A 57,671-nucleotide genomic window follows, 5' to 3' on the forward strand; every position below is an offset into this window, starting at 1 on the left:
TGGTCGTTGCCCGGAGTTGAAATGAAACCTTAGTGAGAGCGGGAAGCTCCGAGGAATCGAGGAGATCACCCGTCCGAACTTAGGTTTTATGAAAACGCAGGGAAAGGATCAAAAGCAGCCTTGAATTTTCTGTTTCGTCTTTGCTTCAAGGCAAAGATGAAAGCCGCCGGCAGGCAGAAAGTTACAGTTCTTCTCTTGCTTCTATAAAATTTTTATTCCACCGGATTTTACGGGTGATCCCAAGTTGAGCAGCCTTTTAAACTTTCCCAATTTTTCAGGACGATTTATCTGCTTTTTATCGTCTAGTATAGAAATAATGATAAAATAATCGAATAAAACCGACAAAATGTAAGCCATCTCCGGTGATAACCGGAAAATAGTAAGTGGTAATGCGCTGATTGTAAGTGATAAGACGTTAAATGTGGGTGATAAGCACCTGGAAACAGGTGATAAGCATCAAAAACCGGGTGATAACACCCGTATTGGTGGAGATAAGAGCTTTTCGTGCGGTGATAGAGGGCAATATACCGGTGATAAGTGTAATTTGATTGGTGATAATCGCTAAATACACGGGAAGCAAGTGAAAATGCTTTTGCGTAATTGTTTTTTATTAAAAAACATATTGCAATGATAATAGATAAAAACTATATTTATTGATCTCAAAAATACCGTACATACGGTCATTTGTGTGAACACAGAATATAATAGTAACCAGAGAACTAACTTTAATAAACATATGAAAGCAGCTACCATAAATAAGGAGAATTCTACAAAGGAGAGGAACGAAAACACGAAGCTTTTTGAAGTAGCGTGGGAAGTTTGTAACCAGGTTGGGGGAATTTACACGGTAATTCGCTCAAAAGTACCATCGGTTATTAAAGAGTGGGGGAACGAGAATTATTTTCTTATCGGGCCTTATTTTGCCGACCAGGCAGCAGCTCATTTCGATCCGGCAACGGATTTCTCCACACCCATTGGTAAAGCTGTTCTGGAAATGCAGTCGCGCGGCTTTGAAGTGTATTACGGCCAGTGGATTGTTTCCGGCCGCCCGAACGTGATTCTTTTTAATCCTTATTCGATCTACGACAAATTGGGCGAAATAAAATATTTCCTCCTTAAAGATTACAATATTGCCATTCCCGATGGCGATGAGTTGCTCGACAAGGTTGCCGCCTTTGGATTCCAGGTGAAAGAGTTTTTCCATTATTTGTGCGGAAGCGATTTCTGTAACGAAACTATTATTGCACACTTTCATGAGTGGATGGCCGGTTTGCCAATACCCGGAATACGAAAATCGAACCTGAATATAAAAACGGTATTTACCACCCATGCCACATTGCTGGGGCGTTACCTGGCCATGAATGATCAGGAATTTTACAGCCATTTGCCCTTTTACAATTGGGAAGAAGAAGCCAATAAATTTAATGTGGCACCTATTGCAAATATCGAGCGGGCATCGGCACACGGAGCACACGTTTTTACCACGGTAAGTGAAGTTACAGCGCGTGAGTGTACGCATTTATTAGGTCGAACTCCTGATATGATTCTGCCAAATGGCCTGAACATAGAACGTTTTGAGGCAACGCACGAAGTGCAAAACCAGCACGTTCAGGTGAAGAAAAAAATCCATGAGTTTGTAATGGGGCACTTTTTCCAGAGTTATTCGTTTGATCTGGATAAAACCCTTTATTTCTTTACATCGGGGCGCTACGAGTACCAAAACAAGGGTTACGATTTAACGCTTGAGGCACTGGCCCGTTTAAACTGGAAAATGCAGCAAGCCGGAACGGATATGACTGTTGTTTCCTTCTTTATCACAAAACGCCCGTTCTATTCATTTAACCCTGAGGTGTTGCAATCGAAGGCGCAAATCGAAGATGTTGGCCGTGTGGTTGAGGAAATTCAACACCAGGTGGGCGATCGTTTATACAAAGAAATTACAACAATAACAGGTAATTATCAGTTTCCGGATTTAGGTGCTTTGGTTGACGATTACCTGCGCTTGAAATTGCGACGCAACGTACAAAGTTGGAAAACACAGAACTTACCCAAAGTAGTTACGCACCAGTTGGTTGACGATGCAAAAGATGAAATTTTGAATTTCCTGCGTACCTCGAACCTGGTGAACAACCGCCATGATAAGGTGAAAATCGTATATCACCCTGATTTTATAGCCACAACGAACCCGCTTTTTAAAATGGATTACACCCAGTTTGTTCGCGGATGTCACCTCGGTATTTTCCCAAGTATGTACGAACCGTGGGGTTATACGCCATTGGAATGTTTGGCCAGTGGATTGCCATCGATAACCAGTAATCTGGCCGGATTTGGCGACTATGTGGTAAACAACATTGAAGACCACGATAACAAGGGAATGTTTATTATTGATCGGACTGACGGCAATTTTAACCGGGCAGCCGAAGAGTTGGCAAACATGTTGTTCGAGTTTGTGAACTTATCGCGCCGCGACCGGATTGCGTTGCGTTATCGTTGCGAGGAAGCGGCTATGCATTTCGACTGGTCGAACCTGGGTAAATATTATGATGAAGCTTATAAACTGGTTTCTGAGCGTTAAAGATTAATTCATTTGAATAGTATGAAATCCTCTCCAATTGGAGTTTTTGATTCCGGGTATGGCGGGTTAACCGTTTTGAAAGAATTGATTAAGTCGATGCCCGGATACGACTTCCTGTACCTTGGCGACAACGCCCGCACACCTTACGGAACACGATCGTTTGATGTGGTTTACGATTACACGCTGCAGGCGGTAAAATATTTGTTTGCACAAGGATGTCCGCTGGTAATAATTGCCTGTAATACCGCTTCGGCAAAGGCGTTACGAAACATACAAATGCTGGATTTGCCGCACATGGCTCCCGATAACCGGGTGTTGGGTGTAATTCGGCCAAGTGTTGAAAAAGTGGCGGAAATTACGCAGAACGGGCATATTGGCGTTTTGGGAACCGTTGGTACAGTAGCCTCGGAATCGTACCCTATAGAACTGGAAAAGTGGTCGGGAGGACATGTAAAGTCAACCGTACAGGAAGCCTGCCCCATGTGGGTGCCTTTGGTGGAGAATAATGAAATGGATAATCCGGGAGCCGATTATTTCGTGAAGAAAAATATCGACTCCGTATTTCAGAAAGATAATACGCTGGATACGCTGATCCTGGGTTGTACGCACTATCCCTTGTTGATTGATATGATTAAAAAGTATGTGCCTGAAAATGTAAATATTTTAACCCAGGGAGCCATTGTTGCCGAAAAACTTGTTGATTATTTGCAGCGCCATCCTGAAATGGAACAACGATTAAGCAAAGGAGGAAGTTTGGAGTATCAAACTACCGAATCGGCGGCCACTTTCGAAAGCAAAGCGGCTTTATTTATGGGAAGCGAGGTGAACGCAAAAACGGTTCACCTCTGATGCTTGTTTCCTAATTTTGTAATTCAGCAACATACGATTTTACAAAGTTCTCCATTTCAGCAAACTGTGCCTCCATGCTTTGCAGTAACTTGTATTGGGCGCGAGCGCGAACCAGGTTATGGTCGGGCGATTTGGTTTTGTAATAATTATCACCGTCAATATAATCCATCAAAAATCGCAGTACCTGCTCGTAAGTAATGTAGCGCGCCGAAAATGCCAGGTATTCAATTTCTTTCGGGCTTAAAAATGAAACGGTTTCTTCCAAATATCCTTTGGCAAAGGCTTTAAAAATGGCCATGTCCATCGAAACATTGTCGAGGTTCTCGTCGTCTTCCAAACCGGTGTTGGTGTAAAAACGCATGGCATCGCCAAAATCGTTTAAAACGGTGCTGCTTAGTACGGTGTCTAAATCGATCACACAAAGCACTTCGCCCTTTTTATCGAATAGGATGTTGTTTATTTTGGTGTCGTTATGGCTAATGCGCGTTGGGATTTCGCCGTTTTCCACCAGTTCCCAAAATGCCAGCATTTCTGCTTTCCGGCTTTCAATCCACGAAATTTCTTCGCTTACTTCAGCTTTTCTGCCAACCGGATCGTTTGACAGTACTTCGTCCCACTGTTTAAAGCGGTAACGGATGTCGTGAAACCCCGGAAGTATATTAACCAGCGGCTCTTTTAAATCGGCCACCAGCGATTGGAATTTCCCAATTCCTTTTCCTCCTGCATACGCCAGTTCCGGCGTTTCGGCGGCTTCGTAAGCAATAGTATCCTCAATAAAAAGGCAAACAGCCCAGTATTCCTCTTCGTTATCCAGGAAATACAGTTTTTCATCCTTTGTCGGAATAATGGTCATTGCCTCGCGCAAGGGATCGCCGCCGACATTAGCAACTTTCTCTTTAATGTGGGTGCAAACTTTTTGAATATTCTCCATCATCGCGGGGATGGGAGAGAAGATGTTTTTGTTTTTGCGTTGCAGAATGTATTTTGGTCCGTTGTTTTGTGTTGTAATTATAAAGGTGTCGTTTATAAAACCTTCTCCCAGCGGTTTTACGTTTTCAATTTCAGCTTCGAGCTGAAAGTTTTGTGCAATGTTTTTTAAATCCGTCATATTTGAATTTGTTATGATATGAAAGAAGTCGGGAAGTTCCAACTCCCGACTTCTTTCTTAATGTATAATGTAGATCGATTACCAGAGTTTCTCCGGGTACACGCCTTCTTTAATTAAGGCTTTAATTTTATTCACTACAATTGGTTTGTCTTCCTGGTAAGTTACGCCAAACCATGGCGAGTTGGCTTCCAGTACTTTTACTTCCACCTCGTTGTCTTCAATCATTTCGAAAACTACCGAAGGAATGTACATCTCCGATTTTGGTTTGTCGATTTCAGTTTCGAGGAACTGTACAAATTTGGTTTCCAGTGTTTTGAAAACCGAGGGATGAAAACCCCAGAAATTCATCGATACCCTCTCGTTGCCTGTTAAAGGCGTTTCCGTTCCATTGTCCGCAATAGCAACGGCAGCATTTTCTTTTTTGAAGATGTTGTGGGTTTCAACAATCTTTACCAGGTTGTCGTTTTCATTTACGGTACACATACCCCGCGAAACCGATCCGTGTTCCGACAGCGTGTTTTTAAGCTGGTAACCAATCATCGAAAACGTTTGTTCCTGCACCGTGTTGTTCAGGAAGTCGGCCATAATCTGGTAAGCTCCATCTCCGTAAAAGTCGTCGGCGTTGATGGCGCAGAAAGGCTCGTTAATTACATTTTTGGCAACCAAAATTGCATGTGCTGTTCCCCATGGTTTTTCACGTCCCTCGGGCAATGTAAATCCTTCTGGCAGGTTATCCAACTCCTGATAAACGTATTCCACATCAATTTTGCCGCTTAATTTGGCTTCAAACTTTTCTTTAAACGCATCGGCAAAACTTTCGCGAATAACAAAAACTACTTTGCCAAAACCGGCACGAATAGCATCGAAAATGGTGTAGTCGATAATTGCTTCTCCGTTGGGGCCAACAGGTTCAACTTGTTTAAGGCCTCCAAAACGACTTCCCATTCCGGCAGCCAGTATGAGTAAGGTTGGTTTCATTCTTTTATTTTTATTTATTATTACTTCGGAGCCCGGACTCAAACTTCCGTCTCCCGACTTCCTTCTTTACTTATACCAGCTAGAATACATGTGGTAGGCATTGGCAATTCGCTCCACCTCGCCATGTAAAAGTTCAGCGCTGATATCCTTAACTTTTTTGGCCGGAATACCAGCGTAAACACTGCCCGATTCAACACGCGTATTTTTGGTAACAACCGAACCGGCAGCAATAATCGAATTGCTTTCTATAATTGCATTGTCGAGTATAACTGCGTTCATTCCAATCATTACATTGTCTTTGACCGTGCAACCATGAACGATGGCACCGTGCGCAATGGTTACGTTATTGCCTATATTGGTTGGGCTTTTTTGGTAGGTAGCGTGTATGGTCGCATTGTCCTGCACATTGGTGTTGTTACCTATTTTTATGTAGTGTACATCGCCACGAATTACCGCGTTGTACCAAATACTACAATTGTCACCTAGCTCAACGTCTCCGATTAGAGTTGCGGTTTCAGCCAGGAAGCAGTCTTTGCCTACTTTAGGAGACTTGTCTTTAAGTTCTTTTATAATAGCCATTATCTGAATTGGTTTTAAATTGATTACAAAAATAAGAAAACCAAAAAACTATCACAGATGTCATCGAAATCTTGTTAAATAATGGTTACATTTGTTTTAAGATTCTTCGATCGACCTTGATGAAAACCGGTTCTGAAATTATGATTTAGTAGTTTTGGAGTCGTTTTTTTTATGAATTATACAGACTTAGGAGAAAATAACTAGAATTTGAAATTTGGGGTTGAGAAATAATCAACCGTTTTTTTTTTTCGAAATTGAAATCAAATATTTTTAGAGATGAAACGAGCGGTTATAATTTTTCGCGCAAGAATGAGAGATTTAAAGCGAGTTACATCGAATACCGCTAATAGCTATAAATTTTAATGAGATGAAAGAAACTAAAGTTATCGAACTGGAAGAAGTTGCCATTAGGTTTTCCGGCGATTCCGGCGATGGAATGCAGCTTACCGGAACCTTGTTTTCCGACACTACGGCAATTCTTGGAAATGATATTTCTACCTTTCCGGATTATCCCTCCGAAATTCGTGCCCCACAGGGAACAGTTGGGGGTGTATCGGGTTTTCAGGTACAATTTGGAAAAAAACAAGTAAATACCCCGGGAGATAATGCCAATGTATTGGTAGCCATGAACCCGGCAGCCATTAAGGCAAATGCACGCTTTTTAGAACCCGGCGGTACTATTATATACGATTCTGATTCGTTTACCGAAAAGAACCTGAAGAAAGCGAACTTTGAAACCGACGATCCTTTTACGGAATGCAACCTCCAGGATTTCTTTAAAATCGCGGTGCCAATTTCAAGTCTTACACAAGAAGGACTGAAGGATTTTGGTTTGGATAATAAAAGTGTGCTGCGTAGTAAAAATATGTTTGCTTTGGGTTTGGTATGCTGGATGTTTAACCGCCCGCTGGAGTACGTTGAGGAATTTGTAAAAAATAAATTCAGGAAAAAACCGGTTGTGGTTGATTCGAACATAAAAGTGTTGCACGATGGTTATAACTATGGGCTAAACATGCAGCACATGACTCCGACTTATCTGGTAAATCCGGCCGAAATTGAAAATGGTACTTACCGAAATGTAAATGGTAACCATGCTACGGCATGGGGACTTTTAGCAGCGGCCGAAAAGTCGGGGCTGGAATTGTTTTTGGGATCGTACCCCATTACGCCGGCAACCGATATTTTAACCGCATTATCGCAACGAAAAGACCTTGGTGTAAAAACATTCCAGGCCGAAGATGAAATAGCAGGTATCTGCTCAGCTATCGGAGCTTCGTTTGCCGGCGACCTTGCCGTAACAACCACCTCAGGCCCTGGATTGGCATTAAAAGGAGAGGCGATTGGTTTGGCTGTTATGGCCGAATTGCCACTGGTTATTGTAAACGTTCAGCGTGGTGGCCCGTCAACCGGATTGCCAACAAAAACCGAGCAGTCGGATTTAATGCAGGCACTTTACGGACGTAACGGTGAAAGCCCGGTGGTGGTATTGGCAGCCAGCACACCTTCCGATTGTTTTCATTATGCTTATATGGCAGCAAAAATTGCGCTGGAAAGAATGGTGCCGGTTATTTTGCTTACTGATGGTTTCTTAGGAAACGGTAGCGAGCCCTGGAAAATTCCTTCAATGGCCGATATGCCAGCCATTACTCCACGAGTTGCTAAAGACAGTAACGAATTTCAGGCTTATAAACGCGATGCCGCAACTTTGGCACGCGAGTGGGCCATTCCGGGAATGGCAGGTTTTGAGCACCGCATTGGTGGATTGGAAAAGAATATTACAGGTACGGTAAGTCACGATCCGGAAAACCACCAGGTAAACAGCGAAATAAGGGAAGAAAAAGTACAGCGTGTTGCTGACATGATTCCTGAACTTGAAATTTGTGGCGACGAAGAAGGAGGAGATGTTCTTGTGGTAAGCTGGGGAGGTACTTTCGGCCACACTGCAAGCACTGTTCGCGAAATGCGTATGGCGGGTAAAAGTGTTAGTTTGGCTCATTTTAACTACATTAAGCCACTTCCAAAAAATACAAAAGAGGTATTCAGCAAATTCAAAAAGATTATTGTTTGCGAGCTGAATCTGGGACAGTTCGTGGCCTATTTGCGTAATGAGTTGCCTGAGTTTAACTATTACCAGGCCAATAAAGTTAAAGGTCTGCCATTTACCGTTAGCGAATTAAAAGAAAGTATTACCAAACTTTTGGAGGACTAAGCAATGACTGATGTAAAATATACAATCAAAGATTTTAAAAGCGAGAACGAAGTACGCTGGTGTGCAGGCTGTGGCGACTTTGCTATTATTAATGCCGTACAACGCACCATGGCCGGAATGGGCATTCCGAAGGAGAAATTTGCCGTAATTTCGGGTATTGGTTGTTCGTCGCGTTTTCCTTACTACATGAATACTTTTGGTTTTCACACCATTCACGGTAGGGCAACTGCCGTTGCATCGGGAGTGAAAGCTGCGAACCCTGAACTGAGTGTTTGGGTAATGACCGGCGACGGTGACTCGATGGCTATTGGCGGTAACCACTTTATTCATCTGATCAGACGCAATATTGATTTAAATGTGGTGCTGTTCAATAACCGTATTTATGGTTTGACCAAAGGGCAGTACTCGCCAACCTCCGACCGTGGTTTTGTAAGTAAAACATCGCCATTTGGTACTGTTGAAGATCCATTCATCCCCGGACAACTGGTGATTGGAGCACGGGGTTCATTCTATGCCCGTTCAATCGACGGAAATCTGAAACTGAGTCAGTCGATTTTCGAAAAAGCAGCTGAGCACAAAGGAACATCTGTGGTTGAGGTGCTTCAAAACTGTGTGATTTTTAACAACGGTATTCATAATGAGATTACCGATCCTAATCACCGTGCCGACCGACAATTGATTCTGGAACATGGAAAACCAATGCTTTTTGGAGCTGAAAACGAAAAGGGTTTGGTATTCGAGAATGGTAAACTTAAAGTGGTTAAGATTGGTGAAAACGGAGTGACCCAGGATGACATCCTCGTTCACGATGCAATGGAAGTTGATCCAATGCTGCATTTGGCACTAATCAATATGGCTTTGCCCGATTTTCCGGTTGCATTTGGTGTAATTCGTGCCGTACCTGCTCCTGTTTACGATGTGGAAATGGAAGCACAGATTAAAGAAGTACAGCAAACGCGTAAAGTGACTTGTGTTGATGAGTTATTAAACTCGGGAAATACCTGGGAAGTAACCGGAAATCCGAACGGATCAGGTAAAAAATGTATTTGATAGTTAAACCAAAATAATGAAAGGCTCTGCAATTTTGCAGGGCTTTTTTTGTTTTCTAAAATCTGACGCAAGGGATTCTGTATTAATAATTTTATTTATTTTGTGGAGCCTAACTAACTAATTTTATAAATGTTCGACATTCAAACTAAGGTACAACTTAAGAAAGGAAATCCCTCCGTATTTAAAGATGTATTCCAAATTCTTTACCCGCGTTTAAAAGGATATTGCAAACTATTTGTTGCTGACGATAACAAAGTTGAAGACCTCATACAGGAAACCTTTATTACGTTTTGGGAAAAACGTCATTCGATAAAAACTGACCGTTCAATAGAAAGTTACCTTTTTGTCATTCTGCGCAACAACTGCCTGAATTTTTTACGCAATGAAAAGCTGGAAAAAACCACTTCTTCAGTTGATATTGAAGAAGTGAGCGAACTGCAGTATTTATATCAAATCGACTTTTTGGGCAAAGAAGAAAAAAGCCTGGAGGAGCAACTTGTCGAGTCGTTTCAGGTTGCGGTGGATGAGCTGCCCGATAAAATGAAACAGGTGTTTAAGCTCTGTAAAATTGAAGGACGAAAGCAAAAAGAGGTAGCCGAGGAAATGGGAATCAGCATAAAAATGGTGGAAAAGCATATTGCTAAAGCCAAAGAACAAATCCGGAAAAAATTGATTGACCAATACCCGACACTTATTATTCTAGTAACAATGCTGCTCGAAAAATAGTAGTTTGGCTATTTGCAGTTCGTTGAAAATCAACAGTTCAGTTGATAGGCAAAATCGTTTAAAACAAATTTATTAAAAAAACAGGTAGGGTTTTTTCACTTTATGTGTACTCCTGTCAGATTACAACATGAAAGAGATAATAGAGAAATATTTTGAAGGAAGAGCATCGGCAGGCGAGCAGGTGCAATTGTTGAAGTGGATTCGAAAAAAAGAAAATCGCATAGTTTTTAATAGTTCTAAGTTAGATTGGAATAAAAGCCAGCAAAATAAACCGCTTCCTGAAGGAAGTGAGCAAAGCTGGATGAATATTCAAGATCAGATGTTACAAAAAAGTTTCAAAAGATGGCAGTATTCAGATAAGGTGAACCTGATGGTTCGGATTGCCGCCATCTTCTTTTTTGTGCTGAGTTTGGGGGGAGGAGCTTACATGCTCTCATCAACTAAACAAAACGACATTTGGTACTCCGAAATTGAAGCAGAAAACGGGCAGATTTCAAAAGTGAAACTGCCCGATGGTTCGATGGTTTGGTTAAACTCCGGATCGAAAATTAGCTACAATAACCTGTTTGCAGCGAATAACCGCGACGTAAAACTGGAAGGAGAAGCCTATTTTGAAGTGCAGAAAAACGAAGATCTGTCGTTTGTGGTAAACAGCGGCGAAATTCAGGTTAAAGTACATGGAACAAAATTTAATGTGGAGGCTTATCCCGGATCGGAGAATATCGACGTGGTTTTGGAATCGGGAAAAGTGCAGCTTTTAAGCGCAGAAGTGGCTTCGTTCCAGTATTTTCTAAGCCCCGGAGAAAGGGCATCGTTTGTAAAATCAAACAATCAACTAAAGATTAGCGAGGTAAATACAATGAAATTCACCTCGTGGAAAGACGGCATTCTGAATATTTACAATCAGCCACTTGTTGAGGTGGTAAAACGCCTGGAGAAAAGATACAATCAGGAGTTTGAGTACGCCAACGAGTTGAAGGATTTTCCTTTCACATTCACCATTAAAAACGAGCCGCTCGACGAGATTATCGAGATTATGGAAAAGATAGCACCAATTAAAACTAAACAAGAAAAAAATGTAATTGTATTTGAACTAGACGACGAAAAAGTAAGAGAATTGTCGAGATAAAAAAAACCGAAAGTGCGGCAACACTTCCGGTCCTTATTTACCATCGGCAAACGGTAAATTAAGTTATAATTTAAATCAATGTAAAACTATGAAAAAAATCCTAATCCAGGGAAGAGGTATGCCTTCCTTTTGGAGTAAAAGCTTAAAGCTTATGAAACTAACAATTCTATTTTTCATGATTGGCTTAATGCACGTAAGTGCGAGTGTTTACAGCCAATCGACAAAACTTACGCTTGAGATGCGTAACAAAAAAGTAGTGGACGTTCTTGATGAGATTGAAAATCAGTCGGAGTTTCGTTTCGCTTACAGTCCCGAACTGATCGATATCAATCGAAAAATATCGGTAAACCTTAATGAGAAAGACATCGAAGAAAGCTTGAATGTGTTGTTCAAAGGTACATCTGTATCGTATGTAGTTCGCGACAGGCACATCATGCTGTATCCTGGAGAAATGAACGGAGAAAATCCAGCTTCAGCTGTACAGCAAAACTCAGTTTCAGGTAAAGTAACCGACCAAAATGGTATGCCATTACCCGGAGCAACAGTTTTTATTAAAGGAACAACGCGTGGAACAGTTACGAACCCTGATGGTGAGTTCTTATTAAACGATGTAAAACCTGAGAGCACTATTGTTTTTTCTTTCGTAGGTATGCTTTCGCAGGAAATCATTGTGGGAACACAAACACACATTAATGTGGAATTAGCAGCTGATGCAATAGGTATTGAGGAAGTGGTAGCAGTTGGTTATGGTTCATTACAGAAAAAAGAACTTACCAGTGCTGTAACCAGTGTTTCAAGCAAAGACTTGTTACAAGGTGCTTTTAACAGCCCTGTTCAAATGCTTGATGGAAAAGTCGCTGGTGTTTCTATCTCGAATGTGGCAGCGGCCGATCCAAACCGTGGTACTGATATTCAGGTGCGTGGTGCTTCTTCTATCGATGCCGGTAACGGCCCGCTTATAATTATTGATGGTATGCCTGGAGGTGACCTGAGAAATATTGCACAGCAAGACATCGAGTCGATGACTGTACTTAAAGATGGTGCGGCTGCTGCAATTTATGGTTCGCGTGCAGCAAACGGTGTAATCCTTGTTAAAACAAAACAAGGTAAATCTGGTGATGTCATTGTTACTTATGATAGTTACATTGATCATGATGTAGTTGCTAAAAAACCAGATATTTTATCTCCTGAAGAATTCTTGTCGCATGAAATAGATGTTGATCGTGGTGCACGTACCGATTGGTATGATCAACTGATTAATAAAGACAATTTTGGTCAGAATCATTTTATTTCGGCTGCAGGTGGTACTGATAACACCATTTTCCGTGTTTCGGTTAACTACCGCGACAAGTCTGCTATCGATATTGCATCACAACGAAAAGAAACAGGTATACGTGCCAGTTTCAAACAAATTGCGTTGGACGGCTTTCTTGAATTATCAGGAAATCTTTCATACAAAGATGCTGATGAAGATTATACCAACTATGGTGTATTCCAGCAAGCGGTTAAATTGAACCCAACCATTCCGGTTTACGATGAGAATGAACCTGGCGGGTATTATAGAATGTATGGTTACGCTACCTACAACCCTGTTCAAGACCTGAAAGAACGTATAAACAGAGCTGATCAGGAGTATTCGATTATCGACATGAACGTGAAGCTTAACCTGTTGCCTAATTTAACGACCGAGTTGAAACTGGCCCGCCAGAAACACGATAAACTAGGGCAGGAATATTACTATTCAACATCAAAAGAGTCGGTTGACAACAACCGCACAGGACGTGCTCGTCAGAGCAACGAAAAGTGGGAAGACAATACTTTGGAGTGGATTGCAAACTATTACACTACCATCGACAAGCACAACATTAAATTGATGGGTGGATATTCGTACCAGGAATTCAATAATACAGGATTCTGGGCAGAAAACATGGATTTCCCATCGGATGCTTTTTTATACAACAACCTTGATGCAGGTCAATGGAATCTGGAAGAAGGTCGTCTAGGTATGGACTCATGGAAATCAAGAGAAAAAACAATTGCTTTCTTTGGCCGTGCCAACTATAATTTCGACGATGTACTATTGTTCATGGGATCGTTGCGTTACGAAGGAAACACTAAGTTTGGTGCCCAGAATAAATGGGGTATGTTCCCATCCGCATCTGCAGCTTGGCGTTTATCCAAAATGTCGTGGTTAGAAGACGCCAACTTTGTTGATGACTTGAAAGTACGTTTATCTTACGGTGAAACAGGTCGTTCAGGATTTGGTCGCTATTCTTCGTTAGCTCGTTACCAAGGGTTTGGAAGATGGCAAAACGATGAGGGGGAGTGGATTCAGGTGTATGGCCCTGCCAATAACCCTAACCCAGACTTAAGATGGGAAAAACAATTGTCGTATAACCTTGGTGTTGACTTTACTTTGTTCGACAATACACTGTCGGGAAGTTTGGATGCCTTTATTCGTAAGGGTAAAGACGTTATTTCAAACTACGATGCACCGTTACCTCCGTTCCTTCACGACCAGATCTTTACCAATGTTGCTTCTACCAGCTCAAAAGGTGTTGAAGCGGTAGTAACCTGGAACGCGGTTGATAAAGCGGATTTCACTTATAGAACAAACGTTACGGCCTCTTATATCCGTTCGCAGCTTGATAAGTTCTCTAACGGTACATTTAATAAAGGGTATATGGATCGTTATCACCTGCCTTCTCCAGGTAACCCGGGTCCTGCGCAACGTCTTGAGGATGACACTGAAATTGGTAGTTTCTATGGCTATAAATATGCAGGTGTTAACGAAGAAGGCAAAATTATGATCTGGAGAGACGGAAAAGTTGGAACAGAGAAAGTAATTGCTTCTTCTGAAGGTAAAGAAACCGATAAAACATACATCGGACATGGTGCTCCTCGTTTACAGTTGGGTTGGAGTAACTCGTTTACTTACAAGAATTTTGACATGATGCTTCATTTTACCGGTCGTTTTGATTATCAAATCCTGAATACTTATCAAATGTATTATGGTTTGGTAGCAGAGCCTGGAGTAAACCTCTTGAAAGATGCTTATGGTCGAAATGCTGAAATTACATCAGGTAAGGTAGTTTGTGACTATTTCCTTGAAAATGGAGATTACCTGAAACTGGACAACCTCACTATCGGTTGGTCGCCTAAAGTTTTCAGCAAATACATCCGCAACTTAAGGGTGTACGGAACTGTGAAAAATGTATTCACACTCACCGGATTCTCAGGGCTTGATCCAACATCAGTGGCTAGTTCTGGATTGGAGCCGGGTATTCTTAGTCTGGACGTATATCCTGTAACAAGAAATTATACAATTGGTGTTCAGGTATCGTTTTAATTCATAAGCTTTTATAAAAAGAAAAAACTATGAAAATGAAAAAAATAATATACTTGCTGTTGGTCTTAATTCTGGCAGCTCCTTCATGCACAAATTTGGATGAGGAAGTTTTTGACACCTTAACGACTGATATTTACTATCAGGATAAGAATTCGATAATTGCTGCACTGGTGCGCCCATATGAACATGGTCACTGGTGTGGATGGGACGGCGACCGTTGGTTGTTACAAGAGTTGACTGCAGATAACTTTGCCTGGCCTCAAAAAGGAAAGCATGGTTACGACGGTGGTCAGTGGGTGCGTTTGCATGGCCACGAATGGACCGATAATGAAGGTGTAGTTTATGGTGCCTGGGTTGGCCCTTACCAGGGAATTGCGCAGTGTAACCAGTTTATTGCTGATTTCACAGCGCTTGATTATCCTTCGTTTGGTTTAACTGAAGCCGACAAAGCACAACATATTAGTGAATTGCGTACACTTCGTGCATGGTTCTATCTTTTCCTGATCGATTTTTTTAGGGAAATTCCGATTGTTACAAACGTAAACGATGTGGTTGGTCAGTCATCAGTTGAAGAAGTTTTCTCTTTTATTGAAACTGAACTAAAAGAAGCATTGCCTGGATTGCCTAAAAACGGCCGTGCCGGACGTTGGGATCAAGGTGGTGCAGCAGCTTTGCTGGTACGTTTGTATTTGAATGCTGAGGCGTGGACCGGTGTTGCGAAATACACTGAATGTGCTCAATATGCACAGGCTGTAATTGATGGACAGTATGGTGAGTATTCACTCGATCCTGCCTATAACGGACCATTCCGCTCGGGAGTTAACGGCTATCGTTCTCCTGAAAACATCCTGGAATTTCCGCATGCTAAAAATATTTACGAATTTGGCTGGATGTACAATGCTATGATGCACTATCAGCAACGTTATTCGTTGGATAACGACTGGGGGGGATGGAACGGTATCGTTTTATCTCCATCGCGAGATTTAGAAGGTGATATTTATCCATACAAACTTGGTAAACCTTACGAAAAATTTGTTGATGGTGACCTGAGAAAACAACCTTTCGAAGTAACGGATAATGACGGAAGCAGCAAAGGATTTTTCCTGATTGGACAACAATATGAATTCGATTACGAAAAAGGATACGGTTTCGATAGTACTAAAATGATTTTAGGAACTGAAGAGTACACCGGTTTACCATTGTCATATGTTGATCAGTGTGGACGTTTTTCCGAAAAACCTGACGGTCGCTGGGACGAAGGTTCACACGTAACTACTGGTGAAGAAAACACAGGGGTACGTTTCTTAAAATTCCCATGGTTGCCGCTTACAAAAAATTTATTCCAAACGAACTCTGCAACTGAAATTCGTTTGGCTGAAATGTATTATGCATTGGCTGAATGTAAATTCCGTAATAACGACAAAGCAGCGGCTGCTGAATTATTGGATGAAGTACGTGAACGTAACTTTCCTGCCGATATGTGGGCAGAACAAAGTTATGCTGCAAATCTTGATAAATTAACAGAAGATGAATTTGTTGATGATCTTGGTCGTGAGTTCTTAGGCGAACGTCACCGCAGAACAGATCTTGTTCGCTGGGAGCGTTACGGACAAGAATGGTGGGATAAACCAACTGATTCATCAGATAAAACAGTTTTCCCAATTCCAACAAGAGCATTGAATGCCAATCCTCTGTTGGTACCAAACCAGGGAAATTCCCAAACCAACTAATACCTAATACCACAAGGGAGTCGGCACTAAACCAACCGGCTCCCTGTTTTTTCTGAATTTATTTTTTCAAAAACAAGGATAGGTTAATGGGCTCTGCAATTGCGCAGGGCCTTTTTTTTATCATTTTTGCGACTTTAATAATTTCGTATCTTGCCACGATTAAAAAATATATTCACTACTCTGAAAATAAATTATCCTATGAATCAACTCAACCATCTTTTAAATTTTATGCTGCTTGGTTTGCTGGTTTTAGGCCAGTCGTGCTCTACCGAACCTGCCCGTGAAAAAGCGACTTCTACACATGTGTTGTGGTACGATAAACCGGCATCCTACTTTGAGGAAAGCCTGGTGCTCGGAAACGGCAAAATGGGAGCTTCTGTTTTTGGTGGTGTGGAATCGGATAAAATTTACCTGAACGATATTACGCTTTGGTCGGGCGAGCCGGTTGATCCATACATGAATCCGGAGGCCTACAAATATGTGCCCCAAATACGTGAGGCACTGGCCAACGAGGATTATGAACTGGCAGATAAATTAAATCACCATCTGATGGGGAGCTATTCTCAATCGTATGCGCCGCTGGGTACTTTGTTTTTGGATTTTCAGCACAACGGAAATGCGGAGAATTACTACAGAGAGCTGGATATCGACAAGGCGGTTTCAAGCACATCGTACCAGGTAGATGGTGTAACTTATAAACGCGAATATTTTATTTCGTATCCCGATCAGGTTATGGTGGTGAAACTAAGTGCTGATAAAAAAGATGCGCTGAGCTTTGCCGTAAAGTTCGACAGCAAGTTGCGTTTCAGTACATCAGCCGGCGAAGATATATTGAAGGTGGAAGGATATGCGCCGTATCAGGCGTTGCCAAATTACCACAGCGGTGATGAAGAACCGGTTAAATTTGATGAAAACCGTGGCACACACTTTTCATCCTACATAAAAGTGCAGAATGATGGTGGTAACTCCGTATATACCGATAGCGTATTAACGGTTTCAGGGGCAAGCGAAGCGGTACTTTACGTTTCGATAGCCACCAGTTTTAATGGCTTCGATAAAGACCCCTCAAAAGAAGGGGTGGATAATAAAGCTATTGCACAGAAACAGTTAAATGATGCGAATAAAAAGGGAGCTGAAAAAATAGAAGAAGCGCATATCGCCGATTACAGCGCCTTAATGAACCGCGTTCAGCTCGATTTGGGCGAAACCACAGCACCGGAATTACCGACTGACGAACGATTGAAAAGATATTTTAGTGGAGCCGAAGATAAAAACCTGGAAGTGCTGTATTTCCAGTATGGACGCTATTTGCTGATTGCCAGCTCGCGAACCGAGGGCGTGCCGGCCAATCTGCAGGGCCTTTGGAATCCGCATCTGCAGCCGCCCTGGAGCAGTAACTACACCATGAATATTAACGTGGAAGAAAATTACTGGATGGCCGAAACGGGTAACCTGAGTGAAATGCACCGTCCGTTATTGACGTTTATTGGCAACGTGGCACAGACGGGTGCCGTAACAGCAAAAACATTTTATGGTGTTGATAAGGGCTGGGCATCTGCTCATAATTCGGATATCTGGGCCATGAGCAATCCTGTAGGTGGTTTTGGCGAGGGCGATCCGGTGTGGGCATGCTGGAATATGAGCGGCCCGTGGCTGTCGACCCATTTGTGGGAACACTACCAGTTTACACAGGATGTCGATTTCCTGAAAAACGAAGGTTATCCACTTATGAAAGGTGCAGCTGAATTCTGTTTAAACTGGATGGTTGAAGATAAAAATGGCCATCTGATCACTTCGCCGTCAACTTCGCCCGAGAATGTTTATATCACCGATAAAGGTTACCGCGGGGCTACACTTTATGGTGGAACAGCCGATCTTGCAATGATTCGTGAATGTTTTTTACAGACTATTCAAGCGACCAAAGTTCTGGATGTGGACGCAGATTTCAGAAAAGAGTTAGAAGAGGCTCTGACAAAAATGTATCCTTACCAGATAGGGAAAAAGGGCAACCTGCAGGAGTGGTATTACGATTGGGAAGATGCCGAACCCAAACACCGTCACCAGTCGCATTTGTTTGGTTTGCACCCGGGCGGACACATTACTCCTGATCAAACGCCTGAGCTGGCAGAAGCCTGCAAAACAACGCTCGAAATTAAAGGCGACGAAACAACGGGCTGGTCGAAAGGCTGGCGCATAAACCTGTGGGCACGTTTACTGGATGGTAACCGTGCGTATAAAATGTACCGTGAATTACTGAGTTATGTCGATCCGTCGGGTACCGAAACACAATACAGCCAGGGTGGGGGAACTTACCCGAATTTGTTCGATGCACATCCGCCATTTCAGATTGATGGCAACTTTGGAGGTTCTGCCGGCGTTATCGAAATGTTGATGCAATCGCACCAAAACCGTATCGATTTATTGCCTGCTTTACCCGATGCGTGGCCTGCAGGTTCGGTTAGCGGAATTTGTGCGCGTGGCGACTACGAAATAGCAATGGATTGGAGCGAAGGAAAATTGAACAGCGTTACTGTTCTTGCAAAAGCCGGAGGAAGCACCAAACTGGTTTATCGGGGAGAAGAAAAAGAAATTGAGCTGGCAAAAGGGGAATCGCTTACGATTGAATGGTAATTTGTTGAGGAATAAGGATTGAAGATGCGTTTAATACTGTTTAAAAACCGTCGATTAAATAAGGGAGAGCATGCTTTAAATGTTGGAAGATACAAGGAGGCAATAAAACTTGGCCAGGCATTGGTAAATTCACGAAATAAGGAGAGTGCTTTCCGGGCGAACCGGCTGTGTGGTTTAGCACTTTACAAGCGTAAAAAATACGACGACAGTCTGCAGTATCTCAAAAAAGCGTGCGGCATTGGAAACTTTCGGCACGACTGGTACAGCCTGGCAATGGCTTTGGTATTTGCCGGAAAACCGGAGCAGGCAGAAGAAGCCTTTAAAAACATTTACCGTACCAATGTGCAGCCCGGCTATTTGTATGCAGTGCCTGTTCCCGGGCTGCTTTATCAATACATGAAGGCTTTAAAGCAAAAGCAGTTTATTGATGCTGCCAAAGTTCGCGCCAACGAATTAAAGCAAATGTTTGTTGGCGTTGGGCCGGATACCACCAAACAAGTGCAACGCGGATTACCCAATTTCAATACTTTCCTGACCGAAGTTGAACCTTTGTTTGAACCGGAACGGTTTGTGGTATGGAAAAGTGATTTTCGGATGTAGTAACAGGTATTCTGCAACTTTTTCTGAGATTAAGATCTGAACGATTGGGGTATGCTGTCGAGGTGTCCCGAAATCTCGAAATCGGAGAGCGTTCCTGTCAGGCAGGCCGGAATGATAATGTTTTTTGATATTACATGCGAGAGTTTACATGATAATTGTCGGGGATTTATGGCTTTTGTCCGAAAAATATTTAAAAATAGATATTTCAGTTTTAAATTTAGCTATTAATTTGATAATTAGTATTTTAATGCAAGTAAAGCACCTTGTTTTATTGGTTTCTTTTTAAATTTGATAGAATCAATTTCGATTTTTAAAAAAAAACTAATTGAATATCCGTTCTATGTCATAATTAATATTTAGCACGTCATGCTGAACTTGTTTCAGCATCTTTCGCCACTAATAATCAGCTATTTGCAAAAAAGACCCTGAAATAAGTCCAGGGTGACGGTCTGGTTGTGACTAATTACGGACATTCAATAAAAACTAAATCAAAACTTTACAAAATCTTAGCATTATTATGAAAAGTCTAACTCTTTTAGCTGTGATTTTCATTGCGTTTGCTCTTGTATCCTGCACTGAAAATGATCCAAATCCTGTGTTGACAATTGAAGGTGGCCAGATACAGGGTGTTGAAACCGAAGTAGAAGGAATTGTTGCATACAAAGGTGTTCCTTTTGCAGCTCCGCCAGTTGGAGAATTACGTTGGAGAGAACCACAACCAGTCGTTCCGTGGGAAGGTGTAAAAATTGCTGATACATACGGTGACGCTGCATCACAAACTACCTGGGACCCGGAAAGTTTTTACGGACGTGAATGGCAAGCCAGTGGTACAGCGCCGTTTACAGAAGATTGTCTTTACCTGAATATTTGGACTCCTGCAGCAGGTCAGGTTGATGAAAATTACCTGTTGCCATGTGGATACATGGTGGCGGTTATCGCGAAGGTTTTGCTTATGAACCAGAAATGGATGGCGGCATCGACTATGCCTCACGAGGTGTTATTCTGGTTCAGGTAACTTATCGTCTTGGTGTATTGGGATTCTTTTCTCACCCATTATTATCAGAAGAAAGTCCAAACGGTGTTTCAGGAAATTATGGTGTAATGGACCAGGCTGCAGCATTAAAATGGATTCATGATAATATTGATCAGTTTGGTGGCGATCCTGATAATATTATGATTTTTGGTCAGAGTGCCGGAGGTGGAAGTGTTCAAACTTTGCTTGCTTCACCAAAATCGAGAGATTATGTTGCTAAGGCAATTAGTATGAGTGCCGGTGGATTAGGTGCTGGAAGAAGACCTTCTATGCCTTTTGATACCGTTCAGAATAACAACAAAAAGATGATGGATTATTTTGATATCACCACACTTGACGAAATGCGTTCTCTTTCATTTGACTCGTTGACAACGCTAATCAACAAATATGGTGCAGAAACTGGTAAACGTGTATTTTTTAGCCCGGTTGTCGAAGACTATTTCTTAACTGGAACATTTTCAGAAATGGCTCAGGCCAATGAAATTCCCGATATTCCTTATATGTTTGGTTTTACTGCAAACGACATGAACGATATGACTAAACCTGTGGCAGATTTTTGTTTATTGCGTGAAGAACAAAGTGATAAACCAGCTTATGCATATCTTTTCTCACGTCAGCTTCCCGGAGACGACAGTGGAGCTTTCCACTCATCTGATTTGTGGTATGTGTTCCATTCGTTTGAACACAGTTGGAGACCATTTACTGATGGCGATGAAGCATTAAGTTTGCACATGGTGGATTGTTGGACAAACTTTGCGAAATACGGTGATCCTAATGGTAAAGATGGTGGCGAGTGGACTCCATATACAAAAGCGACACCTGAATTTATGGTTTTTGACGCCGACCAAACTGATGATATCAGTGGAATGACTGATAGCCCTAAATTTTTAGGTGGCGGTTTCCCAAGATAGTTAGAAGTTGAATTCTATATAAATGAAAGGCTCGGAATTAAATTTCCGGGCTTTTTTACTGAAATAAAAGTTCACGCAGAGATCACAAAGTTTTCGCAAAGCACGCAAAACAGATTCTGCATTTTTGCGAACTTTGCGCTTCTTCTTTTCTTTGCGTGAAACAATGTTGATATCCTTTCATTTCGTAAAAAAATAAGGATAAAATACGGTTTTAGTTTTAGCCATTTGGGTTGATTATAGGATTGGTTCTAATCCTTTCAACCGGCAACACCGGCATGTCGTTCATATCCTGAAGGGCATTTATCAAGCCAATTTTTTGGTACTTGTGCAGGTCGTTAACGGTAATGCGGCAAACTGAAATTTTGTTTTCGGCGAGCAATCGGGCACGTTGTGTTCCGGGGAGCAGGGGAGTGTCGGGTGTCCACCATTTTTCGCCATCGAAAAATATCGGGTTGGCAGTAAAGCTGTCGGTAATACAAGAGTTTTGTACAATAAGGATATCGTCGCAATTGCCGCGCTGGTCGAATAAATGTTGCAGCTGTTTGCGGTTGGTGTATTTGCTACTGTATTCAATGCTGTTGTCTTCAACTAAACGGATGCTGTTGATGGAAAGATATTGGTGTGGCAGGAATTCGATCTTTTCAATATGCTCGGCATAAACCACTCGACAGCGGAATAGTCCATTTTTGCAGCTTTCCGGTATTTCGATATGATCTTTGAGTTTTAGCTTTGGTGCATCGGGAAAGTATTTCATCCGCGTCACATCAAACCGTGCCTGATGATATTCCAGGTTATAAAGTTTCCCGTTTTTACATTTTATGGTTTCCAGTAATTGCATATTTTAAAAGCTATTAGCCACGAGCTGCGAGTTGCAAGCTACAGGTAATAGGCTTGTTGGCAAAATCGCAGTATTCAACCCAACAATTTATCAGTTTTTCAATTTAACAATTTCCGCATTAAAGCATTCGCAACTCAATCCCTCAATCCCTCAATCCTTCAGTCCCTTTTTTGAAGCGCTAACCACAAAGTTTCACAAAGGATGCACAGAGTTTCACAAAGTAGATCAACGATTAAAGCATTAAAGCATTTCCGCATTAAAGCATTCGCAGCTCAGTCCTTCAGTCCTCAATCCTTCAGTCCTTTTTTTGAAACGCTAACCACAAAGTTTCACAAAGGATGCCCAAAGTACCACAAAGGTGATCAACTATTAAAGCATTAAAGCATTTCCGCATTAAATCATTCACAACTCAATCCTTCAGTCCCTCAATCCTTCAGTCCTTTTTTTGAAGCGCTAACCACAAAGTTTCACAAAGGATGCACAGAGTTTCACAAAGTAGATCAACGATTAAAGCATTAAAGCATTAAAGCATTTCCGCATTAAAGCATTCTTCCATCAATCTCCATCAATCTGCATCAATCTCTTTTCAATCTCCATCAATCCTTCCTAAAAACCGGAATATAAACTTTCTTCAACAGCTCTTCATATTCACTTTCGGCGTTGCTTAAAAAAGTTACACCTCCGCCGCTTTTGTATATCAGTTGTTCATCTTTTGTTTCCATGTAGCGGATCAGCACACAGCTGTCAAGGTTGAGCCCATCGAAATAGCCAAAAATACCGGTGTAAAAACCGCGATCGTAGTTTTCGGCCGCTCTTATAATCTCCACGGTTTTCTTTTTTGGTGCGCCGCAAATCGATCCGGCCGGCAACATTTTAAAAATGATATCGCCAATCTGTTCCGTATAGTTTTCGGGCAGGTCGCCGCTTATTTTCGAACTTACCTGCCACAAATCGCGCTGGTTGGTTTTTAATCGTTCCAGGTAACGAAATTTTTCTACTGTTACATTTTCGGCCACCAAACTCAGATCGTTTCGTATCAGGTCAACAATGGTATTGTGCTCGGCCAGCTCTTTCGAGTCGTTCAAAATTCGCTCTTTGGCATTCGGCAAACTGGCGTCCATTGTCCCTTTCATGGGGAACGACGAAATTTTCCCGGCATCGATCTGCACAAATATCTCGGGCGAAAAACACACAAACTCATCCCTGAGCAGCACCTTATAACGCGCCTCGCTGAGGTGAAAAATCTCCTCCGGCGACAGATTGGTTTTAACCGTTGTGGGCTGCGTGTAATTCAGCAAATACGTATCGCCGTTGTGAATGTGATGCTGAACAAGATCATATCCCTTTTTATATTGGCGGAAGGAAACCGGCTTCGTTTCCCATTCTATTTCTTTTTCTTCGCTTACCGGCCGGGCAAAATTCGATTGCTTATTGGCCTGCCACCATATTTTGTCTGTTTCGTCGGGTCTGAATAGTTTTGCTGTTGTGGTCTCAAAGTCAATCACAAAAACAAAAGGCTCGTTTCTTCGGCCCCGTTCGTTCATTGCTGCTATAGTTTGCTTTCTCTTCATCTCGCATGCAAAAGTATTAAGCTGTGCTCAATATTAAAATAATTTAACCGGAACTCGCAATTTAATAGTACTGAACTCTGCTGTATTTTTGAAGAATCCACCGGTTTCTACAGAAAACGATGGGATTTGTTCGATGAACAAGAAACATGCGTTTCAGACAACGCGCGAGGTAGTTTAACGGACTCTGCAGATGAGCGCTGATTTACTGTCACCCGTTGTGTGAACGTTTTTCTGCGAAAACCTGCATGAACCCTTAGTAGGGGAAGGGTATTAAAAAAGCCACTCCTCATAAAAAGAGAAGTGGCTTTGAAATATTTTGTTCTGGATACTGGATACTTGATACTGGATTCTCAGTACTCAATACTATCTATGATCCAAAGTCGTCGAACAGTACGTTTTCGTCCGGAACGCCTAAATCGTAAAGCATTTTCTGAACCGCATCGTTCATCATTGGTGGTCCACACATGTAGAAATCGATTTCTTCCGGTTCTTCATGCTGGCTCAGGTAGTTATCGTGAATTACCTGGTGAACGAACCCTGTTTTGTATTCAATTCCAAGTTTATCGGCTTCAGGATCTTCACGGTCGAGCGCCAAATGGAATTCGAAATTCGGGAAGTTCTTCTCGATATCTCTAAACTGATCGTAGTAGAAAACTTCTTTCCACGAACGTGCTCCGTACCAGAAAGTAACTTTCTTTTTCGATTCTTTGATGGTATGGAACAAGTGGAATAAGTGCGAGCGCATTGGCGCCATACCTGCACCACCACCTACGAACATCATTTCGCTGTCGTTGTCTTTCAGGAAGAATTCTCCGTAAGGACCCGATACGGTTACTTTATCGCCCGGTTTCAGGTTAAAGATGTAGGATGAACAGATACCCGGATTAACTTTCTTAAATCCGTTGTTTGCACGGTCCCAAGGTGGAGTTGCAATGCGAATGTTCAACATTACAATGTTACCTTCGGCAGGGTGGTTTGCCATAGAATATGCACGGAATGTAGGCTCCGGGTTTTTCATAACCAGGTCGAACATGCCGAATTTTTCCCACTCTTCGCGGTATTCTTCTTCAATGTCCATGTCCTTAAAGTCTACGTCGATTTTAGGTACATCGATCTGAATATATCCACCCGATTTGAAATCAAGCGTTTCGCCTTCAGGTAGTTTAACCACAAATTCTTTGATGAAAGTAGCCACGTTGTGGTTTGAAACCACTTCGCATTCCCACTTTTTAACACCAAGTACTTCTTGTGGAATTTTAATTTGCATGTCTTCTTTTACTTTTACCTGACAAGCCAAACGCCAGTTGTCGTTTTGCTCTTTACGGGTAAAGTAACCAGTTTCGGTAGGCAGAATTGAGCCGCCACCTTCTACAACCTGGCAACGACACATTGCACAAGTTCCACCACCACCACATGCCGATGGAAGAAGAATTTTATTGTTACCGAGAGTCGATAACAGGGTATTTCCCGGTTCAGTTTCAATTTCCAGATCGCCTTCGTTAATGCTAACCTTTACAGTTCCTGATGGCGTAAGTTTCTTTTTGGCGAACAAAAGTAAGGCCACCAACAGAATAATTACACTCAGGAAGAAAACAACACTGGTAATAATTACAGTTGATTGTGCTGACAATAATATCATCTTGCTAATTGTTTTTTAATTCTACAATTTAATTCCGCCGAATCCCATAAATGCCAATCCCATTAAACCGGTTACAATAAATGTAATTCCAAGTCCACGAAGCGGGCCAGGTATTTGTGAGTATTCGATCTTTTCCCTGATGGCCGCAATACCTACAATTGCCAGCAACCAGCCAACGCCCGAACCAATACCGTAAACGGTAGCTTCGCCCACGTTAACAAAAGCTTTTTGCTGCAGGAATAACGATCCTCCAAGAATAGCACAGTTTACTGCAATAAGCGGAAGGAAAATACCCAGCTGGTTGTACAGCACCGGTGCAAATTTCTCCACAATCATTTCCACCAACTGAACCATTGATGCAATTATGGCAATAAACATGATAAAGCGTAGGAAGCTTAGGTCAACATTGGCAAAGCTTTCGCCTAACCAAACCAAAGCACCTTCATTTAATACAAATTTCTCTAACAGGTAGTTAACCGGTACCGTAATTCCTAACACAAAAACTACAGCAATTCCCAAACCGGTTGCAGTACTTACTTTTTTCGAAACAGCCAAATACGAGCACATTCCGAAGAAGTACGCAAATACCATGTTTTCAATAAAAATTGACTTAACAAATATATTAATCAGATTTTCCATTTGAATTTTGTTTTTGCGTTACAATTAATCTTCAATTAGTTTACGGTTACGGCTACGCTGAACCCAGATAATTACACCAACCACAATAAGTGCCATTGGCGAAAGTACCATCAGTCCGTTGTTTTCGTAAAAACCACCGTTCGCAATGTACCAGCTGTCGGGGATTATTTTATAACCCAGTAAAGAGCCAGATCCCAGCAATTCGCGGAAGAAACCAACTACGATAAGAATAAAACCGTATCCGGCTGCGTTTCCAATTCCATCGAGGAACGATTGCCATGGGCGGTTACCCAACGCAAAAGCTTCCAAACGACCCATGATAATACAGTTGGTAATAATTAATCCAACAAACACCGAAAGCTGCTTGCTTACATCGTACACGTAAGCACGAAGTACCTGGTCTACCAAAATTACCAGTGCGGCAATAACTACCAGCTGAACAATAATTCGGATTCGGTTAGGAATTGTATTTCGTAACAATGAAATAATCACGTTTGCAAATGCCAAAACAGCCATAACTGAAATTGTCATTACAATTGACGGTTTCAATTGTGCAGTAACAGCCAGCGCTGAGCAAATACCCAAAACCTGCACGGTAATCGGGTTACTGTCGTTTATCGGATCCGACAGTAATTTTAAATTTTTCTTTGAAAATAATGGTTCGCTCATCTCTCTTAATTTTTATTCTTGTTTAAGAATGCTTCATATCCTGTAAAGTCGTCTTTCAACATGGCTTCCAGACCTTTACTTGTAATTGTACCACCTGAGATTCCGTCAACCTTATGCTCTTCAGGAGCAACCTGACCGGTTTTTGCAACCAGAATAGAAACCAATTCTCCTGAATTATCAAAGATCTCTTTTCCTTTAAATTGCTCTTCAAAACCAGTGGTCGAAATTTCAGCACCCAGTCCCGGAGTTTCACCTTCGTGGTCGAAATTCGCTCCGAAAATGGTATTCATATCGTCGCTAACCGAAACATATCCCCAGATAGGTCCCCAAAGACCGGCTCCGTAAACAGGAAGTACATATTTTCTTCCTTCTTCGGTGTCGCAAACAAATACAGGAAGTACCATTTCGTCGAAACTCTTGGCACGTTCTTTTTTCAGGTCGGTAGTGAAAGCGTTACCGTCAACTTTTTCACCTTTTGTATTAACAAGGTACTCGTCAACAATTTTTTCAGCGTAAATAGCTTCTGCTGTCTCTGCAGTACTTTCAATATTTACCGATGCCAGGATATTTTGTTTTTTCTCTATCTCCACGTTCTTTTTCTGCGCTGGCTTTAATGCCATTGAAACCGAAGCAAGAACGGCAGCCACAATAATTACCATAATGGCTGCATATAAAAATGTGTAAGTATTACTATTTCTGTCCATCTTTTCTTCGTTTTAATTATGCAGAAACTTTAGCTCGTTTTACTCTTCTCTTCACATGACCGGCTACAACGTAGTGGTCGATAAGCGGAGCAAATGTGTTCATCAGCAGAATGGCCAACATCATACCTTCAGGGAAGGCCGGGTTGATCACACGGAAAATGATGGCCAGAATACCGATCAGGAATCCGTAGATCCACTTTCCTTTTTCGGTTTGTGCTGCCGAAACCGGGTCGGTTGCCATAAAAATTGCACCAAACATAAAACCACCTAAAATTAAGTGATGCCAGAAAGGCATTGAAAAGTAAGTAGCAACTTCAGGCGATAAACCTGCACTGCCCGAAAATGCGTTAAGGATAAGTCCCATTACTGCACCACCGGCAATGGTTGAAACCATAATTTTCCAGCTTCCGATTCCGGTAATGATCAACAATACAGCTCCGATAAGAATGGCCAGTGTCGATGTTTCACCAATCGATCCGGGGATAAAACCAAAGAATGCATCGGCTACACTGTAATTTAAGTGTCCTGCTGCTGCATCGGCCATTGGAGTTGCTCCTGAAAAACCGTCAACTACTTTATCGGTGTCTTTTAATGCAATCCAAACCGAGTCGCCCGACATTTGTGCCGGATAAGCGAAGAAAAGGAAAGCACGTGCTACCAGCGCCGGGTTCCAGATGTTCATTCCGGTTCCACCAAATACCTCTTTACCCAGAATTACGGCAAAAGCTGTTGCAACAGCAATCATCCAAAGCGGAGTATTTACAGGCATAATAAGTGGAATAAGCATACCCGATACCAGAAATCCTTCCTGAATTTCGTGACCGCGCAGTTGAGCGAAAACGAATTCAATTCCTAAACCTACTGCATACGATACAATTACAATTGGAAGTACTTTAATTAAACCAAACAGGAAGATGTCGAAAAATCCTGTTGAGGCCAATTCGCCAATGGCTTTAAAGTGCTGCACTCCTACGTTGTACATTCCGAACAACAAAGCCGGAACCACCGATAAAACAACAATCGACATGGTACGTTTCAAATCGATGTAATCGTGAATGTGCGTACCCGTTTTCGACGTGGTTTTTGGCGTGTATAAAAATGTAAAGAATCCGTCGTGTACCGAATTGAGCCAGTGGTATTTGGCTCCCTTCTGAACCAGCGGTTCTGTCCTTTCAAAAAAGTTTTTTATAAATTTCATCTCTTAAAAGACTAATTAGTTACTTGTAATGATTAACCAAGCTCTTTGATCATGGTATTAATTCCTTCGCGCAAAATTTTCTGAACCTCGATTTTTGAAGTACAGGCGTATTCACACAAGGCGAAGTCTTCTTCTATTACTTCATAAATACCAAAGTTTTCCATTTTGTCAAGATCATTCACCAGGATTGCCTTTAACAGGTAAACCGGAAGAATATCCATAGGAACCAGTTTTTCGTATTGGTTCGACAAAACAAAAGCGCGTTCGCCACCATGTATGTTGGCATTCATTGTGTACTCTTTTTTCGGGAACAATTTTCCGAAATAGGCTTTGGTTGCACTGAATTTGTTAAAACCAGGATCGGCCCAGCCTAAAAATTCGTACTCATCGCCTTCAGGAATAACACTGATGTGCGAATCGTAAAAACCAACATAGCTTTTTTCAGATACTTTGGTTCCGGTAAGTACGTTACCGCTGATAATACGCTGGTTGTAATCGGCTTCTACCAATTTACCGCCAACTATTGTAGCAACAGGTGCACCCAAAGTAGTTTGGTAATATTTAGGTGTTTTAACCTCTGATCCGGTTAAAGCAACAGCTTTTGTAAAATCAACTTTTCCGGTTTCGAACAGGCGACCAATAAACAATACATCCTGAACGTTAATGGTCCAAACCACTTCTCCCTTGTTAATCGGAGATGTATTGGCGATTTGAATACCAACGTTACCTGCAGGGTGAGGACCCTCGAACGTATTAACCACAACATTTTTTAGCGAAGTAAAAGCCGAATCCTTTGAAACTCCAAGGTTTACTTTTCCTTCGGTAAGTTGAGCCAATGCGTTAACACCGGTTTGGAATGTATCCATTTGGCCATCGATAACAAAATTGTAATCGGGTGCCAATGGAGCCGTGTCGAATGTTGAAATGTAAATGGCTTTTGGTTTCTCCTCCGGATTGGCGATAATACCATACGGACGTTTTTTGATAAACGGCCATAAACCACTTTTCAAAATTTGTTCCTTCACCTCTTCCGCCGATAAGGTTGATGGATCAGCTTTTTTAAATTCGGCTGAACCAATTTTCTCGTCGGTTGCAATAACTACTTCCAAAATTTTACGACGTTCACCACGGTTAATCGATACTACTTTTCCTCCAAGGGGAGCAGTAAATAAGATTTCGGGATGATATTTGTCGTAGAACAAAGCGTCGCCGGCTTTAACCTCAGCGTCAACTTTTACACTAAGTTTTGGAGTAAGTCCCGGAAAATCGGTGGGTTTCAGAGCTACTGTTGCCGGAACCGGCAATTTGTCAAGTGCCTTTTCTGCACTTCCTTTTAGCTTTATATTAAGCCCTTTCCTTAACTTAATTACTTCTGACATATTGAATTAAGAATGTATTATTTTTAAGTGGGCAAAAGTATTAATTTTATTGGCTTTTCGCAATGCTTTATAGCAAAAGTTCAACGGTTTCAAATATGAAGATATGTGTATATCGGAATAGTATTCGTAAGTGTCAGTAGTTGAATGAAATAAGAAATTAATTCCGTCGTTATTTATCTTCAGATTAAATTAACATTTTGTTATCTATTTTAACGATTTAACTATAAAAAGGCGACACATTTCTGCGAAATTTGTGTTTTCGGTTTTGATATGAGATACGAATTGCAGATTTTTACGTTTTAACAAGGCATGCACTATTTTTTGCGATACAGTTAGTAAGCATTTTAGCTGTTTTTTAGAAAAGAATAATTGCGAAAAAAGTAAGGGCAGAACAATACCAACAATAACAAAGCAAAACAAATGAAAACTGTTTTTTTGACCACTATATTATTCCTGATTTTAAGTTTGGGGGCCATAGGGCAGGAGGAGAATTTTTACTACGAAAATGCCATTAACCGCGAGAATATAAAAACGGTGCAGGCCTATAGGAGTGGTTTCGAGCTCTCGAACCCGGTAATGGGACTGAACGAAAACATTACATTGGTTTTTAAATTCGATGACCTTTCGGAAGGGGTAAAAGATTATTACTACACCGTGGTGCATTGCGATGCCGACTGGAACGAGAGTTTTATTTCGCAGGACGAATACATCGATGGTTTTATCGAAAATCCTGTTGATGATTATGCTTTGTCGTTTAACACCACTTTTAGCTATGTAAATTACCGTATTGAATTGCCCAATGATCAGATGCGCTTTAAACTTTCGGGAAATTATGTTTTGGTGGTTTATGAAGATCAGGATAAGGAAAAGGTGGTTTTAACGAAACGTTTTTATATCTACGAAAATGCTGTACGTATTGAAGGAACGGTGCGGCGCGCCACCGCCGATGCTTTTGAAGGCAGCAACCACGAGGTTGATTTTAAAATACACCATCCCAATTTGTCTATCTTAAATCCGCGAGAAGAAGTGAAGGTGGTAATTATGCAGAATAACCGTTGGGATAATGCCATTCGAAATTTGAAGCCACTGTATATCCGGGAAGGGATTTTGGATTACGATTATAACCGCGAAAATGTATTTCCGGCAGGAAACGAGTTTCGGTATTTCGACAATCGAACCAACCGGATGAATGGCGAAAATGTGATTGCCACCGATTTTCACCGGCCTTATTTTCATAAAACAGTTAAAATTGATGAAGTGCGTGCCAATAAACCGTTTTTCTCGTACGAAGAAATGAACGGGATGTACGTGGTGGAAAGCCAGGACCAGGAGGTGCGCGATTATGATACCGAGTGCGATTATACCTTTGTGCATTTTACATTGCCACTGGAAGCGCCGTTACTTGGTGGATCGGTGAATGTATTTGGAGCGCTAAGCAACTGGAATGCCAACAAAAGCAATGAAATGACCTATAATTTCGAGCGCGGAGAATATGAATTGACTTTGTTGTTAAAGCAGGGCTATTATAATTATATCTACGTTTATGTGCCGCAGGGAGCAAAAGTAGCCGACCACACCAATATTGAAGGAAGCTTTTGGGAAACCAGTAATGATTATCAGATTCTGGTGTATTACCGTGATTTAGCCGGCCGTTATGACAGGTTGGTCGGATACCGTCAATTAAATTCCGTTATAAACAGGTACTAAGTGGTTGATATTGTTTCTGGTTTCTGTTGTTTGAAATAGTTTGAAATGTTTGACAACCAATTGAAAACTGCAACCGAAAACTGTCAACTGCGTCTGAAAACTCTTAACTGGAACTGCCAACTGACATTAGCTTACGATTTTCATGTAACCTCGTCCGTCGCTAAAAGGTAGCATAAACCAGAAATTACTTCCTTTATCCACTTTCGATTCAAATTCCAATTCCCCGCCCAAAAGCGTAACGTAATGCTGGGCAATTGGCAATCCAATTCCGGAACCTGAAGTCGTTTGGTTTATTTTATTCTGCACGCGGTAAAAACGACTGAAGATGTGTTCGTAATCTTCCTCAGGAATACCAATTCCAGTGTCGGCAACATAAAACTTCACAAAGTCGTTGCGTACCATCTCAAAGCCGAAAGTAACTTGTCCGCTTAAGGTGTATTTTACAGCGTTGTCAACCAAAATTGTCATCGCCTCTTTCAGTAACTGCGGATCGGTAGAAAAGCCAAATTCAGGAGTGGCAACATCGGTTTTTAAGCTAATGCGAATATCCTTGCTATCCGGAAGTTCGGCAAAATAGGCATTGTAAATTTCGCGAAGCAGCGGATTTATTTTGCTGAAAGTGGCATGAACCGGAATATTCTCGGTTTCAATTTTTGCCAGATGCACCGTGTTGTCGATCATATTTAATAATTGCTGACCGTTTTGTGTGATGGCTTCGGTGAGTTCCAGTCGTTCCAATCCATCGAGCGAATCATCGGCCAGCATGCGCGTAAAGTTGGAGATAATGTTCATTGGTGTGCGAATCTCATGCGACAGGTTAGCGAGGAACGCCGATTTTAACCGATCGGATTCTTCTGCTTTTACGAGTGCTTTTTCCAGACCGAATTCTGCAGTTTTACGTTTGGTAATATCGCGCGCCACCGAAATTACTGCATTGGCATTGAGTTTGGCCAGGCGCATTTCGAACATAAATGTTCCGTTGGGAGTATTTAACGAGTATTCAATACTTTCAATCGTGTCGTTTTTAATACAATGCTGAATACATGAGTAGATCTTGTGTGCCAATTTATCCGGAAATCCGGCATTAAAAATAGAGCTGCCAATAATATTCGAGTCCTCAATTTTAAACAGGTTGCCTTCTTTTATTACAAAGTCCTCGTAAATACCATCCTTATCAATAACAAAGAAAATATCAGGAATCGCCTCAAGTAGTACTTTGTAGCGCCGTTTGCTGGCTTCCAAATCTGCAAGCTGCTTTTTGGTTTTTGTAATGTCTTCAAAAACCAGGTAGTAGGAGTTGTAGGATGGATTTAGCACATGAATTTTAAACCATTTATCGAGGGTGTCGGCATAAAACTCAGTCACACTCTTTTTATTGAAAAGAACGGTTTTGTTTACATCAAAGCGGCCTTTAAAAATAAGGTCGAATACGTATTCGGCTTCCTGTTCCTGCACTTCGTACAAATTGCGTTTAAAAGCCGCTTCAAAGGCATTGTTTATTTTTTCCACCACCAGGTTGGTGATATTTCCGTCTTCGTCGCGTAAGGCGCGTAGTCGCGAAATCAGAAACGAAGTGTTTTGTAAAACACGGTGAATTGCTTCGTTTTTCGAGTTGATTTCCTCGGTCAGAACTTCAATGTTTGTAATCAGTTTTTTACGGAGATAAAAGGTTGCCAGAAAAAAGGCTGTGAATATTAAAACAGGGTTGCTGGCAAAAGGATCGAAATAAGTAAATGCATCGCTTAAATGTCCGGCTTTCAGCAGGTGAAAACAAATTAGCGCCAGCGACACAAAAAAGTAAATGATCACCCGAGTTTCCATCAACGAGAAATAGTACAGAAAAACCAGCCCGGCCATTAGCCACCACACCGAAAGATGTACTGTTTCAATTAGCGGTGCATGTTGTGTTAAGTCCGAGATGTAAAAGGCGTAAATAAAAACGGGTAACGAAAAAATAACATTGGTGGCGCAATTCTTTTTTGCATTAAAAGTGCAAACTATGCCTAAAATTGAAACCGAAAGAAGAAGAAGATAGCTCACCAGATCGCTTTTAGGCGCCGCAAGAATTAGCTCGCGTATCGATAAAAATAACGACAGAACTCCCGCAACTTCCCAAAATAACAGAAGCTGAAAAAGCTGCCTTTTTTCATGATCAGTTTTAGCAGCCCAGAATCTTTCTGCTAATATTTTATATATCCTTTTTAACAATAATGTAAAAATATTAAAAAACAGGTACGTCTCGGCAAATCAAACGATTTTTCGGGGAAAAATTGTCAAAATGGGAAACTGAAAACCTGATTTTTATTTTGTTTTTAAGGGTTTTTGTTCTAAATGTTTGGCTATAAGACGGTTGATTTAAACTCTGTTTTTCGATTATGATTTTTGTTATGCTTTGTGAGAATGCGATTTTTTAGATTTGCATAAACAGACCAGAAGAATTACAAACGATAAATATTAAAGAATTATGCCAAAAGGAATTTACAACGTTCCGGTTGCTAAAAACGAACCGGTTTTAAGTTATGCTCCGGGATCTCCGGAAAGAGCAGAGCTGCAGGCTAAATTGCAGGAATTACGCTCGGAAGAACTCGACCAGCCAATGATTATTGGAGGAAAAGAAGTTTATACCGACAGAAAAGTCCGGATGTTTCCACCTCACGAAATTGCGCATACTTTAGGCTATTATAATCAGGGCGATGCCAGCCACGTTGAAATGGCAATTGATGCGGCTTTGGAAGCCAGAACAGAGTGGGCAAACCTGTCGTGGCAACACCGTGCGTCAATTTTCCTGAAAGCAGCTGATCTTTTGGCAGGACCATATCGTGCAAAAATCAATGCTGCATCGATGCTGGGACAATCAAAAAATGCTTTCCAGGCCGAAATTGATGCGGCTTGTGAGTTCGCCGACTTTTTACGTTTCGGCGTTCAGGTAATGACTGAGATTTATAAAATTCAGCCCGAGTCGGCAAAAGGTATCTGGAACTACAACGAATACCGTCCGTTGGAAGGTTTTGTTTTCGCACTTACTCCGTTCAACTTTACATCAATTGCCGGAAACCTTCCTGCAGCACCTGCCATGATGGGTAACGTTGCCGTTTGGAAACCATCGAAAACTGCTGTTTATTCAGCTGGTGTAATTATGGAAATCTTTAAAGAAGCCGGTTTACCTGATGGTGTTATCAACCTGGTTTATGCATCGGGTCCTGTTGCTGCCGATACTGTGCTTACTCATCCTGAGTTTGCCGGAATTCACTTTACCGGTTCAACAGCTGTATTCCAAAGCATTTGGAAAACCATTGGCGAGAACATTTACAAATACAAATCATACCCACGTATCGTTGGCGAGACGGGTGGAAAAGACTTCATTTTTGCTGATCCTACAGCTAAAAAACGCGAACTGGCCATTGCGATGTTGCGTGGTGCTTTCGAATACCAGGGACAGAAATGTTCGGCAGCTTCAAGATGTTATGTTCCGGCAAGTATCTGGCCGGAAGTAAAAGAGATATTAGGCGCTGAGCTGGCTACCGTAAAAATGGGGCCGGTTGAAGATTTCACCAATTTCGTGAATGCCGTTATCGACGAGTCGTCGTTTGATAAACTGAAAGGTTTTATCGACCAGGCAAAAGAAGACGAAGATGCTGAAGTGATTTTTGGCGGAAACTGCGATAAATCAGTTGGTTATTTTGTTGAGCCAACAGTTATTCTGGCTAAAAAACCAGATTACATTACCATGAAAGAAGAGTTGTTTGGCCCTGTGCTTACGGTTTACGTTTACGAAGACGAAGACATGGATGCAACGCTTGATCTGGTTGATACAACTTCGATTTATGCACTTACAGGTGCTGTTTGGTCGCAAAGCCGTTACAATATCGAGAAAATTTCAAAACGTTTGGAAAACTGCGCAGGTAACTTTTACATTAACGACAAGCCAACAGGTGCTGTTGTAGGCCAGCAGCCATTCGGTGGTGCGCGTGGTTCGGGTACCGACGACAAAGCAGGTTCTATTTTTAACATGCTTCGCTGGACGGCAATCCGCACGATTAAAGAAAACTTTGTACCACCGATAGATTATACTTATCCGAATTTTCAGCCGGATAATGAATAGATATTAATAATTGAAATTCAGGTTATTAAGGTTAAACTGTTGAAAAAGGGGAATCGGAATTGTTCGGTTCCTCTTTTTTTTGGTCGCGAAAGATTCTACTTTTGTGATACCAATTTTGAAAATGTTTAGGCTATTGTCAACTATTTTTAAATTGGTTTAATGCCCGATATGGAAAAACACAGGCATTAGAAGTGAACTAAAGGCTCAATGTTTTTCATTATCGGTATATCAACATTTAGAGGAACATGAACAAGGAAATATTTAAGTCCGGAAATTTTAAAAGCATCGGTAACAAGTTTGTTATCGCCTTTATTCTTTTTGCTGTCTGGATTATATTTTTTGATGAAAACAGCATTGTTTCTCATGCGAAAAGCAAGCGTCAGCTGAATGAGTTGAAGCAACAAAAAGAATATTACCAGAAACGCATTGCCTCCGACAGACAAAAGCTTCAGGACCTGAATAAAGGGAAAGCGGAACTGGAAAAATTTGCCCGCGAACAATACCAAATGTCGAAACCCGACGAGGATGTTTTTATTATTGTTGAAGAAGAGTAGAGTAACTTTTGATAAACAATAATTTCTTGCGATTAAAACATTCTATTAATAAATCCGTTACAGATTAGTGTAAGATTAGCTGCTATTTGATAGCCAATATAAATTTCTTATATTGCTTTTAGAATGAATGAGAATCTTGACATATTCAAAATAAAATCGAATAACATTGCACCACAAAAGGGGCGGGTTTTAATTGCTGAACCATTTTTGGCAGGCAATTATTTTAATCGTTCGGTGGTATTTCTCGTTGCTTTTAGTCAAAAAGGAGCAGTGGGGTTTATCCTGAATAAAAAGGTCGATTTTCCGGTGCAGGATGCGTTCCCGGATTTTCCTGACTTTAATGCCGATGTGTATTTAGGAGGTCCTGTTTCTACCGATTCAATTTATTTTATTCACAAACTGGGCGATAAACTTCCGGGAAGTATTCATGTGATGGGAGACTTGTATTGGGGGGGCGACTTTGAAGTGTTGAAAAGAGACATTCGCACAGGAAAGATAAATCCTTCAGATATTCGGTTTTTCCTTGGCTATTCCGGCTGGGATGGAGGTCAGTTAGAGGAGGAATTAAAAGAGGATTCGTGGTTGGTAACAGATGTTGAGCAAAACGATGTAATGAAAGATTTGAGTGAATCGTCGTGGTTCGATTTTGTAAAAAAAGCCGGTAACCGTTATTCGGTATGGGAAAATTTTCCTGAGAATCCCGCGCTTAACTAGTGTCAGGTCAAGCCTGCTCTATCGCCCCAAGTATTGTTCTTTTTCGTTTTTACTCATCATAAAAACACTCACGTAGCTAGGGCTATGCTTTCTTTTTCTGATTTCGAAAAATTCAAACAATAACTTCAACTTAGCCGACATTTAAGACTTGACTTAACACTTTTCGCTTTTCATCTCTGATTTTCTGTTTTCCTTTCTAAAAATTGATTTAAAGCAGAATAAATCCGGTCGGAAAATTCATGAACGTAACGTCGGTTATTAAATCCTAAAACCCATTGTATTCCTTTCGTTTCAGAAGCAAAGAATATTTCATCCATCTCTTGCAGATACGTTGGTTCCAAATCATCAGTTTCTACCACTTTCATGTTTATTTCATTCGCCAGTCGCATAATTTGCGGGCGAATTACATCACCGTAACAACCTGTTTTTATCATTGGCGTAAAAAGTACATTTTCTTTAATCATAAAAAGATTGGCGGCAATCCCTTCACAAACAATGCCCTTTTCATTTAATATTACTGCAGCGGCGTTTGGTGTCTTTATACATTCAGCTTTTACCTGTTCCCAAAATGGTGCTTTTGTAAAGCAAGAGTTATAAGCTTGAGAATGGCTAACCAGTTTCAGTTCTGACACCTGCAGGAGAAGCCCCTGTTTGATACCTGGGAAATCAAAATCCTCGAAAGCTTTACAGGTAATCAGGTAATCGATTTTTTCTTCAGAGATAAAAAACTGAAAAGTGATCAATCCGGTCCGGTAAAACCGGTTTTTATTGAGCATCCGTTTCAGTAGCCTGAATAATTCGCGGCGGTTTTTAAACAGGTCAGGAAGATCGTGTCCGAGAGTTTTTAATTCTATTTCCACGATGTCCAGGTTTTCGTCGAGCAGCGGAATTCCGCCAAAACCAAACCAAATGCTGTGTTTATACACATCGGGCGTGTTTAACAGAAAAGGTGTAAGGTTGGTTTCTGCTTCTTTTAAAATTCGATTATTTATAAGCAGGTAGGCCATAAACTACAGGAACGAAAACAAATTGTCGATAAAGCGGGTAAATAATTCGGGTTTTAGCAAAATTGGGAAAATGAAACCAAAAACAGCTCCCAAAAAGTGGGCATCATGTGCCACATTGTCCGATTGTCGTTTACTCATTTGGTACGAGTAAAAAAGGTAACCGGCGGCAAACAAAATTCCGGGAATTGGAAGCACGGCAAACAAATACAACGACTCCCAGGGCTGGAAAAAAATGGTGGCAAACAGCACAGCCGACACCGCACCTGAAGCACCAACGGCATTGTAGTAATAGTTGTTTTTATGTTTTATCAGGCTCCAGATGTTCGAAGCCAAAATACCGCCGAAATACAACAAAAGAAAATAAGCTGTGGCTTTATTTCCAAAGTAATAGTCGAAATAAACCACGGTATTTCGTCCGAAAAAATAAAGTACCAGCATGTTTACACCCAAATGCGACCAGTTGGCATGAACAAAGGCGTGGCTCACGAGGCGGTAAAATTCTTTCCGGTGAATAATTTGTACGGCATTAAACTGAAGCTTTGCCGATAACTCGCGGTTTTGAAAGGCAATATATGAAATTACGGCAGTTACGCCGATAATAAACCAAACTATCATTAGTGTAATATTTTATAGATCATTTCCTTTTGCAACTCGCCGGTTTCAACCATTGTTGATACGTTAAATCCTTTGCTTTTCATGTCGTATTCGCGCAGGACTCCCATAATTTCGTACAGCTTGGTAGGAGAGTAACGCTTGGCTGCCGAAACATATTCTTTTACAAAAAAAGGATGAACACGTAGTTCGGCTGCGACATTTCGTTCCGATTTGTCTTTTAGAAAATGATAAGTAAACAGTTTTGAAAAATAGAAATACAGTCCGGCCACGGTTTTCTGAATCGGGTTCAGCGTTGGGTTCGATCCAAAATAATTAATGATCCGGTTGGCTTTTAGCACATTTTTTTCGCCCAATGCATTTTGAAGCTCAAGAATGTTAAACTCTTTGCTCAGCCCGATATTTTTTTCGATATGCTCGGGTGTAATTTTTGTGGTGTCTTTTACGGCAATTACCAGTTTGTTCAGCTCGTTGGCAATTTTGCTTAAATCCGTTCCCAGGTACGAAGTAAGCAATAAAGCTGCCTGCGGTGTGATGGTATAATTGTGCGTTCTTAGAAAACCGTCAATCCAGCCCGGAATTTTATTCTCGTACAGTTTTTTCGAGGTGAAAAGTACACCGTTCTTTTTTATGGCTTTGGCCAGTTTTGTTCGCGAATCGAGGGTTTTGTATTTGTAAGCCAATACCAAAATGGTAGAAGCCAGCGGCTTTTCGGCATACGATGTCAACGTTTCTATTTTGCTCAGGCTTTGCGCTTCTTTCACAATTATTACCTGCTTGCTGGCCATCATCGGGAAACGTAACGAGGCTTCTACAATGTTTACCGGATCCGAATCTTTTCCATAAAAAATGGTTTGGTTAAATCCTTTTTCGGCATCAGTCAGCACCTTGTCTTCAATATAATCCGATAGTTCATCAATAAAATAAGCTTCTTCGCCCTGTAACAAATAAATGGGGTGATAGATGCCTTTTTTCAGGTTGTGCAGTATGTCGCTGTACTCCATTTTAAAATCGTAAGTGTTTTACAGAAAGTCCGTGGTTTTTAATTTCCAGTAGCGCATCAATACCAGCCTGAATATGCCTCTCTACATAGGATGAAGAAACATATTGATCGCTTTTGTCGGTTTTTACGCCGGTAGAGATCATAGGCTGATCGGATACCAGTAATAAAACTCCGGTTGGTATTTGGTTGGCAAAACCAACGGTAAACAGGGTTGCTGTTTCCATATCGATGGCCATTGCGCGTGTTTTTTTGAGGTACTTTTTAAAGCGTTCGTCGTATTCCCAAACCCGGCGGTTGGTGGTTAACACCACGCCTGTCCAGTAATCCTGCTCCGAATTTCGGAGAATGTGCGAAACTGCCCGCTGCAGGTTAAATGCCGGAAGTGCCGGAACTTCAGGTGGCAGGTAATCAGCCGATGTACCGTCGCTGCGGATAGCCGCAATCGGTAGGATAAAATCGCCGAGCTGGTTTTTCTTTTTTAAACCTCCACATTTTCCCAGAAACAAAACTGCTTTTGGGTGTATGGCACTTAACAAATCCATTACTGTAGCCGCATTGGGGCTTCCCATGCCAAAGTTGATCATGGTAATGCCTTCGGCAGTTGCACTGGGCATGTTTTTGTCGGTTCCTTCAACCGGAACCTCAAATTTGCGTGCAAACCGTTCTACGTAATCCTGAAAATTAGTGAGCAAAATATACTGGCCAATTTCTTCGAGCTTTTTGCCGGTATATCGCGGCAGCCAGTTGTCAACAATTTCTTTTTTCGTCTTCATAAGCTGAATTATTCTACCTTTGAACAAATAGGAAAACTTTTGGTTTTAAGGCGAACACAAATGTACATTTTTAGCGCTCGCCAGCCAAGTTGAGTTAGCCTGATTAATTCATTTTTTTGAATTAATTACCCGAAGGGTTGACGAAATAATTAAAAAATGATTATTTGTCAGGGATAACTCAATCGTCAACACTATGTGTGCAAATTTTTTTGAATTTTTCCGATTAATAAGTTAATGAGAAGATGATGTATAAACTGAATTTGCCGGAATATGCTTTCCGAACAAAAACAGAAAATAATAAGACATTGATATTTGATCCGATACGGAAGAAATTTGTGGTGCTGACGCCGGAAGAATGGGTGCGCCAGAATTTTATTCAATATCTGATACAGGAAAAAAGTTATCCGCAGAATTTAATGGCTGTGGAAAAACAAATTAAGGTGAATCAGCAACAGCGGCGTTTCGATTTATTGATTTATCAGCGAAACGGAAATCCATATTTTATTGCTGAATTTAAAGCGCCAAACGTTAAAATTACGCAGAACGCTTTCGATCAGGTGGTGCGCTACAACATGGCTTTGCGCGTTGAACGGGTAGTGGTATCGAACGGAATGCAACATTTTGCCTGCCAGATTGACTATGAAAAGAACAGCTATTCTTTTTTGAAGGAAATACCAGGGTTTTAGTTAGGTAACTCTTATGCAACTACGCTCCGTCATGCTGTCCGTCAGCTGACGGATTCAGCATCTGTTAAGCAGCCGGGATTCCGAAACAAGTTCGGAATGACGTAGCCGAAGATTAATGTGTTAGCAGAGTAAGATGTGTTACGAAGCGAAAATGGTAGCCATGATTTTTGGGATGAATGAACTTTATCCCAAAAACTTCTGATAAAACAATTCATCTTTCCACCCGGAGAACGTTTTAATCCAGTTTTTTTTGATGCCACTTTGAGTAAATCCCGATTTTTCGAATAACTGTATGCTACCCCAATTGTCGGAAGTAATGTTGGCGTACAATTGCCTTAATCCCAGAATTTCAAACGAATAGTTGGATAAGGCTTGCAGTGCATCGCTGGCGTAACCTTTTTTACGGTCGTCGCTTTTGTGGATGAGAATACCAACTCCGGCCCGCATGTGAAAGGGCTCAAAATCAAACAGATCAACGGCTCCAACGGGCTTCTTATCTGAAGTTTCAATAATTAAACGAAGCTGTTTGGTTTCGTAGATGTCTTTTGCCGATTCCAAAAGATACTGGGCAAGAATGTGTTTCGAGAACGGCGTTTTAGTGTTGCTCACTTCCCAAATCTCAGTGTTATTCTCCCATTGGTATAACAGGTCAAGGTCTTCCGGTTCAAGGGGACGGAGGATTATTTTTCCATAGCTTAGTTTTTCGTTCATCTTCTTTGGTTTTTATGATTACCGGTCTATGTGTTTCCAGCCTTTCAGCAAAATTTCAATGTCCGACAGTAAATTGTAATCTTTTGCGTACGACCTGTTCAACTGAATTAATTTTTCTTTATCCCATTTCAATTCAGGAAACCTGTCAGCCGGATGTAAAACGCCTTCTTTTATTGCCGGAAGTTTGTTTTCTGTTGTAACCTCCGGTATGTAACCAATCCAGGATTTCTTTCCTGCAATTACCCTGCAACTGTTTTTAATGAAGTTTCCTTTATTTGTTGTGAACCAGATAAGAATCGGGCTCAGACAAAAGATCAATAGAGCTGTAAATATGTCGAACAAACGTTTTTTTCGCTTGTTGGCCGCTTTTGAAATGGCGTTGAGGTTCACCACATAAAGATCGCCGGCGGTGTGAATGGAATTACTGCCGATGATACTTGCACTTTCGGGAGGCGCAATTTTGTAATCAATATCCAGGCGACTCAGGTCGAGCATGGCTTTAATAATCTCGGCCGAGCTGATATTTTCGGCACAAAAAATAATTTCATCAATACGGTTAATCCGAATAATCTCTTCCAGCTGGCTCAATTCACCTATGTAATTGGGGCCTTTATCGCTACTATTGATCGCAATAAAACCGGCCATTTGCGACCGAATCCGGGTTTCTTCCAAAATTTGATGAACACGGAGAGCTTCTTTCGAATGCCCAACAATAGCAATTTTACGGGCACGCTGTGTGTTCAGGGCAAAATCGCAGAGTTTTAGCCAGTGGCCCAACAAGCGGTAGCCGGTGAGGATAATTGCGGCCCAGGCAGTGCCCAAAAGAATTAAGGCGCGCGAAAAGCGGTATTGCTCGTCAACCAGCGAATAGGCCAGCAGCAACGCGATAAGCCCCCAAAGTATTCCACGGCCAACTTTGTAAAGGCTTGCGGGCTTTTTGTATGCTCCCGAAAAACGAATGCCAAACAAAAAAAACAAGCAGTAAACCGGAACTACAAATTGTATAAATTCCGGCGGGTAATAATCGGATTGATGAAAGCGGAACTGTTCCCAAAATGGAGTGATCAGCCAGAATCCGGTAAAAATCAGCAAGGCATCAATAACCGGAATATACAATTTTTGCAAGACACGCTTTGAGGCAGAAAGCAAAGCCCGGAAATAAATTGCCAGATGAATTAGCAGGGCAAAAACGCTTGCTTTACTTCCCGAGAAATGTTTATGCGCAAAAATAATCATGGCCTTGTAAAATACCTTCACGTAATTTAGCGAGCCCTTTTTTGTGCTTTCGCCTTTGTAGTGGATTATGGTTGTTTCGGGGAAGTAATAATTTTTATATCCCCCTTTTTGAATGCGGTACGAAAGGTCGATATCCTCGCCATACATAAAAAATGTTTCATCCAGCAATCCTACTTTGTCGAGTACCGATTTACGAAGCAGCATAAAAGCACCTGCCAGTACATCAATTTCATGCACTTCATCCGGGTTGAGGTAGGAGAGATGATATTTTCCGAATTTACGCGATTTGGGGAAAAGTTTCGAAAGACCGAACATTTTATAAAAAGCCACCCATGGTGTTGGTAATCCCCGTTTTGATTCCGGCAGAAAAAGGCCTTTGCCATCAATCATTTTTACACCGAGACCGCCCGCATCGGGGTGTGCTTCCATAAACGAAAGTACCTTTTCAAAAGTATCTTCCTCAACAACGGTGTCAGGATTCAGCAACAAAATATATTTTCCTTTTGCCTGCCGAATGGCCTGGTTATTGGCTCGTGAAAAACCGATGTTTTCGGTATTTTGGATGAAAATAACATGGGGAAACTTTTCGGTAATTAACTGCGCCGAGCCGTCAACCGAGTTATTATCAACAACAAAAACTTCGCCTTGTACCTTCTGCAAAGCCTTCTCAACCGAGTGGAGGCATTGTTCGAGAAAATGCTTTACGTTGTAGTTGACAATAACAATTGAAATATCCATTTTTCAGCGCTGGTGTTTTCAAAAAAGCTGGTCGGCAAAACTATTGCCGGCCATGGAAATCTACTTTAAAGTTGATAACGAATTACTCTCAAATGTAAGGTTTCCTTTTCATAACAAAAAGAAACCGGCTTTCTGATGCGTAATTTATTTTCCCAACGAGCTTTCGAAAGGAACGCGGTTCATTAACGAACGGCCAAGTGTAATTTCGTCGGTATATTCCAGCTCGTCGCCAATGGAAACGCCCCGCGCCAGTGTCGAGATTTTTATTTCCCTGCCTTTCAGTTTCCGGTAGATGTAAAAATTGGTGGTATCGCCTTCCATGGTGGTTGAAAGTGCCAGGATGATTTCAATAACTTTGCCTGAATCTACCCGTTCAATCAGCGAATCGATTTCCAGTTCTGCCGGGCCAATGCCATCCATAGGCGAAATTATCCCTCCCAGTACGTGGTACAATCCGTTAAACTGGTGTGTATTCTCCACCGACATTACATCACGGATATTTTCTACCACACAAATTACACTTTCGTTGCGCGACGGATTGGAACAAATCTGGCAAGTATCGTTATCCGAAATGTTATGGCAAACTTTGCAGTGTTTTATTTCGTTTCGTAATTGTATCAGGCTGTTGCCAAAAGAGTTAACCGCTTCTTTGTCTTGCCGCAGCAGGTGTAAAACCAGGCGTAAAGCACTTTTCCGGCCTATTCCGGGAAGTTTTGAAAACTCGTTTACAGCGGCCTCCAGTAATCGCGAAGGATATTTGTCAATATTCATACAAACAAAAATAGTGTTGAAATTGAAAATATGATACACGAAAGCCACTTTTCGTACCGGGATGTACTTTTGCCTGTTTTTGCTGCTGTAATTATGGTACTGAAAGCTTCTGTTTTTTTAGAAGTAAAAAAAATGCCGAAGTCCAATTAGGAACCCCGGCATTTTTATGCAAGCCCAGGTGTTAGTTCGTATTGTTGTCCTGGGCATCGATAACAGCTATGGCCGTCATGTTGATGATCTCGCGCACGGTACTGTCGCGTTGTAATATATGAATTGGTTTTTTCATTCCCATCAGTATAGGACCAATCGCCTCGTACGGCCCCAAAGCCTGTAGAATTTTATAGGTAATATTTCCCGAGCTCAGGTTGGGGAAAATAAGGGTATTGGCATCCTTATCGCCCAATTTATTAAAGGGATAACGCGAATAGCGCAACTTGCCATTTAAGGCATAATTGGCCTGCATTTCGCCATCCACTATTAAATCAGGATTACTCTCATGCAGCAACTGTACTGCTTCTTTTACTCTTATCGGGCTGCCTGCTCCTTTATAGGCGCCAAAGTTAGAGTAGGAAAGGAGGGCAATGCGTGGTTCGATATTAAATTTACGAACTTCGGCTGCGGTAAGCAAGGTGGTGTCGGCAAGTGTTTGTGCCGAAGGATTCATATTTACGGTTGTATCGGCCAGGAATAACGGGCCGCTTTTGGTTAGCAGCATATACATTCCTGCAATGTGGTTATAATCCTTTTTTACGCCGATTACCTGCAGCGTTGGGCGAATGGTTGACGAATATTTTCTGGAGAATCCGGAAATAAAAGCATCTGCCTCGCCTGTTTCCACCATCATCGAACCATAATAGTCGTGGTTGTACATTTTTTCTACCGCCTCGTTGTAAGTCATTCCTTTACGTTTTCGTTTTTCGTAGAGGATTTTTGCAAAATGATGACGTTTTTCGTCGCTTACTGATTCGCACAGGTCGATAATTGGAACATTGTTAATATCCAGCTGGTTTTCTTTTATCAGCTCCTGAATTTTCTCTTTGTTGCCCAGTAAAATTGGTTGTGCAATACCCTCGCGAATAACAAACTGAACGGCTTTAAGAATCCGGAAACTGTTGGCCTCGGCAAATACAATTCGTTTCGGATCTTGTTTTGCCTTGGTGCGAATGGCCATTATCAGGCGGTTGTCAATTCCCAGACGTTCCGTTAACTCTTGCTCGTAGGCTGTCCAGCTTTTTATGGGTTTGCGGGCTACCCCGCTTTCCATGGCAGCATGTGCTACAGCCGAAGAAATGGTAGTAATCAAACGCGGATCGAGCGGTTTGGGGATGATGTAATCTTTGCCAAACACAATATTTTTCATGTTGTAGGCTTTGGCAACCATTTCCGGTACATATTCTTTTGCAAGTTTTGCCAGTGCTTTTGCGGCCGCAATCTTCATTTCTTCGTTAATGGTGGTTGCCCGCACATCCAGTGCTCCCCTGAAAATAAAGGGAAATCCCAGCACGTTGTTGATCTGGTTGGGGTAATCGCTACGTCCGGTAGCCATTATAATGTCTTTTCGTGCAGCAGTAGCATCTTCGTATGAGATTTCGGGATTGGGATTGGCCATGGCAAAAACGATCGGATTTTTCGCCATCGATTTGATCATTTTTTTATTGACCACATCGGCAACCGACAGTCCGAGAAATACATCGGCATCTTTCATGGCTTCTTCCAGCGTATCTATTTTTCTGTTGGTAATAAATTGTTGTTTAATCTCATTCAAATCAGTACGTTCGCGGTTTATAACGCCCTTGCTGTCAACCATTACAATATTTTCAGGTTCTACCCCCATGCTGATGTACAGTTTAGCACACGATACAGCGGCTGCTCCGGCACCGCTAACAACAACCTGAATATCTTCAATAAGCTTTTTGTTTATTTCCAAAGCATTAAGTAGGGCTGCCGCAGAAATGATTGCTGTTCCATGTTGATCGTCGTGAAAAACCGGAATATTAAGTTGTTTCCGAAGCGTTTCTTCAATTTTAAAACATTCGGGAGCTTTTATGTCTTCCAGGTTTATGCCTCCAAAAGTTGGTGCAATAGCTTTAACAACGGCAATCAGTTTGTCCGGATCTTTTTCGTCCACTTCAATGTCGAAAACATCCACGTCGGCAAAAATCTTAAACAACAAACCTTTTCCCTCCATAACCGGCTTTCCGGCTTCCGGCCCGATATCACCAAGACCCAAAACCGCAGTTCCGTTCGAAATTACGGCTACCAGGTTTCCTTTTGCGGTGTATTTATAGGCATTGTCCTTGTCCTTTTCAATTTCCAGACAAGGCTGTGCAACCCCCGGGGTGTATGCCAGCGAAAGATCGTATTGTGTATTATGTGGTTTGGTAGGTATAACTTCTATTTTCCCGGGACGATGTTTTTTGTGGTAGTTGAGGGCATCAATTCTACGAATTTTAGGCATGGCAGTCAATTTTTATGGTTTAATCTAAATTTACATAAAATGTACTGCCTATAAAAGGTTATTAATCAGAAATAAAAGTGTTGTGCAACAATGGGAAAGGGAAAAGGGGAGAGAAGGATTTGTGGGGAATGAGGTTGATAGGAGATTGGGATTTGAACGCAACGAAGATGAGCTAAATTGTGAAATTGGATATCGGAAGGGTGAAATCAAGAAAATTCGGTTTTCAGCATTTTAGCTGAAATGAAGTTGGCGTAATACCGCTTGGCTCTGCCACGGGGATAGTCAACTTCAAGAATTTTAATTATTCTGAACGATGTACTTGCGGTATTTTAAAAGTTCTGTTTTTAAGCAACTTTGTGAAAGATTGGGATTCGCGAAGGCGAAAATTAACCTGGCAAAACTACCAAGAGACCAACTTACCTTCATCATCCTTAATCAATAATCCTTTCTCACCTATTGCTTTGAATAGTAACTTTTATACTTAGGAGAAGTGGTAATTGAGCCTACGCAGAATAAGCTTTTTTGGCTCTTTTTGTACGCAGTACATAAGATGGTATCGCCGAGAACCCAAGACCAACCAGGAAAACAGTAATAAACTGCAGATTTACATTTAGCTGCCAGTGGTTGAGGCCAAGTGCAATTGCAATTAATACAACGTTGCCTGCCAAAATGGTTAATGTTACTTTTAAATGCGAACCAAGTAACGATAGCAAACGGTGGTGGATATGGTTTTTATCCGGCGAAAATGGTGAGCGTCGTTGGGCTATTCGAATAGCCATAACCCTGAGAGTATCAATAAGAGGTACAATTATTATGGCAAAAGATACAGCCGGTGCTCCACCTATACGGTAAGGCTCTGGTGCAGTCAAATTCAATTCGTTAAATGAAACAATCATTACTGAAATAATTAATCCAATTATCAGCGATCCTGTATCTCCCATAAACAGTTTATTTCTGCTACCAAAAACATTATAAAGGAAAAAGCCTGCCAGTGCTCCAACTAAGGCAAAAGCCATTATTGCCTGCGGATAGTTTTGGCTTAAATAAAACCAGGTTCCCAATACTGATGATGCCAGCATTCCTAAACCGGAGGCGAGTCCATCTACCCCGTCAATAAGATTAAAGGCATTTATGATCACAATTATTGCAAAAAGCGATAGTGAAAAACTAGTTAGATTTCCGATCTTATGCTCTCCGAATACCCCGTGTAAATTCGTGAAATGAATATTGGCAAAGGAGATGAGTAATATTACCGTTACAATTTGGATGATTAATTTTTTCCGGGCCGAAAGAATCATCAAATCGTCTTTTAAGCCCATGAAGAACATGATAATAACGGCTGCCATAATATATTTTAACGCATCATAGGCTAATCCATCTGTGGCAAATATGGCACTAATGCTGAAGCCAATAAAAATAGCAACTCCTCCCAATGGAGGAACTATCTCTGTGTGTACTTTTCGTTCATCAAAGGGCTCAAATAAATGTTTGGCTTTAGCGGTGCGAATAATTGGGGGTACTACTACAATTACGAGTAGAAAGCTAAGAATAAGTGCGGATAGGATTAAAATAATTTCCATATCAGAATGTTATGATCTAGTTCTTGTGTTTATATAGGTAATTTAATTTACCGTAAATGCATGCTATTTTGTTGAATACATTTTACTCGATGCCAAAATTAGCTAAATTTAATTTAAATAAGAATTTTAACTTCAAAAAGATCAAATATTTAACAAATTGTTTTATTCTTACTTATTGGTTAACCCTGCGAACTTGCCTGATTGCAGCCAGGTTTATTCCTGTTACATAAGTTTTTATTAATTTATTTTTCCTGAAGACTGAAGTCTGGAACCCCGGTTCGGAAAGAGGTGTTGAAGTTGTTTCTTCCGTATTCAGACTTCTGTCTTCCCTCCAACATATCGATAGCATCAAATTTCATTCGCGGTTTAAACCGATGTATTTCCAATGCAAAGTGCTTTGTTAACAGTAGATAAAAAACGTCTATCCAAAAACAAGGCGCTGAAATTTTTAGTTCGGGAAGTAATAGTTGAATGAAATCATTGCTCCCAAACGAGTGGTGTTTACTCCATTATCATAAACACTTCCACGATCGGCAGCTACCGATGTTGAAATACTTATTTTTTTTGACAGCGGTTGCCAGGAAACCTGCCCAAGTGCTGAGAGTTGTTTACGCGAAGGACTGATGGTTGTGCCTCCTTGTCCATTGTGCCGCCCAATATTATTGGAATAGGTTAGCAGCGCTTTCCAGGCAAAAGTTTCAGACAATAATCCGTCAGCCCCCAAATGGAAACCTGCAAAACGCGTGTTTTCAAAACCTCTGCTTGTGCCATCAGCTATTAATACGGGAGCAAAGAGCGGACTCACCATTGCCATTTTATTGTAAGTGGCACCTGAAAGATATAACCCGTGGTTAAAATAATCATCAATTCCACGGCCACGCCCGTTTTCGTCGGGAGCTTCACCGATGAGATAAGCCCCGCTTTGGTTTTTGGTATGGAAATATTCGAACACGATATTTTTTAAGTGAGCTTGTTGTTTATGAAAAGCAAGATGTAAACCAATCAGGTTATCGGAGTAATTAACAAATTCCATTCCTGAGTGATCTTCATAGGGATGGCTGATGTAAAGTGTAGCATTCAGTTTATCCCAGGCTTTGCTAAATTCAATCTGATAAACGCCGTAACTGTTTCCCATGGCATTAAGCTGTTCTTTATCAATAACATTATTGCCACCGGCACTGGCTGTTAAATAGTTGAAGTAGTCTTCCCATCCCGGAAACTCGCCGAGCACAGGATGTGTGCCGCCCCACATTACGAAATGTTCAATTCCTACCGTTACCTGTAACGATTTTGGTTGGCCAAAGCGAAAAAACAGGTTTCCCCGGTGTAAATGCGTATCTTTTACATAACGATCGTCGTTGAGCAGGCCCTCTTCATAAAAGCCATTGATAAAAAACCAGTCGGTAAAAACGGGAACATAACGGTTAAAACCGGCTCTTATTTTTGGATGAGGCCTTGCATTTCGCGATGCTGACAGGTTGCCGTTAGTGGTTGACAGTCCGGCATAAACTTCCTCCTCAGGGAAAGCGCCAATTTGCAGCTGAAGAAATCTCCAGCTCATGCTTCCAAAAAGTTGGGTAAAGCGGATGTCGTTTTCGTCGGCCAGTAGCAAATCAAGGTCAAGACCTACCTGATAGCTGAAATCAGAACCTCCGATTTGTTGCCCATGAAAAGCATTAATACTGAAGTTTTGTATGGTACTGCTGTTTTTATCGAATTGCCCCAACTGGTTGGCCCATAGCCAAAAGGGGAGCTGGTTTTTTGTGCCTGCCAAAGTATTTGACTCCAGACTTAGTGATTGAGCAAATAAGCCGGATAGCGGACCGATGCATAAGAGCAGTAAAAGTGCTCCTTTAATTATGGAAAGTTTTTTCATTAGCTTTTTAACGATGATAATGCGGATTTAGTTTGATCAGGCGTTAACATTTTAATTTGTGCTCTAACTTATTTCATATCCTTCTTGTGTTTGGGTTTTGTAGTTAGGTTTAACCTTTTGTTATTTGGGAAAAAGTATTGAATCTGCTCAATTAATTAATGTTGGTATTATCTTTTGCAACCACAAATTCCTTCCACAGAACAATACAAGTTCCCGCAAACAAACCTATCAATGTAAGGCTGATGATGGTGAACATTGTTTTGGGCCTGCTTTTCTGCTGGGGCACTTTTGCCGGTTCAATTACGGTAAATACCGGTGTTTTATCCTGAACGAGAATTTGTGCCTGTTCGCGCTTTTGTGCCAGTCCTTTGTACAGGTTCGAGGCCAGCGTACTTTCGGTAACCAGCCTGTCGCGGCGCGATTTTGCTGATGCCAGAATGACATTTACATTACTGTCGTCGTAATCGGCTAAAGCTTCCTGTTTCTCAAAATACCGGGCTTTGGCTTCCTGGTAGCGAGCCTCGATAAAAGCCAGGTCTTTTTTCTCTTTACTGGTATGGTAATCAATAATGTATTGCTTTAGGCTGGCGATCACTTTTTCGGTTAAAAGAGCTGAAACGTAAGGGTCTTGTTGTTCCACACTCACTTTAATTATTTTACTGTCGCCACCGGTAATTCCACTTTCCGATTTTATAATGTTTACCTCAATGGTACCGGCCAGTCCTTTAATCAAATCCAGGTCGGCCTGAGAAAGATTCAACGGTTCTCCTTCATTTTTTTGAGGAATACTTCTTTTTTCGCCCTTCGGTTTTAACAAGCTGAGGGCATAACCCGGCCATCCCGCAATCGATGGTTTGGTATGTTCCTGCAGGTATTCGCTAACCGACATGGTAAGGTCTTTTTTGGGTAAATACACCCTTTCCTGTAAAATATCCATAAGGAAAGTTGTACTCTTTACCACTTCGGGATACAAGTCGGGTGTTAAGGCGCTCTGATTACTTCCACTCATATCGAGGCCCATTAAACCACCTACGTCAAATCCTGCCAGGTTTCCCAATTGTCCCATTAAGCCATTTGCCGGGCTGTTGGAGTTCGATTCGGCTAACAGGCTAACTTCCGTTTTATATACCCTCGGCGTAAAAACGACCAGAAATACACCTGCCAAAAAAGCGATAGCAGCCGATTTTATTAGTATTCCACGGTTTTGTTTGAGCCGGAGAAGCAGATCTTTTATTTCGAGGTAATCTTTTTTATTTATGATAGCTGTATTCTTGCTCATTTCTTATTCAATGAAAATTTACAGTGAATTTTTAGATCAATAATGTCTTTCAGTATTACGGGCACTTACCGTTATTACATGGTATTTATTAGTGCTACAACAATAAGCGAGAGCGATGCAGCTAACGAAATGGCACCTGTTTGGGAAATCTTTCTGCGTTCGCCTTTACTCGGAACAATTATTTCTGCTCCTGCCTGTAATTCGGGATAATTACGGCCAAATATTGTTTTGTTTGTTTTGCGAACCGAGCCATTGGCGTAAACCACATAAATATGTCCGGGTTTCGATCTTTTTGTTAATCCGCCGGCATTGGCCAGGTATTGCCTTACACTCATCGATTCGTCGAAAGGAACCACATTGGGATTGTACACCGAGCCACTAACTTTAATGGTTTGTAACGATTTTAATATGCGTATCGAATCGCCTTCCTGCAAAATCAAATCGCTTTTACCTCCCGGGTTCGAAAGAATATTTGCCAGGTTAACAGCAATGATATCCAACTCGTTTCGGGTGATATTAATAGTATTGGCCGATTCTTTTTCCTTTGCAATATTGTCAATGGCTTTGTCGGTCAGGATTCGGTTCGGCGTTCTTTTTCGAATTAAACTGGCACCGTTAATATAGGCTTCGGGCGTTATACCACCCGATCGTTTTATCAAATCGGAAATGCGTTCGGTGCGTGAGGTTAGCGAGTATTTTCCCGGAAAATTCACTTCGCCGTTAATACTTACCAGCATTTGCGGCATGTAGGCAGGAGATTTGCGAATAAACACCTGATCAAAAGGTTGTAATACGAAATTGGATGCTTCGTCGCTTAGCGCCAGTGATTTATCGATGGGGAATTTAATGATATCAGCCAGTTTTACTGAAGTAACGGTTGAGGTGTCGTTTGCCACGCGTCGGGCAATTTCAATATTCGCTGTAGAAGCCGTTTCCAGCAAACCTCCGGCCTGAAGAATAAAGTCTTCAACGGTAGTATTTTCAGAGTAAGGATAAATTCCCGGTTGTTTCACTTCGCCCTCAATTTGTATCGTACGTGTTTCGCGCAAATCGTGGATTGAAGGAATATGAACAGAGTCTTCGCGTTGCAGGGTGAAATCGAGATTGGAAGCCAACAGGTTATTCAAATCAACAGCAATATGCTCCCTGGTCAGATCTTCCTGTAAGCGAAAAACCGAGATGCGGTCTTTAAATACATCTTCGCGTAAACCATCGGCTTTGTTTATTAATTCTTTTAATGTTGTTCCTTCGTTGATGGCATACGAACCCGGGCGAAATACCGCTCCTGAAATAAATACCCGGTTTTCAAAACGATTCAAAACGGCATCTATTTGTACTTCGTCGCCATTTTCCAGGCGAATGACATCCAAATAGTCGGTAGCAATGTCTAAAATGCGTTTTTCTTTGCCGGTTTTCCGAAGTATTTTAACCCGCTCGGTATAAGCATTTCCTGTGAATCCTCCTGCAAATTCAATTAAGTCCTCCAACGATTCGTCGGGCTTAATGTCGAAGGCCATGGGGCGTTTCACCTCTCCGTTTATCCTTACACGGTTTTCATAAGGAGGGATGAAAATGATATCCTGATCCTGTAAGCGGATGTTATTGGATTGTTTGGCATTTATCAGGTATTCATAAAAGTCGATGTGTGCAACGATTTTATTGTCACGAATGATCTGTACATCACGGATTGAACCATTGTCAGCCGGACCACCGGCGATGTACATGGCGTTAAAAGCTGTTGCCATTGCCGAAATATTGTAGGTTCCGGGTAAAACCACTTCGCCCACAATATTTATCTGGATACTCCGTACAGCACCCAATGTAACTTTCATCGAGGTTTTTCCATCCTTAAGTCCGGAGTAGATCTGGCCTAAGATGGTTTCCAGTTTTTTTCCGGCATCTTCTGTCGTCATTCCGCTTAAGAATACAGGGCCAATATTTGAAATAATTATACTTCCATCGTTTGAAACCACTTCCTGGTAACTGTGTTGCGAGGCTCCCCAAACATCGATGTTTACCAGGTCGCCCGGACCAATTAAATAATCGCGTGGTGTTAAAACATTAAAGCTGGGTTCGAAGGTAAGGTCGGTATTTTTAAACAGCGAAAAACCAAAATTATCGTTTGTTGGTGTTTTTGCAGCGTAGGGAAGGCGTTCTTCGAGGTTTTCGGGATACTCTACCTTCGGACGTGTGTTTATTTTTACTCCCTTGCTGCCATCCTCCATTATCTTGTTGTCGTAAAGACGTTCAGCGCGTTCTTTAAATTTCTCAATTTCGTTTTCGTCCATTCCGCGCGACCGGGCTAAGGATTCGATCTGGTCGGGTGTAAGTCCCGACTCAATAGCACGTTGCATAATTACCCGCATCTGGGCATCGGAAATCTGGCTCGATTTTATTTCCGAAACATTTTGTTCCATCGGGTTTAGGCTCTGGGCCATCACTTTTCCTTGTATCAGAAACAGGAACATCAGAATGAAACAGGAATATTTAACGATAGAAAATCTCATAGATATAGCTTATGTTTTAGGTATTAAATAATGAACTGTATGCGTAAATTTTGAGCAATAAAAGTAATAAAATCTCATTTCAATCGAATCATCCTTTGCGGTTCTTCAGTAGAATTCGGATTTTAACCTGATAATTGCCCCTGGCTTTGTTATTGGAAGGTGCTTTTTTTCCTTTGTTGAACTACTCTTTATACACCTCTTTTCTAAAGAAAGTATGCTTTTCGTTTATAACGATTTAAAATGTAAAATATCCAATGCTGAATGATCAATATTCAAGTTTACTGGAATTTGTTGTGGTTTAGCCTGTTATCTGTTGGATGTTGAGTATTTTACAATAACCATCGCCCTTACGCCTGCCTGCAGGCAGGGGCGATGCTGTAATACCGATTTGAAATTAAACTGAGCCTTTGGTTCGCTCACTCCCAAAGCCTCTTTAATTTTCTATAGGCATTAACCATTGTAATTTCAAAGGCTCACTTTGAAATACAATTGGTATAACTTGCCGGGGCTTTGCCCCTGTAACGATTTACATAAAACCATTTTACGGCTCTCTTTTACCAAAATTTATAGCGTAATGGGTAGCCTGTTGAGGGGAGAACAAGCCTTTATTTGGGCTTTCTACAGCTTAATTGCAGCTTTTTGGCAAAAATATACAGCGCGTAAAATACTTTTAAAAAGGTAAGCAAAATGCTATTTGTTTTGGCGTGGTATTGATGAAAAACGATCCGACTGTTGAATAAATGCTGGATTTGTGCCAGGTGATTCATCTCTTTACTGATAACTGCGGAGTCTTCGTGAAAGAATTTAAGCTGTAAAGCCAGGTAGTTCCTTAGCCCGGCTTTTTTTACTTTCAGACCCAAAATGCGCTCTTCTTCGTACAAAAAGGTACGCTCATCGAAAAAGTTTAGCTGCGCAAATGTTTCCAGTTTCCCCATAAAAAAAGAGCCGGTTAGGCATTCTACAGCCATTGTTTTTTGTTGCGCGGGCAAATCGTAATAAACAGCCTGGTTTGCTTTTGCCCGGTTAAAACCAGCTACCGTACCGATATCATAAGAAAAATCCGGAATTTTCCAGGCCGCATTGGGTGCCGGCTGGCCATCCATGTGCATAAGTGGCGAAATAAAGGCAATATCGTTACACTGATCGTAACTGTTTGTTAGTTGCGCTAACAGCTTCGGATTATCAATTGAAATATCGTTGTTGCTTATAACCACAAAGGTATTGTCAGGTATTTTTTTCTGAAGGTATTTTAAACCAAAATTATTTCCGTAAGCGTAGCCTCCATTGTATGCTGACTGAATGATTTCTACTTGTTCATCGTTTTGTAAATGTTGAACGAGAGCATTGTGCGAATTGTCCGTAGAACAGTTATCGACTACCAAAATGGAAAGCTGAATACTTTGCTGCAATTTTAATTGCCGGATGTAGTCAACAGTGGCTTCCCACGAATTATAATTCAGAATCAATACAACCAGGCGTGGCATTTCCATTTTTATCTTTTAGTGTATCGTAAGTTTTGTTGGGCAATATTTATCAGAATCCTGTTGATCGGCACCCTTCGACTACGCTCAGGGTGACTGTCAGGCTGAGCGTAGTCGAAGTCTGATTTTTCGAGCTAAACGGCATCTATTTTAATTTCATTTTTTGTCGTACAAATCGCAAAACAATAAGTGACAGCATCGTAAGCCGAAAGAATATTTTATAACCCAGCGAATTGGAGTTGGTTTGAGCATCCAGTGGTGTTTTGTTAAAATCATGCCTTCTGTATTTTACCAGTTTGGCCGGGCAGAATACCGGTTTTGTAAACAGTTCAGCATTTAGTCCGATCCATAAATCGTGCATGGCAATTTTTTTAGGGAAGGGGAGAACAATCGGCAATAAATCTTTATGAAAAGCCATACAACAACCCATGTACGAGTTTTTTGCAAGGTTTTTTAAAAAGCCCAGGCGCGAGTTAAAGATTTCAAATATTGATGAGGCAATTTCTTTCCCCTGCTGGTTGATTACCACTCCGTCTGAAATTACCAGTTTGCTTGTTGCCAATTCATTGACCAGAATTTCTACCTTGTCGGGCATCCATACATCGTCCTGATCGGCTAAAAAAATATAGTCGCCCGAAGCTTGTTTTAAGGCAAATTCGAGATTAAATATTGGGCTTGAAAATTGTTGCTTTTCGAATAACTTGATTCTCGGATCGGCAAAAGATAAGATGATTTCTACCGTCTGATCTGTCGATGAATCATCGGAAATAATAATTTCATCAACAGCTCGCGTTTGGTTCAGAATCGAATCGAGCTGTTCCTTTATAAATTGCCCGCCGTTATAAGTAGGAATACAAACTGAAATAGTCATTTTGTCAGAAAAGTTTAGCCAGCGATATGCGCAGTTTATACCAGAGAAGTTTAAGGAGTGAATATTTGTTCGACAAACATTTCATCATTCGATAACTTTCCATATTCCTTTTTATTGTGAGTGACAAATTGGCCAAACGCGACAACAGGTAAGTGTTTTTAATGCCCTCAGCACCCACTTCATTTTTTTTGTGTTGACGATAGCGTAAGCCCGGCTTTTTGAGGTAATCGATCACTCCCGATTCTGCAACTTTTAAAATAATCCACCAGTCGTGCATCCGGGCTTGCTCAGGGAAAGGCAGAACCAATGGTTTTACCTTCTTGTTCATGATAAAAGTGCAGCCCGGGGCCGGATTATTAATCAAAAGCTTGTAGACATTGTAAACATTCCCGGGATTCACTTTCGAATAGTTCCAGAACGATGAATGGATGGTGTTTAATTGTTCATCCACTACTTCCAGATCGCTAAAAACCAATGCTGCCTTATCCGGATTTTGCTGTTTCAGTTGCTGAATACAAGCTAACGATTCTTCAATTTTATGGGGTAACCAAACATCGTCGTGATCGCAAAACATGATGTATTCAGCAGAACTGTATTCCATCAGTTTCTCAAAACTGCGCATTGGTCCCAGTTGCCTATCGCTACTCAATATTTTAATCGCTATGCCATGTTGCTTTCTAAATTTCTTTAAAATTGTTGTTGTTTGGTCGGTGGAACCATCATCGTGTACCAGCAGCTCCCAGTTGGTGTATGATTGTGCCCGTAACGAATCAAGTAACTCCGTCAGGTATTTTTCGCTGTTATATGTCGCTAATAATATTTCAAGCCTCATTTTCAGCATCGTTTGGGAAGGTCGTGGAATAGGTTTGCGAAAAAACATAAACCAATACCAACATTCCGGTTGAACTTAA

The 57,671-nt window shown here is 41.3% G+C and carries 45 protein-coding genes (1 of these 45 running past the window's edge); 17 read left to right on the forward strand and 28 right to left on the reverse strand.

Annotation, left to right across the window (positions count from 1 at the left end; translation table 11 throughout):
• Positions 1-736: 736 nt before the first annotated feature.
• Together BMW53_RS14850 and murI are read left to right on the forward strand one after the other, a co-directional pair.
• Entirely contained in the window at positions 737-2,575 is a 1,839-nt protein-coding gene (locus BMW53_RS14850) for a glycosyltransferase (RefSeq protein WP_038563267.1), read from the forward strand.
• Positions 2,576-2,596: 21 nt separating this feature from the next.
• On the forward strand, positions 2,597-3,424 hold the full coding sequence (murI, locus tag BMW53_RS14855) for a glutamate racemase (protein ID WP_038563264.1): 828 nt from the start codon (positions 2,597-2,599) through the stop codon (positions 3,422-3,424).
• Positions 3,425-3,434: 10 nt separating this feature from the next.
• Here the strand turns inward: murI and BMW53_RS14860 are convergent, their stop codons facing one another.
• The 3 genes from BMW53_RS14860 to BMW53_RS14870 form a co-directional block, all read right to left on the reverse strand.
• Positions 3,435-4,532, reverse strand: a complete 1,098-nt coding sequence (locus tag BMW53_RS14860; RefSeq protein WP_038563261.1) for a phosphotransferase enzyme family protein — start codon at positions 4,530-4,532, stop codon at positions 3,435-3,437.
• Positions 4,533-4,610: 78 nt separating this feature from the next.
• The gene (locus tag BMW53_RS14865; protein ID WP_038563258.1) at positions 4,611-5,510 is read right to left on the reverse strand and encodes a nucleotidyltransferase family protein; all 900 of its coding nucleotides are present in this window, start codon (positions 5,508-5,510) and stop codon (positions 4,611-4,613) included.
• A gap of 66 nt (positions 5,511-5,576) precedes the next feature.
• A complete protein-coding gene (locus tag BMW53_RS14870; protein ID WP_038563256.1) occupies positions 5,577-6,089 on the reverse strand; it encodes a gamma carbonic anhydrase family protein in 513 nt (170 codons plus the stop codon).
• Positions 6,090-6,456: 367 nt separating this feature from the next.
• On the opposite strand from BMW53_RS14870, the gene BMW53_RS14875 reads away from it, so the two are divergent.
• The 10 genes from BMW53_RS14875 (at position 6,457) to BMW53_RS21410 (ending at position 21,457) form a co-directional block, all read left to right on the forward strand.
• Complete coding sequence (locus BMW53_RS14875) at positions 6,457-8,298, forward strand: 2-oxoacid:acceptor oxidoreductase subunit alpha (RefSeq protein ID WP_038563253.1); 1,842 nt, start codon at positions 6,457-6,459, stop codon at positions 8,296-8,298.
• A 3-nt stretch (positions 8,299-8,301) separates the two neighbouring features.
• Positions 8,302-9,348 (forward strand): 2-oxoacid:ferredoxin oxidoreductase subunit beta, encoded by a 1,047-nt coding sequence (locus tag BMW53_RS14880; RefSeq protein ID WP_051568118.1) that lies wholly within the window; start codon positions 8,302-8,304, stop codon positions 9,346-9,348.
• 129 nt (positions 9,349-9,477) lie between these two features.
• A complete protein-coding gene (locus BMW53_RS14885; RefSeq protein WP_038563250.1) occupies positions 9,478-10,074 on the forward strand; it encodes an RNA polymerase sigma factor in 597 nt (198 codons plus the stop codon).
• Between the two features lie 127 nt (positions 10,075-10,201).
• Positions 10,202-11,203: a FecR family protein gene (locus tag BMW53_RS14890; protein ID WP_051568117.1), complete on the forward strand. Its 1,002-nt coding sequence runs from the start codon at positions 10,202-10,204 to the stop codon at positions 11,201-11,203.
• 151 nt (positions 11,204-11,354) lie between these two features.
• The gene (locus BMW53_RS14895) at positions 11,355-14,552 is read left to right on the forward strand and encodes a SusC/RagA family TonB-linked outer membrane protein (protein WP_217642960.1); all 3,198 of its coding nucleotides are present in this window, start codon (positions 11,355-11,357) and stop codon (positions 14,550-14,552) included.
• 35 nt (positions 14,553-14,587) lie between these two features.
• Positions 14,588-16,282, forward strand: coding sequence for a RagB/SusD family nutrient uptake outer membrane protein (locus tag BMW53_RS14900; RefSeq protein ID WP_217642961.1), 1,695 nt, complete (start codon positions 14,588-14,590; stop codon positions 16,280-16,282).
• Between the two features lie 198 nt (positions 16,283-16,480).
• Positions 16,481-18,913: a glycoside hydrolase family 95 protein gene (locus BMW53_RS14905; RefSeq protein WP_051568115.1), complete on the forward strand. Its 2,433-nt coding sequence runs from the start codon at positions 16,481-16,483 to the stop codon at positions 18,911-18,913.
• 24 nt (positions 18,914-18,937) lie between these two features.
• The gene (locus BMW53_RS14910; RefSeq protein ID WP_038563241.1) at positions 18,938-19,513 is read left to right on the forward strand and encodes a tetratricopeptide repeat protein; all 576 of its coding nucleotides are present in this window, start codon (positions 18,938-18,940) and stop codon (positions 19,511-19,513) included.
• Between the two features lie 517 nt (positions 19,514-20,030).
• The gene (locus BMW53_RS21405) at positions 20,031-20,528 is read left to right on the forward strand and encodes a carboxylesterase family protein (RefSeq protein ID WP_051568114.1); all 498 of its coding nucleotides are present in this window, start codon (positions 20,031-20,033) and stop codon (positions 20,526-20,528) included.
• The gene (locus BMW53_RS21410; RefSeq protein WP_074780894.1) at positions 20,426-21,457 is read left to right on the forward strand and encodes a carboxylesterase family protein; all 1,032 of its coding nucleotides are present in this window, start codon (positions 20,426-20,428) and stop codon (positions 21,455-21,457) included. Before BMW53_RS21405 ends, BMW53_RS21410 begins: the two co-directional genes overlap by 103 nt.
• 217 nt (positions 21,458-21,674) lie before the next feature.
• On the opposite strand, the gene BMW53_RS14925 is transcribed toward BMW53_RS21410, so the two are convergent.
• The 8 genes from BMW53_RS14925 to BMW53_RS14960 form a co-directional block, all read right to left on the reverse strand.
• On the reverse strand, positions 21,675-22,295 hold the full coding sequence (locus BMW53_RS14925) for an aminotransferase class IV (RefSeq protein WP_038563239.1): 621 nt from the start codon (positions 22,293-22,295) through the stop codon (positions 21,675-21,677).
• Positions 22,296-22,891: 596 nt separating this feature from the next.
• Positions 22,892-23,866 (reverse strand): aminodeoxychorismate synthase component I, encoded by a 975-nt coding sequence (locus tag BMW53_RS14930; protein ID WP_074780897.1) that lies wholly within the window; start codon positions 23,864-23,866, stop codon positions 22,892-22,894.
• A gap of 367 nt (positions 23,867-24,233) precedes the next feature.
• Entirely contained in the window at positions 24,234-25,505 is a 1,272-nt protein-coding gene (gene nqrF / locus BMW53_RS14935; RefSeq protein ID WP_038563233.1) for an NADH:ubiquinone reductase (Na(+)-transporting) subunit F, read from the reverse strand.
• Positions 25,506-25,526: 21 nt separating this feature from the next.
• Complete coding sequence (gene nqrE / locus BMW53_RS14940; RefSeq protein ID WP_038563230.1) at positions 25,527-26,144, reverse strand: NADH:ubiquinone reductase (Na(+)-transporting) subunit E; 618 nt, start codon at positions 26,142-26,144, stop codon at positions 25,527-25,529.
• Between the two features lie 24 nt (positions 26,145-26,168).
• Entirely contained in the window at positions 26,169-26,813 is a 645-nt protein-coding gene (locus BMW53_RS14945; RefSeq protein ID WP_038563227.1) for an NADH:ubiquinone reductase (Na(+)-transporting) subunit D, read from the reverse strand.
• A 5-nt stretch (positions 26,814-26,818) separates the two neighbouring features.
• Positions 26,819-27,517 (reverse strand): NADH:ubiquinone reductase (Na(+)-transporting) subunit C, encoded by a 699-nt coding sequence (gene nqrC, locus BMW53_RS14950; protein ID WP_074780900.1) that lies wholly within the window; start codon positions 27,515-27,517, stop codon positions 26,819-26,821.
• Positions 27,518-27,533: 16 nt separating this feature from the next.
• Entirely contained in the window at positions 27,534-28,715 is a 1,182-nt protein-coding gene (locus tag BMW53_RS14955) for an NADH:ubiquinone reductase (Na(+)-transporting) subunit B (protein ID WP_038563223.1), read from the reverse strand.
• Between the two features lie 32 nt (positions 28,716-28,747).
• A complete protein-coding gene (locus BMW53_RS14960) occupies positions 28,748-30,094 on the reverse strand; it encodes a Na(+)-translocating NADH-quinone reductase subunit A (RefSeq protein WP_038563209.1) in 1,347 nt (448 codons plus the stop codon).
• Positions 30,095-30,529: 435 nt separating this feature from the next.
• Here BMW53_RS14960 and BMW53_RS14965 point away from each other — a divergent pair, with 435 nt between their 5' ends.
• On the forward strand, positions 30,530-31,801 hold the full coding sequence (locus BMW53_RS14965; protein WP_168136459.1) for a type IX secretion system plug protein: 1,272 nt from the start codon (positions 30,530-30,532) through the stop codon (positions 31,799-31,801).
• A 126-nt stretch (positions 31,802-31,927) separates the two neighbouring features.
• On the opposite strand, the gene BMW53_RS14970 is transcribed toward BMW53_RS14965, so the two are convergent.
• Complete coding sequence (locus BMW53_RS14970; RefSeq protein WP_139178192.1) at positions 31,928-33,841, reverse strand: sensor histidine kinase; 1,914 nt, start codon at positions 33,839-33,841, stop codon at positions 31,928-31,930.
• A gap of 424 nt (positions 33,842-34,265) precedes the next feature.
• On the opposite strand from BMW53_RS14970, the gene pruA reads away from it, so the two are divergent.
• The 3 genes from pruA to BMW53_RS14985 all read left to right on the forward strand — a co-directional run bounded on the left by pruA (position 34,266) and on the right by BMW53_RS14985 (position 37,171).
• Positions 34,266-35,903, forward strand: coding sequence for an L-glutamate gamma-semialdehyde dehydrogenase (gene pruA, locus BMW53_RS14975; RefSeq protein WP_038563201.1), 1,638 nt, complete (start codon positions 34,266-34,268; stop codon positions 35,901-35,903).
• Between the two features lie 245 nt (positions 35,904-36,148).
• Complete coding sequence (locus tag BMW53_RS14980; protein WP_051568111.1) at positions 36,149-36,457, forward strand: FtsB family cell division protein; 309 nt, start codon at positions 36,149-36,151, stop codon at positions 36,455-36,457.
• Between the two features lie 123 nt (positions 36,458-36,580).
• Positions 36,581-37,171, forward strand: coding sequence for a YqgE/AlgH family protein (locus BMW53_RS14985; protein WP_038563196.1), 591 nt, complete (start codon positions 36,581-36,583; stop codon positions 37,169-37,171).
• Positions 37,172-37,341: 170 nt separating this feature from the next.
• On the opposite strand, the gene BMW53_RS14990 is transcribed toward BMW53_RS14985, so the two are convergent.
• The 4 genes from BMW53_RS14990 to BMW53_RS15005 are packed head-to-tail and all read right to left on the reverse strand — an operon-like array spanning position 37,342 to position 40,566.
• Positions 37,342-38,178: an aminotransferase class IV gene (locus tag BMW53_RS14990; protein WP_051568110.1), complete on the reverse strand. Its 837-nt coding sequence runs from the start codon at positions 38,176-38,178 to the stop codon at positions 37,342-37,344.
• 3 nt (positions 38,179-38,181) lie between these two features.
• Complete coding sequence (locus BMW53_RS14995) at positions 38,182-38,793, reverse strand: rhomboid family intramembrane serine protease (protein ID WP_038563193.1); 612 nt, start codon at positions 38,791-38,793, stop codon at positions 38,182-38,184.
• Positions 38,793-39,794: a DNA polymerase III subunit delta gene (holA, locus tag BMW53_RS15000; RefSeq protein WP_038563190.1), complete on the reverse strand. Its 1,002-nt coding sequence runs from the start codon at positions 39,792-39,794 to the stop codon at positions 38,793-38,795. The genes BMW53_RS14995 and holA overlap by 1 nt, the downstream gene beginning before the upstream one ends.
• Before the next feature lies 1 nt (position 39,795).
• Complete coding sequence (locus BMW53_RS15005) at positions 39,796-40,566, reverse strand: AMP nucleosidase (protein WP_038563187.1); 771 nt, start codon at positions 40,564-40,566, stop codon at positions 39,796-39,798.
• A 242-nt stretch (positions 40,567-40,808) separates the two neighbouring features.
• Between BMW53_RS15005 and BMW53_RS15010 the strand changes: the two genes are divergently transcribed.
• Positions 40,809-41,252 carry a type I restriction enzyme HsdR N-terminal domain-containing protein gene (locus tag BMW53_RS15010; protein ID WP_245749055.1) on the forward strand — a complete coding sequence of 148 codons (444 nt, stop codon included), beginning with the start codon at positions 40,809-40,811 and terminating at the stop codon, positions 41,250-41,252.
• Between the two features lie 183 nt (positions 41,253-41,435).
• Here BMW53_RS15010 and BMW53_RS15015 read toward each other — a convergent pair whose 3' ends face one another.
• The 12 genes from BMW53_RS15015 to BMW53_RS15070 all read right to left on the reverse strand — a co-directional run.
• Positions 41,436-41,963 carry a GNAT family N-acetyltransferase gene (locus BMW53_RS15015; RefSeq protein WP_038563182.1) on the reverse strand — a complete coding sequence of 176 codons (528 nt, stop codon included), beginning with the start codon at positions 41,961-41,963 and terminating at the stop codon, positions 41,436-41,438.
• 18 nt (positions 41,964-41,981) lie between these two features.
• The gene (locus tag BMW53_RS15020) at positions 41,982-43,937 is read right to left on the reverse strand and encodes a glycosyltransferase (RefSeq protein WP_038563179.1); all 1,956 of its coding nucleotides are present in this window, start codon (positions 43,935-43,937) and stop codon (positions 41,982-41,984) included.
• A gap of 144 nt (positions 43,938-44,081) precedes the next feature.
• A complete protein-coding gene (gene recR / locus BMW53_RS15025; protein WP_038563176.1) occupies positions 44,082-44,708 on the reverse strand; it encodes a recombination mediator RecR in 627 nt (208 codons plus the stop codon).
• 181 nt (positions 44,709-44,889) lie between these two features.
• Positions 44,890-47,166, reverse strand: a complete 2,277-nt coding sequence (locus BMW53_RS21610) for an NADP-dependent malic enzyme (protein ID WP_038563173.1) — start codon at positions 47,164-47,166, stop codon at positions 44,890-44,892.
• A 503-nt stretch (positions 47,167-47,669) separates the two neighbouring features.
• Positions 47,670-48,746 (reverse strand): MraY family glycosyltransferase, encoded by a 1,077-nt coding sequence (locus BMW53_RS15035; RefSeq protein WP_038563171.1) that lies wholly within the window; start codon positions 48,744-48,746, stop codon positions 47,670-47,672.
• Positions 48,747-49,194: 448 nt separating this feature from the next.
• Positions 49,195-50,622: a capsule assembly Wzi family protein gene (locus tag BMW53_RS15040; protein ID WP_081804929.1), complete on the reverse strand. Its 1,428-nt coding sequence runs from the start codon at positions 50,620-50,622 to the stop codon at positions 49,195-49,197.
• 151 nt (positions 50,623-50,773) lie between these two features.
• A complete protein-coding gene (locus BMW53_RS15045) occupies positions 50,774-51,901 on the reverse strand; it encodes a GNVR domain-containing protein (protein ID WP_038563165.1) in 1,128 nt (375 codons plus the stop codon).
• A gap of 74 nt (positions 51,902-51,975) precedes the next feature.
• Positions 51,976-54,408: an SLBB domain-containing protein gene (locus BMW53_RS15050; RefSeq protein ID WP_038563162.1), complete on the reverse strand. Its 2,433-nt coding sequence runs from the start codon at positions 54,406-54,408 to the stop codon at positions 51,976-51,978.
• A gap of 605 nt (positions 54,409-55,013) precedes the next feature.
• Positions 55,014-55,898, reverse strand: a complete 885-nt coding sequence (locus tag BMW53_RS15055) for a glycosyltransferase (protein WP_038563160.1) — start codon at positions 55,896-55,898, stop codon at positions 55,014-55,016.
• A gap of 136 nt (positions 55,899-56,034) precedes the next feature.
• Positions 56,035-56,760 (reverse strand): glycosyltransferase family 2 protein, encoded by a 726-nt coding sequence (locus BMW53_RS15060; protein WP_038563157.1) that lies wholly within the window; start codon positions 56,758-56,760, stop codon positions 56,035-56,037.
• A gap of 4 nt (positions 56,761-56,764) precedes the next feature.
• On the reverse strand, positions 56,765-57,592 hold the full coding sequence (locus BMW53_RS15065; protein ID WP_168136458.1) for a glycosyltransferase family 2 protein: 828 nt from the start codon (positions 57,590-57,592) through the stop codon (positions 56,765-56,767).
• A protein-coding gene (locus BMW53_RS15070) for a hypothetical protein (protein ID WP_038563154.1) crosses the window boundary here: on the reverse strand, positions 57,582-57,671 show its end. Its footprint extends 1,146 nt past the window's final position; only the last 90 of its 1,236 coding nucleotides appear in the window; its start codon lies off the right edge, out of view; its stop codon occupies positions 57,582-57,584. Before BMW53_RS15070 ends, BMW53_RS15065 begins: the two co-directional genes overlap by 11 nt.

This window comes from Draconibacterium orientale, assembly GCF_900111425.1.
Lineage (GTDB): Bacteria > Bacteroidota > Bacteroidia > Bacteroidales > Prolixibacteraceae > Draconibacterium > Draconibacterium orientale.

What these genes read in the sequence shown, in the direction of transcription:
- BMW53_RS14860 (WP_038563261.1), bottom strand. Translation starts at nt 4,532, where the DNA reads ATGACGGATTTAAAAAACATTGCACAAAACTTTCAGCTCGAAGCTGAA.
- nqrF (WP_038563233.1), bottom strand. Translation starts at nt 25,505, where the DNA reads ATGATATTATTGTCAGCACAATCAACTGTAATTATTACCAGTGTTGTT.
- BMW53_RS15055 (WP_038563160.1), bottom strand. Translation starts at nt 55,898, where the DNA reads ATGGAAATGCCACGCCTGGTTGTATTGATTCTGAATTATAATTCGTGG.
- BMW53_RS15010 (WP_245749055.1), top strand. Translation starts at nt 40,809, where the DNA reads ATGATGTATAAACTGAATTTGCCGGAATATGCTTTCCGAACAAAAACA.
- BMW53_RS15065 (WP_168136458.1), bottom strand. Translation starts at nt 57,592, where the DNA reads ATGAGGCTTGAAATATTATTAGCGACATATAACAGCGAAAAATACCTG.
- BMW53_RS14930 (WP_074780897.1), bottom strand. Translation starts at nt 23,866, where the DNA reads ATGAAGAGAAAGCAAACTATAGCAGCAATGAACGAACGGGGCCGAAGA.
- BMW53_RS15060 (WP_038563157.1), bottom strand. Translation starts at nt 56,760, where the DNA reads ATGACTATTTCAGTTTGTATTCCTACTTATAACGGCGGGCAATTTATA.
- BMW53_RS15040 (WP_081804929.1), bottom strand. Translation starts at nt 50,622, where the DNA reads ATGAAAAAACTTTCCATAATTAAAGGAGCACTTTTACTGCTCTTATGC.
- BMW53_RS14925 (WP_038563239.1), bottom strand. Translation starts at nt 22,295, where the DNA reads ATGCAATTACTGGAAACCATAAAATGTAAAAACGGGAAACTTTATAAC.
- nqrC (WP_074780900.1), bottom strand. Translation starts at nt 27,517, where the DNA reads ATGGACAGAAATAGTAATACTTACACATTTTTATATGCAGCCATTATG.
- BMW53_RS14880 (WP_051568118.1), top strand. Translation starts at nt 8,302, where the DNA reads ATGACTGATGTAAAATATACAATCAAAGATTTTAAAAGCGAGAACGAA.
- BMW53_RS14905 (WP_051568115.1), top strand. Translation starts at nt 16,481, where the DNA reads ATGAATCAACTCAACCATCTTTTAAATTTTATGCTGCTTGGTTTGCTG.
- BMW53_RS21405 (WP_051568114.1), top strand. Translation starts at nt 20,031, where the DNA reads ATGAAAAGTCTAACTCTTTTAGCTGTGATTTTCATTGCGTTTGCTCTT.
- pruA (WP_038563201.1), top strand. Translation starts at nt 34,266, where the DNA reads ATGCCAAAAGGAATTTACAACGTTCCGGTTGCTAAAAACGAACCGGTT.
- BMW53_RS15015 (WP_038563182.1), bottom strand. Translation starts at nt 41,963, where the DNA reads ATGAACGAAAAACTAAGCTATGGAAAAATAATCCTCCGTCCCCTTGAA.
- murI (WP_038563264.1), top strand. Translation starts at nt 2,597, where the DNA reads ATGAAATCCTCTCCAATTGGAGTTTTTGATTCCGGGTATGGCGGGTTA.
- BMW53_RS15035 (WP_038563171.1), bottom strand. Translation starts at nt 48,746, where the DNA reads ATGGAAATTATTTTAATCCTATCCGCACTTATTCTTAGCTTTCTACTC.
- recR (WP_038563176.1), bottom strand. Translation starts at nt 44,708, where the DNA reads ATGAATATTGACAAATATCCTTCGCGATTACTGGAGGCCGCTGTAAAC.
- BMW53_RS14910 (WP_038563241.1), top strand. Translation starts at nt 18,938, where the DNA reads ATGCGTTTAATACTGTTTAAAAACCGTCGATTAAATAAGGGAGAGCAT.
- BMW53_RS14885 (WP_038563250.1), top strand. Translation starts at nt 9,478, where the DNA reads ATGTTCGACATTCAAACTAAGGTACAACTTAAGAAAGGAAATCCCTCC.
- BMW53_RS14875 (WP_038563253.1), top strand. Translation starts at nt 6,457, where the DNA reads ATGAAAGAAACTAAAGTTATCGAACTGGAAGAAGTTGCCATTAGGTTT.
- BMW53_RS14985 (WP_038563196.1), top strand. Translation starts at nt 36,581, where the DNA reads ATGAATGAGAATCTTGACATATTCAAAATAAAATCGAATAACATTGCA.
- BMW53_RS15020 (WP_038563179.1), bottom strand. Translation starts at nt 43,937, where the DNA reads ATGGATATTTCAATTGTTATTGTCAACTACAACGTAAAGCATTTTCTC.
- nqrE (WP_038563230.1), bottom strand. Translation starts at nt 26,144, where the DNA reads ATGGAAAATCTGATTAATATATTTGTTAAGTCAATTTTTATTGAAAAC.
- BMW53_RS15045 (WP_038563165.1), bottom strand. Translation starts at nt 51,901, where the DNA reads ATGAGCAAGAATACAGCTATCATAAATAAAAAAGATTACCTCGAAATA.
- BMW53_RS14870 (WP_038563256.1), bottom strand. Translation starts at nt 6,089, where the DNA reads ATGGCTATTATAAAAGAACTTAAAGACAAGTCTCCTAAAGTAGGCAAA.
- BMW53_RS14865 (WP_038563258.1), bottom strand. Translation starts at nt 5,510, where the DNA reads ATGAAACCAACCTTACTCATACTGGCTGCCGGAATGGGAAGTCGTTTT.
- BMW53_RS14895 (WP_217642960.1), top strand. Translation starts at nt 11,355, where the DNA reads ATGAAACTAACAATTCTATTTTTCATGATTGGCTTAATGCACGTAAGT.
- BMW53_RS14980 (WP_051568111.1), top strand. Translation starts at nt 36,149, where the DNA reads ATGAACAAGGAAATATTTAAGTCCGGAAATTTTAAAAGCATCGGTAAC.
- BMW53_RS14955 (WP_038563223.1), bottom strand. Translation starts at nt 28,715, where the DNA reads ATGAAATTTATAAAAAACTTTTTTGAAAGGACAGAACCGCTGGTTCAG.
- holA (WP_038563190.1), bottom strand. Translation starts at nt 39,794, where the DNA reads ATGGAGTACAGCGACATACTGCACAACCTGAAAAAAGGCATCTATCAC.
- BMW53_RS14890 (WP_051568117.1), top strand. Translation starts at nt 10,202, where the DNA reads ATGAAAGAGATAATAGAGAAATATTTTGAAGGAAGAGCATCGGCAGGC.
- BMW53_RS21410 (WP_074780894.1), top strand. Translation starts at nt 20,426, where the DNA reads ATGTGGATACATGGTGGCGGTTATCGCGAAGGTTTTGCTTATGAACCA.
- BMW53_RS14850 (WP_038563267.1), top strand. Translation starts at nt 737, where the DNA reads ATGAAAGCAGCTACCATAAATAAGGAGAATTCTACAAAGGAGAGGAAC.
- BMW53_RS14945 (WP_038563227.1), bottom strand. Translation starts at nt 26,813, where the DNA reads ATGAGCGAACCATTATTTTCAAAGAAAAATTTAAAATTACTGTCGGAT.
- BMW53_RS14900 (WP_217642961.1), top strand. Translation starts at nt 14,588, where the DNA reads ATGAAAAAAATAATATACTTGCTGTTGGTCTTAATTCTGGCAGCTCCT.
- BMW53_RS14990 (WP_051568110.1), bottom strand. Translation starts at nt 38,178, where the DNA reads ATGGCCTACCTGCTTATAAATAATCGAATTTTAAAAGAAGCAGAAACC.
- BMW53_RS21610 (WP_038563173.1), bottom strand. Translation starts at nt 47,166, where the DNA reads ATGCCTAAAATTCGTAGAATTGATGCCCTCAACTACCACAAAAAACAT.
- BMW53_RS15005 (WP_038563187.1), bottom strand. Translation starts at nt 40,566, where the DNA reads ATGAAGACGAAAAAAGAAATTGTTGACAACTGGCTGCCGCGATATACC.
- BMW53_RS14960 (WP_038563209.1), bottom strand. Translation starts at nt 30,094, where the DNA reads ATGTCAGAAGTAATTAAGTTAAGGAAAGGGCTTAATATAAAGCTAAAA.
- BMW53_RS14995 (WP_038563193.1), bottom strand. Translation starts at nt 38,793, where the DNA reads ATGATAGTTTGGTTTATTATCGGCGTAACTGCCGTAATTTCATATATT.
- BMW53_RS15050 (WP_038563162.1), bottom strand. Translation starts at nt 54,408, where the DNA reads ATGAGATTTTCTATCGTTAAATATTCCTGTTTCATTCTGATGTTCCTG.